Raw genomic sequence first — 55,242 nt, forward strand, 5'->3', positions numbered from 1 at the left:
GTCCCCGGCCCCCGCCGCCTCGGCCACGAGCGGGGACGCGGCCGCCACCAGCATCCGGTCGGCCTGCGCCAGCCGTACGATGCGGTCGGCGCGCCGCCGCGGCTCGCCGGTCACGCCGAAGTGCGCGCTGACCAGCTCCGCCAGCGGTCCGGACGGCAGGCCGCGATCGAGCGCGTGGACGGCCGCGCGCACCCCGGCCCGGCCGATCCAGAACCCTCCGCCCTCGTCGCCGAGCAGCCACCCGAGCCCGTCGGCGACGGCCGTCACCGCGCGGCCGGAGAAGCGGGCGGCCGCCGCCCCCGTCCCGGCGAGCAGCAGCGTGCCGGAGGGCGCCGGGGTGCCGGCCGCGTAGGCGACGTCCACGTCACCCACCAGCCTGGGCGGTGACGCGATGCCGCATCCGGCCCAGATGTGCCGCAGCACCTCGGCGAAGCCGTCGTCGGCGCCCGCCACCCCCGCCACCGAGGCGGCCACCAGCGACGGGTCAAGGCCGTCGAGCGCGCGGCGCAGGGCCTGCTCGATCGCCGCGCCGGCCGCCGTGGCGCCGTGCGCGGCCGGGTTGCCCGGGCCCGCGGTGCCGTATCCGAGCCTGGTGCCGTCCGCCGCGTGCAGGGCGGCGCGGGTGGTGGTGCCGCCGGCGTCGACGCCGGCGAAGAGGATCACCGGACCAGCCGCGCCGCGCCGGGCGCGAGGGTGAAGGCCGTGCCGCAGGGCGCGTAGGTACCGGTCGCCGGGTCGAAGGCCTCGGTGATGCCGTCGAGCGTGACCTCGACCGGCTGGTCGAAGCGGGCGTTGCAGACGAACCGCAGGCGCTCGCCGTAGCGGCCCACCAGGGCGTCGCCCGCGTGCTCGACCGACGTCCACTCGGGCAGCTCCGCGGCCACCGGGCGCAGCCAGCGGGTGTTGAGGTCACGCACGATGCCGTAGCGCTCGGTCGGCGCGCCGTCCCCGTCGATCAGCGCGGGCTGGAAGCCCTCGCCGCGCGCCGGGTCGGGCGTCCAGTAGGTGAAGTACTGGATTCCGGTGTAGCCGTGGGCCAGCGCGGTGTTGACCTGCCAGGCCAGCTCGGCGGCCGACGGCTCGCGGTGCCGGTCGTAGGCCAGCGTCTGCACGTACATCCAGGCGGGCAGGCCGGCTCGGCGCGCGTGCTCGCGCACCGTGGCCAGGTCGGCGAGGTAGTCCTCGTCGAAGCCGCCGGCCAGGAACGGGTAGCGGTCGAAGGAGAGCACGTCGGGCCGGACGAGCCTGGTGAACTCGCCCACGTACGCGTCGTAGGGGCCGGTGGCGTGGCTCGGCAGGAGATTGGCGTAGGCGAGGGCGCCGGCGGCGCGCACGGCGGCCACCCCGGCAGCCACCCGGGGGAACTGCCCGGCGTGCGGCTCGTCCATGAGGCTGAGTCCGCGGAAGGATTGGAACGGGCGGTAGTCCTCGACCACCCGGCCGATCAGCGGCGCAGGGTCCGTGTCCAGGTCGCGCATGAGCACGTCCACGCGCGGGTCCGAGGCGACCAGCACGCCGAGCCCCGCCTCCTCGGCGCGGGCCAGCGCGTGGCGCAGGATGACGCGGTCGTTGAGGTAGTTGCCGGTGATGACCAGGTCGATGCCGGCGTCGGCGATCTCCCGGTAGCGGGCGGCCGTCGTCTCGTGGGGAGGCGGCGGCCAGAAGGCGGCGATCGTCAGGTTCACAGCGCCCCGGTCCTGATCCGCCCGGCGTAGCGGGCCACGAGGGCGTCGTTGTGCGCGTCGGCTCCGGGGATGTTGGCCGACCGGTAGACCGGCGGGATCGTCCCGTCGGCCAGGAGCAGGCCGATGGCCTCGGCGACCATCAGCTGCACGATCAGCGCGGAGGTGATCGAGGAGATGCCGCAGATGGGGCCGTGCTCGGTGGGCAGGACGGCGTCGCCGTACGGGGCGAGGTTGTCGATCACGAGATCGGCCAGCTCGAACAGCCGATGCCCCGACGGATGGCGCGAGGTGATGGCGCTGGAGTGGGCCAGGGAGGTGATCGCGATCAGCGGCAGGCCGCGCTCCTTGACCAGCCGGGCCATCTCCACGGTCGACCCGTTGCCGCCCGAGTTGGAGGCGATGACGAAGGCGTCGGCCTCCTCGATCGTGTGCAGGGCCAGCACCTGGTGCGCGGTGCGCGGGTCGCGCTCGGCCAGCGGGTCGAACGCGCCGGGGTCGGCCGAGCTCAGCACCACCGGGTCGCGCAGGGTGAGCCGGTTGGTCGGGATGAGACCGCCCGCCCGGCCCGCCACCTCCAGCGCCACCGCCTCGGAGTGGCCCGTTCCGTAGGCGTGCAGGACGCCGCCGGCGCGCACGGTCGCGGCGATCAGCGCCCCGGCCTGCCTGATGGTGGGCGACTGGCCGGCCACCAGCCGGTCCAGGCGGGAGCGGGCCTCGTCGGCGAAGGCCATCACAAGATCCATCAACTGTTTCCTCAACGGTTCATGCCGGCGGTCAGCCCGGCGACGATCTGGCGCGTGGCCAGGACGAAGAGCACGACCAGGGGGATGGTCGTCATCACCAGGCCGGCGAAGATCGTCCCCCAGTCGTTCTGGAACTGGCCGAAGAAGTGGGTGAGGCCGACCGGCAGGGTCAGCTTGCTCTCGTCCCGCATCAGGACCAGGGGGTAGAAGAAGTCATTCCAGATCGGTACGAACTGGAAGACCACCACCGTCGCGAGCGCGGGCCGGACCAGCGGCAGCATCACGTGCCAGAAGGTCGCCCACGGCCCGGCGCCGTCCAGGGCGGCGGCCTCGTCCAGCTCGTACGGCAGCTGACGGAAGAAGGCGGTCAGCACGAAGACGTTGAACGGCACCGACCCGGCCGCGTAGACCAGCACCAGCCCGGCCAGCGAGTCCACCAGCCCCATGCTCTCCAGCAGGTAGAACAGCGGCAGCACGCCCAGGTGGGCGGGCAACGTCATGCCGGAGACGAAGTAGGCGGCGAACAGGCTGCGACCTCGGAACTCCCTGCGGCCCAGCGGGTACGCGGCCAGCAGCGAGACCACGGCGCCGAGCAGCACCGCGCAGACCACGACGACCGTCGAGTTGACCACGTACGTGGAGAAGGACGCCTCCGTCCACGCCTTGGCGTAGTTGCCGAAGCCGGTGGGCCAGCCGAGCGGCTGATCGAAGATCTCGCTGGTGGGCCGGAAGGAGCTGAGCACCATGACGACCAGCGGCGCCATGGAGAAGGCCGCGTAGCCCCAGAGCAGGATCCTGATGCCCAGCGCTCTCACGCTCTCCTCCTCAGGACCCGCTCGAGCAGCAGCGTCGAGCCGAAGATGAAGGTGAACATGAAGACCGCCAGCGCCGAGGAGGTGCCCAGCGCGTTGACGTCGCCCGAGGCGAAGGCGGTCCGGTAGAACAGCAGGCCGAGCACGTCGGTGGCGCCCGCCGGTGCGCCGTTGGAGCCGCCGAGCGCGTAGACCAGGGCGAAGGTGCCCATGCTGCCGATGAAGCTGAGGATCGTGACGGTGGCCATGGCCGGCTTGAGCAGCGGCAGCGTGATGCGCCAGAACACCTGCCAGGAGCCGGCGCCGTCGGTCCTGGCGGCCTCGCCGTACTCCTGGGGGATGCCGGCGAGGGCGGCGCTGAACAGCAGCATCGGAAAGCCCACCCACTGCCAGGTGGTGATCGCGATGACGGTCGGCAGCGCGGTGCCGGGGTCGCCCAGCCACGGCATCGCCAGGCCGAGCGGCTTGAGCAGCGCGTTGACCGGGCCGAAGGCTGGGCTGAGCAGCAGGGTCCACAGGTAGCCGATGACCAGCGGATTGACCAGGTACGGCAGGGCGAACATGGTCTGCAGCGCCCGCTTGCCGCGCTGGGCACGGGACAGGGCGAGCGCGAAGGCCAGGCCCAGCGTGTTCTGCACGAGCATGGTGCCCGCGAAGAGCAGGGCGTTGTGTCCCAGCGCCGGCAGCAGCTGGTCGAGGAAGGCGCCCGACAGCAGGCCGGCGTAGTTGTCCACCCCGGCGAAGCCGCCGCGCAGCGTGCCCTTCCAGGAGAAGAAGCTGTAGGTCAGGCCGGTGAACAGCGGGTAGACCACGAAGACCGAGTAGAGAAGGAAGGCGGGGATCAGGAACAGGTACGACGATCCCCGCCGCGCGCCTAGAGCCATGTGGACACGCTCTTGTCGAGCTGCTCCGCCGCCTCCTTGGCGGTGACGCGGCCCAGCAGCATCTCCTGCAGCGCCTTGGAGAACACGGCGGCGGAGGAGGGGTTGCCGTAGGCGAACTCGTTCATGAAGTAGGTCGCGCCGTGCCGGCCGAAGGTCGCGGCCACCTCGCCGAGCAGGGGGTCCTTGGGCGTGACGCCGGGCACGGCGGAGAACGTGCGCTGGGTGTCGGTGTAGAGCCGGCCGTAGTCCTTGGAGGCCAGCCAGGCGGCGAACTTCAGCGCCTCGGCCTTGTGCTTGGTCTTGACGTTGATGCCGTAGGAGCCGTCGGTGAAGCCGGGCATGAGGCCCTGGCCCTCCGGCGCGGGCGGCGTGAAGACGCCCAGCTCGACGTCCTTGGCGTTCTCGCTGAAGAAGTTCAGCTCCCACAGGCCGCCGGGGAACATGGCGGCCTTGCCGGAGGAGAACAGGATCTGCGCGTCGGTGTAGGAGACGCCGGCGGCGTTGTCGGGGAAGTACGGCTTGAGCTTGTTGAGCTGGTCGATGCCCTCGACGAAGCGGGGGTCGGCGAACTTCTTCTGCTTGGCCTTGACGGCGGCGATGAACTCGTCGCCACCCCAGTGGGCGGTGCCGAAGATGCTCGCCACGATCGGCAGCATCCAGTCGTCCTTGCCGCCGAAGGCGAACGGGATGACGCCCTTGGCCTTGAGCTTGCCGGCGGTGGAGATCATCTCGTCGTACGTCTTCGGCGGGGTGAGGCCGTTGTCCGCGAAGATCTTCTTGTTGTAGATCACCTGGAGGGTCTGCACGGCGAACGGCACGCCGTACACCTTGCCGTCCTTGTCGCCCTTGGCGGCACGCAGGACACCTTCGTCGAAGCTCGCCAGGCCGGGCACGTCCTTGGTGTCGAGGGGGAGCAGCCGGCCCGCCTCGACGAGCGGCTGCAGCTGGGGTCCGGCGCGCAGCCAGGCGAGGTCGGGCCCGCTGTCGCCGGCCAGGCCGGTGGACAGGATCGTGTCGTACTCGGTGGAGGTGGTGAAGGAACGGGCGTCGACGTCGACGCCGGGATGAAGCTTCTCGTACTCGGCGAACATCTTGTCGAAGTTCGCCTCGGGGCCCCACCCCCAGACCGAGAGGGTGGTCTTGCCGTCGTCGGCACGGGTGGTGGTCGAAGGGGCACAGGCGGTGACCGCCATCGCCAAGGCGACAGCGGCGGCGGCGAGGCGCATGAGGGGCTCCTAGCGGGGGGGCAGGCGGTGCTTGGCGACCGCGTCGGTGGCTGTGGTCAGCAGCTCGTTGCTGGTGGCATGGGTGCGCTGGACGACGCCGATGTAGAGGCAGTCCAGGACCAGCATCTGGGTGTGGCGGGCGGCCACGCCGCCCGCGCGGAAGGGGGTGTCCTGCGCGGCGGTGGTGAGGACGATGTCGGCGGCCTCGGCCAGCGGGCTGCGCGGGAAGTTGGTGACCGCGATCGTGGTGGCGCCGCGTTCCCTGGCGATGGTCAGCGGCTCGACCACCTCGGCCGTGGTGCCCGAGTGGGAGATGCCGAGCGCCACGTCCTGCCGGTTGCGCGCGTTGGCGCTGCAGACGGCGCTGTGCACGTCGGTCCACAGCACGCACGGCCGGCCGATCGCGTGCAGCCGCAGGTGCAGGTCCATGGCGACGCCGGCGCTGCCGGCGACCGCGAAGAAGTCGATGAACCTGGCGCGCACCACGGCGGAGACCGCCCGGTCCACCGCCTCGAGGTCGAGCTGGGCCGCCGTCTCCTCCATCGCGCGCATGTCGCTGGCCAGCAGGCTGCGCAGCACCAGGCTCGCGGGGTCGTCCGGCGAGAAGGCGATCAGGCCCTGCTCACGCGGGGCGGCGTCGTTGCGGCCGAGCTCGGCCGCCAGCGCCAGCCTGAGCTCGGGGTAGCCGGCCAGGCCCAGCTCGCGGCAGAAGCGGGTGATGGTGGTGAGCGAGGTGCCGCACCGCTCCGCCAGCTCACCGATGGTCGAGGCGGCCACGACGGCGGGCTCGGCGAGGATCGTCTCGGCGATGCGCCGGTGGGCCGCGGTGAGGGTGGGCTCGACCCCCCGGATTCTGGCCAGGATCGGTGACATGGGAGGACCCTCCCGCTTCCCGGGCAGGTATGTCAATAGTTCACATTCGACATACGATGTTAGAAATTTTCCCCCTTGCGTGATTCATTGGGAGCATGTCACTTTCGAGGCCATGCGCAACCTTCTCCTGGCGCTGGTGCTCGGAAGCACCAGCCTGCTGCCCGCCCGCGCCGACACGGTCGACATCCAGTTACTGACCTTCAACGACTTCCACTCGTCCCTGCCGTCGAGCCTCGCCATGACCCCGGAAGGCCCCGTCGAGGCGGGCGGAGCCGAGTACCTCGCGGCCCACATGGACCGGCTGCAGAAGGACAACCCCCGCGGCACCCTGCGCCTGGCCGCAGGGGACAACATCATCAACAGCCCGGCCTCCGCGGTCATGAACGACGAGCCGGCCATCGAGGCGCTGTCGCTGATGCGCCTGGACGCCTCCAGTGTCGGCAACCACGAGTTCGACCGCGGGCTGACCGAGCTGCGCAGGCTGGAGAACGGCGGCTGTCACCCGATCGAAGGCTGCAGCGTGCCGGGCTTCAAGGGCGCCTCCTTCCCGTTCCTGGGCGCCAACATCGTCGACACCACCACGGGCAAGCCCGCCTTCGACTCCTACCTCGTCAAGGAGGTGCGCGGCGTCAAGGTCGGCATCATCGGGCTGACCCACAAGAACTCGCTGTTCGAGGCGCCCTCGCCCACGGCGCCCCTGCAGGGCCGTGATGAGGCCGAGACCGTCAACGCCTACGTCGCCGAGCTCAAGGCCAAGGGCGTGCGGACCATCGTCGTCCTGCTCCACCAGGGCGGCGGCCAGACCGGCGGCGGCCTGCCCAACCAGTGCAACAACCTGGCCGGGCCGGTCAAGGACATCGTCGCCAAGTTCGACCCCGAGGTGGACGCCGTCTTCTCCGCCCACACCCACAACGCCTACAACTGCGTGATCAACGGCATCCCCGTCACCCAGACGTCGGGGTTCAGCCGCGAGCTCACCCGGCTCAATCTCACCGTCGACCGCGCCACCGGCAACCCGGTCGCGGCGAAGGCCGAGAACATCACGGTCACCCACGACATCAAGCCCAACGGGCCGATCTCCGTGCTGCGCCGCAGGAGCGAGGAGGAGGCTCATCGCCGGCTGGACAAGCCGGTCGGCATGATCACCGGTGATCTCACGGCCGCGAGAAACGGCGCGGGGGAGTCGACGATGGGCCACGCCCTGGCCGACGCCCGGCTCTTCGCCACCTCGGCGCCGGAGAACGGCGGGGCGCAGATCGCGATCCAGCCTCCGTACGGCGGAGGCATCGGCGGCGACCTGTACGTCTCGGCCACCGGCAACGACCTGCCCAACCTGGTCACCCACGGCGAGGCCATGCGCGTGCAGCAGTTCAGGAACGCCCTGGTCACCATGACCCTGACGGGCACGCAACTGGAGCGGCTGCTGGAACAGCAGTGGTGCGGGCAGGGCACGGCGCGCGTGCTCGGCATCTCCAAGGGCCTGACATACACCTACGACAACGCCAAGCCGGCCTGCGACAGGATCGACCCGGCCACCGTCAAGCTCAACGGGACCGTCGTCGACCCGGCCGCGCAGTACCGCCTGACCGCCAACTCCTTCATCGCCAACGGCGGCGACGGCTTCTCCGTGCTGACCGAGGGCACCGACCGGGTGGAGAAGGTACGCGACATCGACGCCTTCGAGTCCTACCTCCGGGCCAGGAGCCCGCTGCCGCCCCCGGCCCTGGGCCGGGTCACCCGCGTGAACTAGCCCTTCGCGGCGCTTCGAGGTCGTCGTCGCTCGTGCCCGGCTCGCCGGTCAGTCACCCATCAGGCGCGCGAGTTCCGCGTGGTCGGTGTCCGGGAGCCAGTCGCGCTCTGGTGCGTAGTCCAGCCAGCGCCGGGTACGGCCCGCTTCGGCGAAGCCGCGCAGCAGGGTGTCGAGGCTCGGGTGGCGGCGCGACTCCTGCCACACCAGCGACCACGCGTACAGCGGGGTCGGCGCGGTGAGCGGGATCGAGCGCAGATCCGCGTAGCCGGGCAGGGGCGCGTCGCTGGGAAAAAGCGTGAAACACGTCGGATCAGTGCGAATGTGCTGGACGAGGTGGTCCGGCCCCAGGTTGGGGCCGTCCTGGCGACGCGTGATCCCGAACTCGTCCGCGAAGCGCCGCAGGAAGTCGAGGCGGGTCAGTTCCGCCGGGCACCACAGGGTGCTCTCGCGCAGGTCGGCGGGGCGCAGTTCATCCGCGCCGGCCCACGGGTGGGAAGCGCTGACGACCGCGTCGACGGGCTCCAGGCGGACGAGCCGCTGGGCGATGCCCGCGTCGCGGCCGCCGGGCAGCGGGTGTACCCGGCCGAAACCCAGGTCGGCGTCACCACGCAGCAGCGCTTCGGCGGCCGACGGCCAGTCGCGTGCCGGGCCGGTCTCCAGGCGTGTCGCGTTGAGCGTCTCCACCGCCTGCGCGACGGTACGCATCGGCGCGTAGAGATGGCCCCACACGTCGAGACGTACGACCTGCCCGGCGCCCAGCGCCGCCGCGACCGCGCGGTCACCCGCCGCGAGAGCCTCACGCGCGGCCGGCTCGAACCGCTCACCGGCCTCGGTCAACCGCGTGCCGCCCTCCCGTTCGAACAGGCGGACACCGAGCAGCGTCTCCAGGCGCGCGATGCGTTTCGACAGCGCCTGCTGGCTGGTGCTCAGCTGGTCGGCGGCGCGCCCGAAGTGCAGCGTCTCGGCCGTCGCGACGAACGCGCGGACCAGGGCGAGGTCGAGATCCATGCCGCTGACCATATGCGACAACCCGGCGTTGTCGGCCTGGAAGCTCCGTTGTTGGCCTGGCCGCCGCCTCACCCGGTGAAGTGTTCTCGAGACACCACCCAGGAGGCAATGACCATGAAGGCTCTCGTACCGACCGGAGATCCCGCCGAACCGGTCGTGCTCGCCGACGTCCCCGAGCCCACGCCGCGCGCCGACGAGGCGCTGGTGAGGGTGGAGGCGTACTCGGTCAACCGCGGCGAGACGTTCAAGCTGGAAGCGCCCGTGCCCGGCGAACGGCCCGGCAAGGACATCGCGGGGCTGGTGGTGCAGCCGGCCGCCGACGGCAGCGGGCCGGTCGGTATCGCGCGCGTCGTCGGTCACCCCATGGCGGGCGGCTGGGCCGAGTACGTGGCCGTGCCGGCCGGCGCCCTCGCGGTCCTGCCGGACAGCGTCTCCGCGGTCCAGGGCGCGGCGCTGCCGCTCGCGGGGCTCACCGCGCTGCGGCTGTTGCGCGCGGCCGGGCCGGTACCGGGCCGGCGGCTGCTGCTGACCGGGGCGTCGGGAGGCGTGGGGCACTATGTGACCGAGCTCGCCGCCGCCGCCGGGGCGGAGGTCACGGCCGTGACCCGGGACGCCGAGCGCGGTGCCCGGCTCACCGAGCTCGGTGCGACCGAGATCGTCCACCACCCGGCCGACGCGCGCGGACCGTACGACATCGTGCTGGAGTCGACGGGTGGCGAGGCCCTTCCCCTCGCGCTCGCGCGGCTCGCCAAGCGGGGCACGCTCATCTGGTTCGGGCAGGCCAGCAGGACCCCGACGACGCTCGACTTCTTCGACTTCTTCCAGGGGCCCGAGTCGGCGGTCATCCGCCACTTCCACTACCTCGACGCCGACACCGGTCTCGGCGAGGACCTCGCGACGCTCGTCCGGCTGACCGCCGAAGGCCGCCTGCACCCCGAGATCGGCCGCGTCGCGGACTGGTCCGCGACCGCGACCACCCTCACCGACCTGCGCGACCGCCGCATCCGCGGCAAGGCCGTGCTCACCCTGTCCTGAACGACCGCATCCCTGAACGACCAGACAAGGAGTTCGCACCATGACCACCGAGCCCAGGGACGTCGTCATCCGCTACGTCGAGGCCGTCCGCGACGGCGACGCCGACGTCATCCACGACAGCTTCGCCGAGGACGCGACCTGGCACTACCCGGGCGACCTGCCGATCTCGAAGGTGTGGCGGGGCCGCGACGCGATCGTCAACGACTTCCTGGGCGGCATGGGTCCCGTCCTCGTCCCCGGCACCATGAAGATCGAGCTGGTCGGAACGATCGCCGAGGGCGACCGCGTGGTCGCCGAGTGGACCTCGAAGGCGCGGACCGTGTACGGCGGCACCTACGACAACCGCTGCGCCGGGATCTACACGGTCCGCGACGGCAAGATCGTCTCCGTCGTCGAGTACGCCGACACCCGGCATGTCGCGGCGACCCTCTTCCCCGGCCACCGCGGTTCCGAGCCGGCCGGCGCCGTCTGAGCCGGCCGGCGCGATGCTAAACCAGGTCGTCTCCCGGGGTGCGGCCCCGCAGGAGCCGCGTACGTGACCCCCGCGCTCACGCCCGCCGGGTGACGCGGATCTTCGACTGCTTGTGCGGCAGGCGTTCCCAGTCCTCCATGAGGACGGCGTCCAGGCCGTACCGGCCGGCGAGGGCGACGAGCGTCTCGGTGCGGTAGTAGAAGTCCTCGCGCAGCACGTGGTGCTCCTCGCCCTCCGTGCGGTCGAAGGTGAAGTCGAACCAGCCGTCCGGCCGCATGATCCGGCCGACGTGCGCGAAGCACTCCTCGATGACGTGCGGCGGCGAGTGGGAGAAGACACTGTGGGCGTGCACGACGTCGAAGTGCTCGTCGGGCAGGAACGCGAAGCGCAGGTCGCGCACCGGCGTCAGGTGCGGCAGCTTGTCGCGCAGGCCGTGGGCGGCGAGCGTGTCCTGGGCGGCGATGAGGATGTCGGGGGAGATGTCGACGCCGTAGTAGTGGCCCGTGTCCAGGTAGTCGATGAACAGGCGTCCGGCGCGCAGGTTGCCGCAGCCGATCTCCAGCATGCGCAGGTCCGGCTTGAGCCCGTGCTGCTTCAGGTAGTCGAACTGCATGCGCCCGAGCGCCAGCCAGCGCTTGTGCGAGTGCGAGCCCACGGCCCCCTCGGGGCTGCGGGCGGTGTCGGACCTCATCACGGCCCGGTAGTACGCGACGTGGTCGCGGGTGCGCAGCCGCAGCCACGTGTCGCGGGCCAGCCGGCGCAGGTGCGGGGCGATGCGCTCCGGGTGCGTCAGGGCGTAGCGGGCTTGGTGGGCGATGCTCGACCGGTTGTGCTTCACGTCAGGACCACCAGACGGGTGACGGTTAGGCCATGGAATCTAGGCGCCGGCGCCCCTCCGCTCAACGACCGGCCCGCACGGGGCGCGTCCGGATACGGCAAAACCCTCCCCGGGCGCACGGTCGGGTGGCCGGGGAGTAAGGAGAGGGTTGACCGAACTTGACGGTTAGTGGATAACGGAGTTCCGGCACGGGCAGAACACCGCACGGTTCGGAGCCTCCGATGACGAGTCCCGCCCCGCTTTCGCTGGTCGGACGTGACACGCAGCTCAGAGCGCTCCTCGACGCGATCACCAGCCCGCCCGCGGTGGCCCTGGTGCAGGGCGAGGCGGGGATCGGCAAGACCCGGCTGGTACGGGCCGCCGTGGAGCTCCTTCCCGACGGGGAGCGAACCGTGCTGGTCGGCCACTGCCACCAGCTCCGGGAGCCCTTCCCCTACGGGCCGGTGTTCGACGCGCTGCGCCACGCCGCGCCCGCCCTGCCCGGCAGGTCGGCGCTCAACCCGGTGACGGGGGCGCTGCGCGGTTACCTGCCGGAGCTGGCCGAGCACTTGCCGCCGTCGCCGCCCCCGCCGCCGGTCGACGACCCGCGCGCCGAGCGACACCGGCTGTTCCGCGCCGTCCACGCGCTGCTGTCCGCCGCGGGGCCCGTCGTGCTGGTGGTGGAGGACCTGCACTGGGCCGACGACGGCACGCGCGACCTGCTGCGGTTCCTGACCGACCAGCCGCCCGCGGGCCTGGCCCTGGTGGTCACCTTCCGGCGGGAGGGGCTGCCCGTGCCGGAGCTGCCGTTCGGCCACGCCTACAGGCATCCGCAGGGCGTCAACAGCGAGGTGGTGGCGCTGGCGCCCCTGGACGTGGAGGGCGTCAGGCGCATGGCGGGCACGCTGCTCGGCCGGGCGGAGCTGTCGGCCTCGTTCGCGGCCATGCTGCACGAGCACACCGCCGGAGTCCCGTTCGTGGTGGAGGAGGTCGTCCGCTCGCTGATCGACGACGCCGGCCGGCTCTCCGATCCCGGGGAGGGCGGTGAGGCGGAGCAGGCGGCCCTGGACCGCATCGCGGTGCCGCTGCTGCTGCGCGAGGCGATGGCGGAGCAGCTCGCCGGGCTGTCGGCCGACGCGCTGCGCGCCGTGCACGCGGCCGCCGTGCTCAAGCTGCCGGCGGACGAGCCGCTGATCGCCACGGTCTCGCGGGTCTCCGGCGTCTCGGAGGACATGGAGCTGCGCGAGGCGCTCAAGGCGGGCGTGCTGCTGGAGCAGCCCGACGGCCAGTACGGCTTCCGGCACGCCCTCGCCCAGCAGGCCGTCTACGACTCCATCCCCGGCCCCGACCGGCGGCTGCTGCATGGGCGGGCCATGGCCGCGCTGGCCGCGCTGGAGCCGCCGCCGCTGGTCCAGCTCGCCTACCACGCCCGGCGCGCGGGCGACTTCGACGCCTGGCGGCGGCACGGCGGCGCCGCCGCCGAGCAGGCCGCGGCGCTCGGCGACGTACCGCTCGCCGTCGAGCTGCTCGAAGGGATGCTCGCCGACCCCAAGTTGCCGCGCGACGCGCGCGGCCCGTTCGCCCTGCAACTCAGCAGGCTGGCCGCGGTCGGGCTGTCGCACCGGCGCGTCGCCCGGCTGCTGCGCCACCTGATGTCGGACGACTTCCTGTCGCCGGAGGTACGCGGCGAGGCCCGGCTCAACCTGGGCGTGCTGCTGTCGAACCAGGCGGGCGCCATCGCCGAGGGCCGGCAGGAGGTGCTGGCCGCGCTTCCCGACCTGGCCAACCGGCCCGGCATGGCCGCCAGGGGGCTGGCGCTGCTGGCCATACCGGCCTGGGGCGGCGAGCCGATCGCCACCCACCAGAAGTGGATGGACCAGGCAGAGAGCCTGGTCGTCGCCGACGAGGACGTGGAGCTGGCGGCGACCGTGCACGCCAACAAGGTCGCCTTCACCATGCTGGTCGGCTCGCCGGAGGCGTTCGCGCTGGCGGACACCCTGCCGGACAACCACCCGTCCGCCGGGGTGCGCCGGCAGGTGGCGCGCGCCTACTCCAACCTGTGCGACGCGGCGATCCCGCTCGGCCACTACGCGGCGGCCGGCCGGTATGCCCGTCTGGGCCGGCGGATCGCCGAGGAGAGCGGCGCCATGTACCCGGTGTACCTGGTGGAGATGTCGTCGATCAGGCTCGACTGGCTGACCGGCCGCTGGGAGGGGCTGCGGGAGCGGGCGGTCGCGGCCGTCGAGATCATGCCGGAGGCGCCGCTGCTGGGCGTGGACGCGCAGCTCGTCCTCGGCATGCTGGCGCTGGCCCGCGGCGAGTGGGAGGAGGCCGGGCTGCGCCTGGAGGCCACCGGGGTGCGGGCGGGCGACTCGGCGTTCCTCCCGGTCGCCGCCACCGCGTCCGGCGGCCTGATCGAGCTGTGCCTGATCCACGGCCGGCTGGAGGCCGCGCTGGCCGAGGCGGGCGGCGCGGTGGCCCGGCTGCGCCGCAAGGGCGTGTGGGTGTGGGGCGACCAGCTCGTGCCGCCCGCCGTCGGCGCGCTGCTGACGGCCGGGCGCCGGGAGGAGGCGGCCGAGCTGGCGGCCGAGTTCGCGGAGGGCATCGAGGGCCGCGACGCGCCGTCGGCCATGGCGGCGCTGGAGGTGGTCCGCGGCGCGCTGGCACGGGACGCGGGCCGGCTGGAGGAGGCGGTGGCGTGCCACGGCCGGGCAAGGGCGGCGTACGAGGCGATGCCGCGGCCCTACGGCGCGGCGCGGGCGGCGGAGGCCGAGGCGGCCGCGCTGCTGGAGCTCGGCGACCGGCAGGAGGCCGCGCGGATCGTGGCCGACGCCGCCGAGCGGTACGCGACGCTCGGCGCCACCCACGACGCGGCGCGCTGCCGGCACAAGCTGCGGCAGATCGGCGTCGGGGCGCCGCCGCGCAAGGCGCGCAAGGCGCCCGGCGGCGGGCTGTCACCGCGGGAGCGGGAGGTGGCCGGGCTGGTGGCGCAGGGCCGGACCAACAGGGAGATCGCCGAGGTGCTGTTCCTGTCGCGTCGCACGGTCGACACGCACGTGGCCAAGGTGCTGCAGAAGCTCGGCGTCCGCTCCCGCAACGACGTGACCCCGCCTTCGTGACGGGCCGAGGCCCCGGCCGGGATTCCTCCCTGCCGGGGCCTCGGGTGTGCGGGTCAGACGGTGATGCTCCAGGAGTCCAGGAAGCCCGTGTCACCCAGGTAGACGTCGCTGACCTCGAGCACCCAGGTGCCCGCGGCCTGCTGGGTCACCGGGACCGTGTACGTCCTGGTGCCGTAGGAGGTGCAGCTCGTGCCGCCGTACCTGTCGACGGCGTACCACTGGCCGCCGGGCCCGCGGAGCCAGATGTCGAGGTCCTCGGCGCAGGTGTGGCTGATGGTGACCGAGAGCCGTACCGGTGAGGTCGCGGTGCCCGTCGCCGTGGAGCTGATCGGGCTCTGCACGGTGGCGTAGTCGGAGATCTGGTAGTTGGTGCCGTTGGTGAACGTCCGGCCGCCCGAGGTGCTCTGGACGGTCAGCGCGTACGTCACCGTCCGGGACGCCGTCTCGCCGGTGCCCGTCACCGTCACGGTGTAGGAGCCGGCCGGGGTGGTCGGCGCCGTCGTGATCGTCAGGGTGGACGAGCCGCCCGACGTCACGGAGGCGGGGTTGAAGGCGGCGGAGGCGCCCGTGGGCAGCCCGGTCGCCGACAGGTTGACCGCCTGCGCGGTGCCGGCCGTCGTGGTGGTGCCGATGGTGGTGGTGGCCGCCGAGCCCGCCTGCACCGTGCCCGAGCCCGGGTTCGCCGAGATCGAGAAGTCGCGGGTCGGCGTGCCCACCTGGAGGGTGTAGACGGCGGTGTGCGTGGCCGAGCCCGTACCGGTCACGGTGATGCGGTAGCTGCCCTGCGCCGCCGACGAGCCGACGGACAGCGTGAGGGTGGAGGAGTTGCCGGAGGTCACCGACGACGGGTTGAAGCTCGCCGTGACACCGCTCGGCACGCCGGTGGCGGTCAGGTTGACCGTCTGCGCGCTGCCGGAGGTGGTCTGGGTGGCGACCGTGGTGGTCACCTGCTGGCCGGGCTGGGCGGTGCCCGACGACGAGCTGAGGGTCAGGGAGAAGTCGTTGCCCGGAGTGCTGCCGCAGGCCGCCTCGCCCGACTGCGCCGGCACGGCGATCGCGCTGAACGACGCCTTGGTGGTGTTGCACTCGACGCTGTTGGCGCCGAACAGCTCGACCGCGGCCGCGACGGCGGCGGAGCGGACGGTGGCGTACCGCCAGCTCGAGGTCTTGCGGTTCAGGGCGCCCATGAAGATCTTGCCGGCCTTCTCGATGCCGATGCCGGTCACCGAGGAGGGTCCGCCGGAGCAGATCGGGCTGGACGGCTTGCCGCCGCCGGGGTTGCTGCCCTCGGCCAGCAGGTAGAACCAGTGGTTCAGCGGGCCGGCCGCGGAGTGCACCTCGGTGCTGGGGATCGAGGTGGACCAGCAGTTGGGGTCGCCGAGCGCGCTGGGGTTGTACATGTTGCGGATCGGGCCGTCGCCGACGAGGTCGACCTCCTCGCCGACCAGGTAGTCGGGCGGGTCGTTCGGGTTGTTGGCGTAGTGCTCGGTGATCACGCCGAAGACGTCGCCGGTGCCCTCGTTGATGCCGCCGTTCTCGTTGCCCGATCCGGCGCCGCCGGGCGTGGTCTGGAAGATGGCGTGGCCGAACTCGTGCGCCACCACGTCGATGGGCGTGGCCTGGCGGGTGTTGGCCTGGTTGTGGCCGAAGTTGGTGTAGCTGCCGTTCCAGTAGGCGTTGACGTCGGCCAGGCCGACGCGGGTGGGGAAGCCGTTGCCGTTGCCGTCGATGCCGTTGCGGCCCAGCCAGTCGCGCAGCATGTCCCACTCGCGCTGGACGGCGTACAGGGCGTCGACGCAGGCGGTCTCCAGGTTGGTGCCCTGGCCGTTGCCCCAGGCGTCGTCGGTGCCGGTGTAGGCGGAGCCGTTCTGCCCGCCGCACTTGATGCCGGGCCTGGTGGTGTCGGTCATGGAGTACGAGCTGCCGGAGCCGCTCGTGCCGATGGTGACCTGCCCGTAGTAGTAGCCGTTGCCGCTGCCCTCGCGGACCTGGTCGTAGGAGTCGGCGATCTCGCCCGTGCGGGCGTCCACGAAGACGTGCTGGATGCTCGGCCGGCCGTCCTTCAGGCCGCTGACGACCGTCTCCCAGGTCAGCCGCAGCTTGTCGCCCCAGGTGAGGACCACCAGGCGGGGGGCGGCGCTGTCGTCGACGCGTGAGAGGCGCGTCTTGGCCACCTCGGTGGCGCGCGCGGCGTCGATCTCGGGGGTGATCGGCACGTCGCCGCGGCTCGGCCCGGACTCGGCCACGGTGTCGCGGACGCGTCCGGCGGAGTCGGTCACGACGACGGCGTCGCCGCCGACCATCGGCAGGCCCTTGTACGTGCGCTCGTAGGAGACGAAGAACATGTCTCCCGCGCCGCGGACGACCTTCAGGCGACGGTACGCCTCGTCGGGTCCCTTGACGAGGTTGTCCATGCCGCTGGAGACCGCCTGGTCGGCGACCGCCGCGGCGCGCGACTCGGGGTCCGCCGCGGCGGTGCGTGCCTGCGTCCCGGAACTCTGCCGGGCGGGGGTCGCCCCGGGCGGGGCGGCGTACGCGGGTAAGGCGGACAACACCATGGCCGCGGCCGTGGCGAGTCCCACGGTCGCGGCAGCCAGGCCCTTGCGTTTCACGCTGCGCTCCTTTCGGCTGTTCCCGGCCGGCCGCCCGGGTGGGCGCGCGCCGGCCCGTGCCGAAGGGTCGCCTCGGAGTACGGGCCTGGCCGGGAATCGGGGGGTGGATCAAGGGGTGCGAAGGGTCACTGCCGCCAGACGGTAGGCGCTGCCCTCAGACCTGCAAATCCGTACGCATATCGGTATGCATACCGATAATTCGCCCCGCTCGATGCCCGACCGGCTCGCCGCCCGCGAGCTCACCCCCTGATCGTCCGGGTGACCTTGCCGGTGGCGTCGAGGAACTGGATGCGCGGGGAGCCGTCGTGCCCGACCCGCAGCACCAGGCGGGGCGTGCCCTTGGCGTCGGCGAGCGTCACGACCGACGCCCGGTCGGGGCTCTTGCCGGCGAACATCCGCTGCGGCCCGGCGTACTTCTCCCGGAACTCCGCCTGGGCCCGGTCCCGCTCGGGGCCGGGCGGCATCGCCTCGATCCTGCGCATCTCGGCCAGGAGCTGGTCGAGCGGCGTGTCCACCCGATCGTGCACCGCCAGCCCCACGCCGCGCGCGCCGTCCTGCTCCGTGTAGCGCAGCACGAGCGTCTGGTCCTGCTTGTACTGGTCGAACGCGAGCTGCCCGGACGCCCACGGCCTGCCCTCGTCCACCCCGCTGTCGGTGCCCATGCCGCCGGACTCGTCCCCTTCGGCGTTGTAGAGGGTCAGGCCGGGCCGCCGGCCGGCGTTGCCGAGATCCACCCCGTTGACGACCGCGCCGGGCGACCTGACCTTGTTGCTGAGGACCAGGCGTGGCTTGCCGTCGGGCTCGACCACGTTGATCCGCTGCACCTCGATCTCCTCGAACCTGGCCTTGCCGCCCGGCCCGCTCCCCGCGTCCGCGGCGACCGCGTCCTTCCCCCCGGCCAGCAGCGCGCCGACGGCCACCGCCGCGGTCACCGCGCTCACCAGGAGCACCCGCATGCGGTGCAGCTGCGCCTTCACCTGCCGGATGTCCGTCTCGATCTGTGCATGCTCCGTCATGCCCCTACGGTCCTCCGCACGGGGCGGGGGCGCGATGGTGCCTCCTGGTGACTCGCGCGTGGGGTTGTCCCGAGGGAGCCGTTCCGCGTTCCGACGCGTGCGACGGCTAGTGCGGCAGGCGCAGCCCCGCGATGAGCAGCTCGACCAGCCGGCGCGCGTCGTAGTGGGGATTGTTCTCGCTGCCGATGCAGAGGTTGCCGACGCCGCGCATGAGTTCGAGGGCGGACAGATCGGAGCGGATCTCCCCGGCGGCTGCCGCGGCTTCGAGCAGCCGGCCGCACACCGGCACGAGCCGGTCGAGGAAGTAGGCATGCAGCGCGTCGAAGCCGGCCTCGTCGGACTGCAGCACGGCGGCGAGGCCGTGCTTGGTGACCAGGAAGTCGACGAACCGGTCGATCCATCGCCCCAGTGCGGCGTGCGGGGTCGCGCTGCTCGCCAGCAGCGCCGGGCCGGCCTCGGCGAGGGCCTCGATCTGGTGCCGGTAGACGGCGATGATGAGATCCGCCCGCGTCGGGAAATGGCGGTAGATCGTGGCCGTCCCGACTCCGGCCTTGGCCGCGATGTCGCGCAGCGGCGCTTCGACGCCCGAGGTCACGAAGATCGCCGCGGCGGCGTCGAGCAGGGTCTTCTCGTTGCGCCGGGCGTCGGCCCGCTTACGGGGGGCCGCATGCGCTCCGTCTTCCTGGCCGTCTCTCGCCGCTTGGCTTTCGCTCACCGCGCCGTTCCCCTCCGCTGCCGCAATTGCTAAACGGGACATCGTCCCGTATCGTCAAGCGGGACAAGGTTCCGTTTGCTCCATCATGCCAGAGCCGGGGGCCGACGACCAAGCCATGCCTTCCCACGGAGGAAACACAGTCATGCAGTACCGCACCTTGGGCCGCACCGGTGTGCAGGTCAGCTCGCTCGTACTCGGCGCGATGAACTTCGGCGCGATCGGGCGCACCACCCAGGACGAGGCCACCGCCATCGTCGACGCCGCCCTCGACGCCGGGATCAACCTCATCGACACCGCCGACTGGTACAGCGGCGGCGAGTCGGAGGAGATGGTCGGCAAGGCCATCGCCGGCCGCCGCGACGACATCGTGCTGGCCACGAAGGCGAACATGCCGATGGGGGAGGAGCGCAACCATCGGGGCAGTTCGCGCCGCTGGCTGGTCACCGAGCTGGACAACAGCCTGCGCCGCCTCGGCGTCGACCACGTCGATCTCTACCAGATCCACCGCTGGGACCCGAGCACCAGCGACGAGGAGACGCTGTCGGCTCTGACCGACCTGCAGCGCGCGGGCAAGATCCGCTACTTCGGCTCCTCGACCTTCCCGGCCTACCGCCTCGTGCAGGCCCAGTGGGCCGCCCGCGAGCATCACCTGAGCCGTTACGTCACCGAACAGCCCAGCTACTCGATCCTGCAGCGCGGGATCGAGACTCACGTGCTGCCCGTGACCGAGGAGTACGGTCTCGGCGTGCTGGCGTGGAGCCCGCTGGCCTCGGGCTGGCTGTCGGGGGCGGTCCGCGAGGGCCGGGACATCACCACCAACCGGTCGGCGGCGTTGCCGGAGCGCTTCGACATCTCCCTTCCCTCCAACCGCGCCCGGCTCGACGCGGTCGAGCGACTGGCCGTAGTCGCCGACGAGGCCGGTCTGACGATGATCCAGCTCGCGCTCGGATTCGTGACCGCGCATCCCGCCGTGACCAGCGCGATCATCGGTCCTCGCACGCTGGACCACCTGCACTCGCAGCTCGCCGCCGCGGACACGGTGCTCTCCGCCGACGTGCTCGACGCCATCGACGCGATCGTCGCACCCGGCACCGACCTCGCCCCGCACGAGAAGTTCGACACCCCGCCCGCCTTGCTCGACCCGCGTCTGCGGCGCCGCTGACCGTCTCGTCCCCGGCAACCGGAAGAACCTCGGTGGCGTCCCAGCCGGCGCCGCCCGTCCCGAAAGGACCACGGTCCCATGCCGCACACCTCCCGGCCCCGCTTCGGGATCATGACCGCCCCGCAGCAGGTCGACTACCACGACGTCCTGCGGGTCTGGCGCCAGGCGGACGCGATCCCGGAGATCGAGCACGCGTGGCTGTTCGACCACCTCATGCCGATCGGCGGCGATCCGAGCGGGCCGGCCTACGAGGGCTGGACGCTGCTCTCGGCCCTGGCCGCGCAGACCCGGCGGCTGCGGCTCGGCCTGCTCGTGACCAGCAACCGGTTCCGTCCCCCCGCGATGCTTGCCAAGATCGCCACGACCGTCGACATCGTCTCCGGCGGGCGGCTCGACTTCGGCATCGGCGTCGGCTCACGCCCCGGCCACCCCCTGGCCAGACGTGAGTACGACGCGCACGGCCTGCCCTTCCACGACGCCGCCCACGCCGTGGGAAGCCTCGCCGAAGCGTGCACGGTGATCCGGCGGCTGTGGACCGAGGCCGAACCGTTCGACTTCCACGGCACCTACCACCACCTCACCGGAGCGTTCGGCAACCCCAAACCCGTCCAGCGGCCCCATCCGCCGATCGTCATCGGCGGACGTTCGGCCCCGACGCTGCGCGTGGTCGCCGAGCACGCCGACGTGTGGAACATCCCCGGCGGCGACATCGACGACGTCGTGCGCCGCAGCGCGCTGCTGGACCGCTACTGCGCCGAGATCGGACGCGACCCCGCCTCGATCACCCGCTCGATCCACCTGCCCGTCTCCTACGAGCAGCCCGGCATCACCCGGGACGCGATCGGCGAAGCGATCGACGCCGGCTTCCGGCACATCGTCCTCGGACTGCCGGCGCCGTACCCCGCCGACGTCGCGCGGTGGGTCGCCGACGAGCTCATCACCACCCCGAGCCACCTGGAGACGGCGTGTCGGTAAGAGCGGTGATCAGACCAGCGGCGCGAGAGCCAGCAGGCCAGGTGCTGGACGAATGCGTTCGCACACATCTGCCCTCACCTGTTGTAGAGCCTGCGTGCCCATAGACAACTGACCAGGGCGATACCCGCGCTCCACACAGCCGCCTCCAGGAAGCTGGATCCGGCCGGACGCCCGGCCAGCAGCGCGCGCAGCGTCTCGATGGCGGGGGTGGCCGGCTGGTGCTCGGCGAACCAGCGCAGACCGGCCGGCATCGACTCGGTCGGGACGAAGCCGCTGCCGAGGAACGGCAGCAGCATCAGCGGCATCGGCAGGTTGCTGGCCGTGGCCACGTTCTTGGTGACCATGGCGAGCGCGACCGACAGCCAGGTGATCGCGAAGGTGAACATGGCGAGCATGCCGACCACGCCGAGCCAGTCCAGCACCGAGGCGGACGGGCGGAATCCGATCAGCAGCGCCACCACGGTCACCATGGCGATCGCGAGGAACGTCTGCACCATCGCCCCGAGCACGTGCCCGGTGAGCACCGAGACGCGGGCGATGGCCATGGTCTTGAACCTGGCGATGATGCCCCCGGTCATGTCGGTCGCCACCGAGATCGCGGTCCCCTGCGCGGCCCCGACGATCGTCGTGATCATGATGCCGGGAATGAGGTAACCGACGTAGGCGGTGCGGTCGCCGCCGATGCCCGCGCCCATGGTGCCGCCGAGGACGTAGACGAACAGCAGCAGGAACACCACGGGCACGGCCGCGAACGTGAGGATCAGCGTGGGGTGGCGCCAGATGTGTTTGACCTGGCGGCGCAGCATCGTCGCCGAGTCGGTGATCGCTCTCATCGGGAGGGCTCCTTGGCAGAGGGCTCCTGGGTCAGGGTGAGGAAGACGTCGTCCAGGTCGGGGGTGTGCACCGACATCTCGGCGACGTCGATGGCATGCGTGTCCAGCCATTCCAGGAGCTTCCTCAGCGTCCTGACTCCGCCGGAGTCGGGGATCTGGACGGTGAGTGCCGCGTCGTCGCCGGCGGTGGCGCCGACGTGGCCGGCCGCCCTGCGGTACCCGTCGGGGTCGGCGAAGCGTACGAGGATGTGGCCGCCGGGGACCATTCGCTTGAGTTCTTCAGGGGTGCCCTCGGCCACCAGCCGGCCCTGGCTGAGCAGGGCGATGCTGTCGGCGAGTTCGTCGGCCTCCTCCAGGTACTGGGTGGTCAGGAAGATGGTCACGCCGTCCTGCTGGACGAGGTCCCTGACGATCTGCCACATGGTGCGGCGGCTGCGCGGGTCCAGGCCCGTGGTCGGTTCGTCGAGGAAGATGAGCCTCGGCGTGCCGACCATGGTCATGGCGAGGTCGAGCCGGCGGCGCATGCCGCCCGAGTAGGTGGCCGCGGGCTTGCGCGCGGCGTCGGTGAGGTCGAAGCGCTCCAGCAGCTCGCGGGCGCGCGTGCGGCCCTTGGCTCGGCCGAGGTGGAGCAGGTCGGCCATGAGTCGCAGGTTCTCCTCGCCGGTGAGGAAGCTGTCGACCGCGGAGAACTGGCCGGTGACGCCGATCGCGGCACGCACCTCGTCGGGTTCCTCGGCCAGGTCGTGCCCGGCCACCCGGATCTCGCCCGCGTCGGCCTTGATCAGCGTGGACAGGATCTGCACCGTGGTGGTCTTGCCCGCGCCGTTGGGGCCGAGGAGCGAGAAGACGGTGCCCTGCGGGATGGTGAGGTCGATGCCGTCCAGGACGCGGTGGGCGCCGTAGGACTTACGCAGCCCCGTCACCGAGACGAAGGTTCGCATCGCGTTCACCCCCGATCCCAGGTGACGGGCAGGTTGTGGACGCCGTACACCTGCGAGGGGTCGGTGCGCAGCGACAGGTCCTCAGCCGGTACGGCGAGCCGCAGCGTCGGGAAGCGGGTGAGCAGCGCGGGAAACGCGACACGCATCTCGATGCGGGCAAGCTGCTGACCGAGGCACTGATGGACGCCGTGGCCGAAGGCCAGATGCCCGGCGGCCGAGCGGCGCAGATCGAGCACGTCGGGGTCGGAGAACCTGGCCGGGTCCCTGTTGGCGGCGTTGATCGCGATGATGACCGTGTCGCCCGCCGTGAGCTGCCTGCCGCCGAGCTCCACGTCCTCCAGCACGCCGCGCATACCGGTGGCGGCGACGGACAGGTAACGCAGCAGCTCCTCCACGGCGCCGACGGCCAGGTCGGGGTCGCCGCGCAGGGCGGTGAGCTGGGCCGGGTCGCGCAGCAGGGCGAAGGTGCCGAGCGCGAGCATGTTGGCGGTGGTGTCGAGCCCGGCGCCGAGCAGGAACGCGGCCACGCCGCCGAGCTCCTCGTCGCTCAGGTCGCCGCCGGTGGCCAGGTCGCTGAGCAGGTCGTCGGTCGGCTTGGCCCGCTTCGCGATCGCGAGCTCCCGCAGGTAGGTGCCGAGCTCGGCGAAGGCTGCGTACTGCGCCTCAGCGGTCCCGGCATCCGACAGGGCCCGGGTGGAGCTCTGGAACCGGTCGCGGTCCCCGTACGGCACGCCGAGCAGCTCACAGATCATCAGCGCTGGAACCGGCTGCGCGAAGACCTCGACGAGGTCGGCGGGCGGCCCCTGCCGCTCCATCGCGTCGAGCCGCTCACGGGTGATCTCGGTGACCCGCTCGGTGAGCAGGTTCATCCTGCGGACGGTGAACTTGCCCGCCAGCAGCTTGCGGAAGCGGGTGTGCCGGGGTGCGTCCATGCCGGTCAGGTCGCCGACGGGGGCGGGCGGCAGGTGCCCGCCCGCCAGGGGGTGGTAGTGGGTTTCGTAGCGGGAGCTGAACCGCGGGTCGGCGAGGATCTGGCGGACCAGGTCGTACCCGGTGATCATCCAGACGCCGGGGGCGCCCTCGGGCGCGGCCAGGCGGGCGATCGGCTGCTCCGCGCGCAGGGCGGTGAGCGAAGGGGCGGGATCGAAGGGACAGGCGGGTGAGCGGTCGAGGGACGGAGCGACCGGCTGGTCGCGATAATACGTGTTCGACATGATGGAAAGCTACGTTGCGTTCAGAAAATATGTCAATCAATCGATGCACATAAGTGCAGGTAGAACGTGTTAAATTGATACGTTGACGGTGGAGCTGAACGCAATGAAACATTGCATTGTGTCGCGTTGAACGCAATAGTGGTGTCATGCCAGAAGGAAGGTTGACCCAGCAGGACCGCCGGCGCATCGCGACCGGCCTCGCCGAAGGCCGCTCCTACGCCGAGATCGCCAGGCGGCTGGACCGGCCGACCTCGACGATCAGCCGTGAGGTCGGCCGCAACGGCGGTCCCGGCGACTACCGCCCCGAGCGGGCGCACCAGGCGACAGCGCGGCGGGCGCGGCGCGGCGCCCCGGCACGTTCACCCGAGGCCGAACCCCAGGACCGCAAGGTCTTCGAGGTGGAAGAGGGAGCCGTCGAGATGGCGATCGGGATGGGCCTGCCGAAGATGATGGCGCGCGTGCTCATCGGCCTGTGGCTGAGCGAGGACGGCAGGCTCACCGCGGCCGAGCTGTCGCGCGGGCTGAGAGTCAGTCCCGCCTCGATCTCCACGGCAGTGGGTTACCTGACCCAGCAGGGGCTGATCAGGCGCGAGCGTGATCCGCGGCGGCGGCGCGACATCTACGTGGTCGACGACGACGCCTGGTACCACTCGACGGTGATCAGCTCGCGGCAGACGCTCGCGGCGGCGCAGATCGCGAAGGAGGCGGGGCAGACGCTCGGGCTCGACACGCCCGTGGGACGCCGCCTGGCCAGGGGTGGTGCGTTCCTGGAGCGGATCAGCCTGGACGTTCTGACGTCGGCCGAACGCTGGCGCGACCTCCCGCCGTGATCAGATTCAGGTGAATCTGTGTCCAGGGTCAAGCTTGAGATGACCAGGGCTGGAAGACTGGCGGCATCAGGGGTCTCGTCAGCCGTGCAGGCCCCAGGTGTCCAAGCCTGAGTAGATGAAGGCCGTTCGGCATTGCGGTGCGGTCATGCACTCTGCCTCTCCTGTGTAGATGGCCACGAGTGAGTCGGCGCCGCGCCACCAGGTGTCCGCCAGCCCAGCGACCTCGGGGACACCCTCCAAGGCATCCAGTTGGAGGGTATCGACGTCCTGGCCCGTGAGCTTGGTGATCGTCTTCGCCCAGGAGGACGCATGATGCGCCAACGCCACAGACTCCACCCACCCTTCGATAGTCGAGTGCAGAGGCGTCCATCGGTCGCCGTAGACGCCGAACTCGCTATGAGGTCCGATCATGAAGGTGTAGGGAACGGCGGTACGCTCCGCTCCTGCTTCGAACCACCATCCTTCGTCCGGCGACCCTTCAGGAGTGTCAGGGTTCAAGATTTTCGGGCCGCCGTCATAGTGCGGAGCGGGGGGAAGCACGAGCCCGCCCCAGCGCCTTGAGTAGGCGGCCGCTCGGTCGATCTCCGTAGCCGGAATGCCCAGTCCGAGCCAACACTTCCGGTACTGGTCAACGTCGAGAGGGGCAGCCCGCAAGGCGTGCGCGCTCACGAAGTGTCGAGCTCGACGCGTAAGTTCCTCGGGAGGGTCGACCAGATGGAGACTCACGCGAGGACGTTATCTCATCGGCTGGATCTTCAGGGCGTCCCTACCTTCGCAGTGCTCCCCGCGGCGCGCTCCGCCCTGGCGCGAACGCCTGAGCCGCTGGGGCGGATCGAGGGTGACTGAGGCGTCGCCCCCGGCGAACCGCATATGTCCGAAAATGGCCAGCGTGCGGGAGCGGAAGGTCCGTACGGTCGGTCCCATGACTGAACGTGACACCCCCGGAGAGCCGTTCGACCGCGACCGGCAGGCACGGCTGGCGGCGGAGTTCGCCGCCCTGCACCGGCGCGGCGACCCGCTGCTGCTGCCCAACGCCTGGGACGTCGCCTCGGCGGCCGTGATCGCCCGGGCCGGGGCCAGGGCCATCGCCACGACCAGCGCGGGGGTGGCCTGGTCACTGGGTGTTCCGGACGCCGCCGACCTGGGTGCCGGCCGCGTGGCGGGGGTCGTGCGGGGCATCGCCGGCGCCGTCTCCGTTCCCGTCTCGGCCGACGTGGAGGCCGGGTACGGGCCCGCGCCCGACGACGTGGCCGCGACCGTGGCCGCGGTCGTGCGGGCCGGGGCGGTGGGCGTGAACCTGGAGGACCGCTCCGGCCGTGCGGACACGCCCCTGTACGAGCCGGAGGAGCAGGCCGGGCGGCTGGCCGCGGCCCGCGCCGCCGCCGACCGCCTGGGCGTACCCGTGTGGATCAACGCCCGCACCGACGTCTTCCTGACCGGCGCGCCGGTCCGCGAGGGGGTACGGGAGTCCCTGCGACGCGCGGCCGTCTACGCCGAGGCGGGCGCGGACAGCGTGTTCGTGCCGGGGCTGACGAACCCGGAGGCGATCGCCGAGCTGGCCGCCGGGCCGCTGCCGGTGGCGGTCATGGTGTGGGCCGGAGCTCCGCCGGTGGCCGAGCTGGCCGCGGCCGGAGCCGTGCGGGTCAGCCTGGGCGCCGCCATCGCCCAGGCCGCCTACGCGCTGGCCGCCCGCGCCGCCGGGGAGCTGCTGACGGCCGGCACGTACGACGGCACCGCCTCGGGCGGCGAGGCCGACGGCCTGAACGAGCTGCTGGCCCGCCCCTGACCGGAGCCCGCTGGGCGGGGCGTCAGGCGTGCATGCGGCCCGCCAGGAAGTCCAGCACGACCGGTGTGGCGTAGTCCTGGAACTCCTCGAAGTAGGCGTGCCGGGCGCCGGCCATGAGGATCATCCGCGCGCCCGGGATGCGCCCGGCCAGCAGCGGCGCGTTGTCGGCCGGGGTGAGCAGGTCGTCGGTGCCGTGCAGCACCAGCGTGGGAGCGGTGATGCCGGGCAGGACGTCCCACGCGTCGTGGCCGTTGCTGGCGGCCAGGTGCCGCCGGCGGGCATGCGGGGGCATGCCGGGGTCGCCGGTGGTGTGGTACGGGCCGGGATGGGTCTCCAGCCAGCGTGGCGTGTACATGAGCTCGGCCAGGGCCCGGCCGGCCGCTGCCCGGTCCGGCTGGGCGAGCGCCCGGCGTACCGTGTTGTCGCGTTCGACTCCGTGCTCGCCGCCCGGCGAGGTGCAGCCGAGCACGAGCGAGGCGACCCGCCCGGGGTGGTCGGCGGCCAGCCACTGGGCGACCCGCCCGCCCATGGACGTCCCGTAGACGTGGGCCCGCTCGACGCCGAGGTCGTCGAGCACGGCGACCACGTCGGCGGCGAGCGCGCGGGTGCTGTAGGGCTCGTCGGGCTTGCCGCTGGCGCCGGTCCCCCGGTAGTCGAGCGTGATCGTGCGATGGGACTGCTCGAAGCCGGCGCGGACGCCGTCCCACCAGTGGTGGCTGTTGGCCTGACCGGACAGCAGGACCAGGGGCTCGCCCCGGCCGCCGACCTGGTAGGCCAGGCCGACGCCGTCGGGACCGGTGGCGATGCCGGTGGTGCGGGCGAGTGGGGACGTCGTGCTCATGAGCGGGGACCTCACGGGGTGTCGAAGCGGCGGGCCAGGACGACGAGCAGCCCGGCCGCGGCGGTCAGGACGATGGCGCCGGTGATCACGCTGGACCAGCCGGCGGTCTGCCACTGGTAGGCGGCCAGCGCGCCGAACACCGAGCTGCCGGCGTAGTAGGCGAGCAGGTACAGCCCGGCGGCCTGCCCGACGCCGACGCCGACCCGCTGGGCCCGGTCGGAGACCCAGCCGCTGACCAGCGAGTGCGTGCCCAGGAAGGCGAACGTCAGGACGCCCAGCCCGGCGACGATGGCAGGCAGCGCGCTCATGCGGGTCAGCAGCACACCGGCCCCCAGCAGGGCGACGCCGTGCAGGGCGGCCGGGCCGCGTCCGCGCCGCAACGCGAACCGGCCGGCCGCCAGCGGAGCCGGTATCCCCACAGGGTAGGCGAGGAAGGCCAGCGCGGCGGCGCCTCCCAGCAGGTACGGCGCCGCCTCCAGGCGGAAGGCCAGCGCGTTGCACAGGCCGACGAACGCGCCCATGGTCGCCGCGCCCACCAGGCACAGCACGACCAGGGTCGGGTCCTTGAGGGTGCGGCCGGTGTTGGCCAGCAGGCCGCTCAGCCGGGGGCTGGAGCGGTGGAAGTGGCGCGAGGGCGGCACCAGCGCCCACAGGCCGGCCCCGCACACGAGCGTGATGACGCCGACGGCGGCGCCGGCTCCCCGCCAGCCTCCCAGCTCGAACAGCGGCCCGGGCAGCAGGCGGCCGGCCGCCCCGCCGAGGGCGGTGCCCATGATGTAGGTGGCGTTGGCACGCACGTGGGAGCCTGACGGCGTCTCCTCGCGCAGGTAGGCCAGCGCCACGGCGGGCAGCCCGGCCAGGGCGACGCCCTGCAGGCCGCGCAGCACGAGCAGGCTGTGCCAGGTGGGCGCGAACGTCGTGGCCACACCCAGCACGCCGGAGCCCGCCAGCGACAGCCGCATGATCCCCACCCGGCCGACCATGTCGGAGATCGGGCCGACGAACAGCAGCGCGACCGCCATCGTGATCGTGGCCAGGGACAGCACCGCCGTGGACTGGGAGGCGCTCACGCCGAAGTGGCGCGCGACGCCGGGCAGCAACGGCTGGACGTAGTACAGGGCCAGGAAGTTCGCCAGACCGCCGCACATCAGCCCGTACCTGATCCGCCGGTGGACGCGCTCCTCCGCCCCGAGTGAGGAGGACACGACTTCGAGCGTGCCTCGGGAGGCGTGATGCGCAAAATGCAGCGTTTGACGTAGCTGATGCTGAACGCGCATCATCGCAGGATGGACGTGCAGACGCTGCGCTGGTTCCTGTCGTTGTGTGACACAGAGAACATGCGCGACACCGCGGCCCTGGAGGGCGTCAACCAGTCGACGCTGTCGCGGGCCCTGGCCCGGCTGGAGGCGGACCTGGGGGTGGAGCTGTTCCACCGGCGCGGGCGGCGGCTGGCCGTCAACCGCTTCGGCGCGCTGCTGCGCGAGCACGCCGCCCGCGCGGTGGCCGAGCTGGACGACGCCCGCCGCCGGGTGGACGCCCTGGCCCACCCCGACACGGGGCTGATCCGCCTGGGGTTCCTGCACTCGGTGGGGCGATGGCTGGTGCCGGAGGTGCTGCGCGACTACCGCGCCGTCACGCCGGACATCCGCTTCGAGTTGCGCCAGGGCTTCGCCCGCGAGCTGCTGGCCTGGCTGCACGCCGGCGACATCGACGCCGCGCTGGTCACCCCGCCGCCGCCCGGGAGCGGGGCGCGCTGGCACCGGCTGCGCGAGCAGCGCCTGTGCATCGCGCTGCCCGCCGACCACCCGTCGGCCGCCGTCCCGGCCATCACCCTGGGCGACGTACGGGCCGAGCCGTTCATCGCCTTCGCCCCGACCACGGACCTACGCCGGGTCATCGACGGGCTGTGCCGGGAGGCGGGGTTCGAGCCGGTCATCGCGTTCGAGAGCGAGGAGATCGCCACGGTACGCGGCCTGATCGCCGCCGGGCTGGGGGTGGGCATCCTGCCGCTGCCGGCCACGCCCGAGGTGGACGACCCGGTCTACCGGCCACTGGTGCCGGCGCAGCACCGCCCCATCGGCCTGGTGTGGAACCCGCCGCCACACCCGACGGCCGCCGTCGCCCGCTTCGTGGAGCACCTGACGCGGGCGACGTGATGGCGGCTCGGCAAGGGTGGGGAGGCGGTGTCAGATCCGGGTCATGGTGGAGGGGTATCCGCCGCCGCCGGGGTAGACCCATGCGCCGTCGACCGTGGCGCCGTCGGCGCTGAAGACGCCCTCGTAGTAGGCCGGGCTGCCCTTCGCGCCACCCCAGATGGTCAGTTTGTCGCCGCTCAGCTCGTAGACGTAGTCGAGGGTGTTGCCGGTGGAGTCATAGAAGCGCGACACCACGTCGGCGCCCACCGGCTCGCCGAACGGGCGCAGGTTCCCGATCACCTCCAGGCCGGTGACCGGCTGGGCCGAACTGGGTGAGCTCGACGTGCTGGAGCAGGAAGAACCGGCCGAACATCCGCGCTCTCCCAGCAGCAACCGAGGGTCGATCAAGGACCACTCCTCGTCGGGGAGCAGGATTCCCGACCACATCGCAGGCGATCCCTTTGATCACAACTTCGTACAGGCTCTGATGAGAGGTGGTGCTAGCCCGTTATCAGGGTTCTGGCCTTCCTGAGTGGCTCGAAGAGGGCGAGGTCCTGGTTGGTGAGGATGACGATGGTGTAGTCCTGGGCGGGAAACATGTCCAGCTCGCTCCAGTAGCCGGGGATGCCGCCGTTGTGGCCGACCACGCGCACGCCGTTGCGCAGCTCGTCGCTGAAGCCGTAGGCGTACTTGCTGTCCTTGTTCAGGCCTTGCACCTTGCCCTCCATGACGGTCCGGGTGAGCTTGGCGTTGAGCAGCCGGTGTCCCTGCAGGGCCTGGGCGAAGTTGAGCATGTCGCCCGTGGTGGAGATGGCGCCACCGGCGGGCGACGCCCCGTCGGGCTGGTCGCCGAGGTCACGTAGCTCGCCCTGCGGTGTGGTGCCGTCCATCGTCGGCATGCCGACCCACCGGCCGCTCGCGTCGAACAGTGCGTAGGGATGAGCCATGCGCCTGACCTTGGCGGGCGTCCAGGGGCCGAGGAAGGTGTCGTGCATCCGCGCGGGCGTCAGGATGTGCTTGCGGACGTGGTCGGCGTAGTCCTTCTTGCTCACCTGCTCGATGATCGCGCCCAGGACGATGTAGCCGGCGTTGCTGTACTGCATCTTCGTGCCGGGCTCGGACGTCAGCGGCTGTTTGACGATCTCTTTCATCAGGACATCGACATCGGTCTGCGCATGGTCGTTTCCCGGAATCTCGCCCAGGCCCGAGGTGTGGGTGAGGAGGTGATGAACGGTCACCGAGTCGGCGATCTCGTCCGGGAACCCCTTGACGTACGTGCCGATCGTGTCCTGGAAGGAGACCTTGCCTCTCTGGACGAGCTGGGCGACGGCGACGCCGGTGATCATTTTTCCCATGGAGCCGATGCAGAACCGCGTCTGCGGCGTGTTGACCTCGTTTCCGGTCTTGTCGGCCATGCCGTAGGCGTTGTTCAGTACCGGCCGGCCGTTCTTGGCGATCAGGACCGCTCCTGAGAACTTCCCGGCAGCGGCCAGGTCCTTCAGATAGGCATGGAAGGCACGCCAATCCTCTCGTGAGGGAGCGGCGGCCGCGGCCGCCGCCTGCGCGACCGGCCCTCCGGTGGCGGCAAGCGCCATCAGCAGCGCGCCGCTGGCAAAGGTCCTACGGCTGACATCCATGGAGATGTTCCTTTCAGAGTGGATGGACAGGGGGAGTGCATTGCGCTGTTGCCACCGCGGCCCCGGCTACCGGGCGGCCGCAAGCAGGGACAGCGCTTCGGCCATCATCGGGTCCCGGCGATGGCGCAGGTCCTCGAGGGTCAGTGGCAGGTAGTGGTCGGGGCCACGACGATGCCGTTGATCAGTTAGGGAGGTCCGAAGGCTCGTGGACGCAGCTCGCGATGGATGGGTGCCTTCGGTCACCGGCTGGGGCAGAGCACTCTTTCGGCGGCCTTGTTCATGGCATCGCTGACGGGCATGGCCTGCTGGTTGTCGACCTTCAGCGTGGTGGATACCGCGAGCTGGGTCCGGCCGTCGGCGGAGGTGTAGGTCACGGCCAGGAAACCGGGGCCGATGCCCGCGGCCGCTGCGACCGTTCCGCCGCACAGATCGGGCCGCGGCTGTCCCGCCGCTCTTTGCAGGTCCGCCGGCAGCAGCCGACCCTGGTTGAGCGCGCGGTAGAAGGCGCTGAGATCGCCGGAGGTGGAGACCACTCCTCCGGCCGCGCCGCCGAGGCTCGCGTTCTGCCGGTCGACGTCGCGCGGCCTGCCCTTGGCGTCGGGGTAGTAGCCGTGCCCGTGCGGGCCCTTGATCCCCTGAGGAGGCCTGGTGGTCACATAGGTGTGCTTCATCCCCAGAGGTACGAAGAGACGCCGCTCCAGCTCGGCGGACAGGCTGCGGCCGGTTACCTTCTCGACGATCAGGCCGAGGAGAACGTAGTTGGTGTTGGAGTAGGCGAACCCCGCGCCCGGCTCCCCGGTGCGGGGGACCTCGCGGGATGCCTTCACCAGGTCGATCGGGGAGTAGTAGGTCGTGAAGTCGAAGGCGTCGTCGAACTTCCCCGAAGTGAAGAAGTCAGGGATGCCGGAGCTGTGGCGGAGCAACTGCTGGACGGTGATCTCGCCGGCCCGCTCGACCAGATCCTGCGGCGCCACCTGCGGCAGAACGGCGGCCAGCGTGTCCCCCAGGCCAAGCTTGCCCTCCTTGACCAGTTGCAGGACCACCGTGGCCGTCATCAGCTTGGTCTGGGACCCCACCCGGTAACGGGAAGCCGCAGGAATGTGCCCACCCTTGCCGCCGAGCAGGCGCGTCCCCGCGCTCCCCTGCCCCTTGCGCCGACCGTCGACGTACAGCTCGCCGATGGCCCCCACCACGCCGTCCGTCTTCGCCAGGTCCTTCATCGCCTGCTGGACGTCTCCCGGCTTGACCTCGACGGCGGCGGTGGCGGATGTGTGGAGACTCAACGCCAGCATGGCCGATGCCAATCCGGTCATGCCGGCCGCTCGTGCACGGCTCATCTCGTCATGATCCTTTCGATGGGGATTTCGAGGTGATCACATCTACCGGCCGGCGCCTATCGGCGGGCGATCGGCGAGCCATATGTGGTCCATATGTGGACGTTGCGATACTGCCCGGATGCGTGTGCTCCTGGTCGAAGACGAGCAGCCCCTGGCCGGCTACATCGAGGCCGGGCTGCGCAAGCACGGCTTCACCGTCGACGTCGCCCTGGATGGCCGTAGCGCGCTGGACAAGTGCGAGCTCACCCCGTACGAGGTGGTCGTGCTGGACCGGGACCTGCCGGAGGTGCACGGCGACCAGGTCTGCCGCCGGCTCGTCCAGCGGGGCGAGTCCCGGGTGCTGATGCTGACCGCGTCCGACGCGGTGGAGGACCGGGTCGGTGGACTCATGCTGGGCGCCGACGACTACCTGGGCAAGCCGTTCGCGTTCTCCGAACTGGTCGCCCGCGTGCACGCCCTGGTACGGCGCAGCGCGCCGGCCCGACCGCCGGTGCTGCGCGTAAGCGGCGTGGTGCTGGACCCGGCCCGGCGCAGCGCCGAGCGGGACGGGCGACTGCTGCGGCTGACGCCCAAGGAGTTCGGCGTGCTGCAGCAACTCCTGGCCGCCGGCGGCGACGTCGTCAGCGCGGAGACGCTGCTGGAACGGGTGTGGGACGAGCACGCCGACCCGTTCACCAACGCGGTCCGTATCACCGTCGGCACACTGCGCCGCAAACTCGGCGACCCGCCACTGATCGAGACCGTCATCGGCGCCGGCTACCGGATCAGCCCATGAGACTGACCGCCCGCGCCCGGCTCGCCGTCCTGCAGACCGCCCTCGTCCTAGCCGCCGGCGCCGCGCTGACCGGCCTGACCTACCTGCTGATGAAACGGCGCCCGGCGCTCGTCACCCACCTGGACCCAGCCGGCCCCGACGCGCAGGGCACCCTGCAGCTGGTGCCGCAGCCGCAGGACCTGCGCGAGCTGGCCGACCGGGTACAGGCCGATACCCTGTCCGCGCTGCTGCCCCAGGCCGGTCTGGCGCTCGTCCTGGTGACCGCCCTGGCCGCCGTGCTGGCCTGGCTGGTGGCCGGCCGGGTGCTGCGGCCGATCCGCGTGATCTCCTCGGCCGCCCGGCGGCTGTCGGCCGAGAACCTCACCGAGCGGGTCCCGGTCACCACCCCCGCCGACGAGCTGTCGGCGCTGGCCGGCACGGTCAACGACATGCTGGACCGCATCCAACGCGGCGTCGCCGAGCGCGACCGCATCCTGGACAGCCAGCGGCTGTTCACCGCCAACGCCGCCCACGAGCTGCGCACCCCGCTGACCACCGCCCGCACAGCGATCGACGTCACCCTGGACGGGCCGCCCAGCCGGGAGGAGCTGCTCGCGATGGCCGGCGACGTCCGCGACGCCGTCACCCACATGCAACGCGTCCTGGACGGGCTGCTGCTGCTGGCACGCAGCCAGGCCGGAGCCGGCCCGCTGGAGGCAGCCGACCTGGCTGCCATCGCGGCCGCCACCCTGGCCACGGCCGAGGAGCGAGCAGCGGCCGCCGGCATAGCCGTACGTGCGAGGCTGCGGCCCGCACCGGTCATCGGCGAGCCCGTCCTGCTGGAACGCATGATCGGCAACCTGGTCGACAACGCGCTCCGCTACAACCACGCCGACGGGCACCTCGTCGTCGAGACGCACACAGCGGGCCGACGCGCCGTGCTGCGGATCCGCAACACCGGCCGCGAGATCGCGCCCGAGGAAACGCGGACGCTGCTGGAACCGTTCGTGCACGGGCACGGCACCCGCGTCCGCACCGACAGCCCGGGCCTGGGCCTGGGACTGTCCATCGTGCGCGCGATCACCGACGCCCACCATGGAAACCTCGCGATCACCGCCCGCCCAGGCGGCGGCCTCGACATCACCATCGACCTGGCCGCACGTGAACGCTGAGCCACGACCGGACACATCCCGCTCGTAGCTCACTCGAATGACCCGCTAAGGGCCTGTACAGGTCTTCCCGGCTTGCTGGGTGCACCCTTCGGGTAGCCGGGGTCCGTCTCCGGTCCAGCCGAGCGCCTTGACCACCTGTGCAGAGGCCATGCCGCCGATCTCCAGACCGGCGGTTTCGGGCAGTGGCCTGGCCGCCAGAGTCGTTGCGCCGAGCACGTCGCCGCTGGAGCGATCGATTACCAGCCGCCGTTCCAGCGGGTCTCGATCGACTTTGCGGACGATGGCCATGCCGGTGCGCCCGTCGGCGTCCCTGGCCTCGTCCACGGTTCGCGCGCCCGACAACGCGGCCATCATGCGCAAGACAGCACCGGTGGGCGACGCGCATGCCTGTTCCCGGGATCGACCAATCGAGATACTGCCAACGATGCGCTCTCCCGGCTGCCGAGGAAGTCGTGTTCGCGTGCCGCCCGCCACTGAGGGCACGTCACCATCCGCCCGGCCCGCGTCCGGAACCGCTCGCCGGCGGCCTCCTAGCGGTCCCGGAGGCCCCTTCATCGGCCCAGCATGATTCAGACCCCGCAGGACCAACTGTGCCCCCTGAGAACCCCTCCAGGACCGATAGATCCTAAAAAGATTATCCATAACTGTATCATCTGCTATTGTCCCTTTTGTTGATCGCACAGGAAGGGCTTGATCCAACATGACCGACAACACGACCGAGTTCCGTCCCGGCCAGGGCCCCAGCCCCCGCGCCCTCACCGAGGAGGAGGCGACTCGGCTGCTCGGTGGGCAGCAATTCGGCGTGCTGGCCACTCTGAAGCGCAGCGGTCAGCCACACCTGGCCTCGATGGTCTACGCGTGGGACCCGCAAGAGCGGATCATCCGGATCCCGTCGGTCGCCGGCCGGATCAAGGTACGCCACCTCCTCAACGACCCGCGTGCGACGTTCCAGGTACAGGGTGAGACCGTTCTCTCCTACGCCGTAGCCGAGGGCGAGGCCGAGGTCTCCGAAGTCACCACGCAGCCTGGCGACGCCATCGGCCAGGAGTTGCTGCCACTGTTCGGGGCCATCGACTCGACGGACGAAACGGAGTTCTTCGAGCGGATGGTGCGAGACCGACGCTTGATCATCAGACTCCGAGTGGCACACCTCTACGGAACAGCCTTGGACGGCCCCCTGATCAGCTGACCTCCAGACACCTCACCATAGCGGCGGGCCGTCAGGAACGGCTTGAGGGCCGCCGGCGCGCGGTGGGCGGTCTGACGACCGCCGAGATCGCGCGCGCCTACGGGACGACGGAAAGCACCATGGGCACGCGCATCAGCCGCGCCAAACAGCAGCTCGCCCGCGCCGGCGCCCGCTTCAGCCCACCGGCCGACGCCGACCGGGAGAGCTGGATGACCGCCGTGACGCAGGTGCTCTCCCTGATCGTCAACGAGGGCTACACGGCTTCCTCCGGCGACGAGCTCGCCCGCGTCGACCTGACCCGCGAGGCGATCCGGCTGGCCCACATGCTCCGCGGCTCCCTTCCCGGCGACGCCGAGGTGACCGGTCTGCTCGCGCTGATGCTGCTCACCGAGTCCCGGCGCGCCGCCCGTACCCGCGGTGACAAGGAGCTGGTGCCGCTGGACGAGCAGGACCGGACCCGCTGGGATCCCGCCCTGATCCGCGAGGGCACCACGCTGATCGACAGTGTCTGGAGCCGGCGCGAGGTGGGCCCGTACTAGACCGGCGACACGGCCGGCGCGGCGGCGCTGTACCGCGAGGCGGCCGCCATGACCGGCAACCAGGTCGAGCGCCGGTACCTGCTGGCCCGAGCCGACCACCTGACCTGAACCGACCGCCTGACCTGGACCGACCGCCTGACCTGGACCGACCGCCTGGCCCGAGCCGCCGACCGCCTCGCCTGACGGATCAGCCGGTCACGCCGCGCCCTGTCCGGTCGCCTCGCGGCGGACCGGCCGGCGGTTCAAGGCCGCCCGGGGAACATCCGGCGGACGGTTGTGGTTGCATGAGTCGTGACCGGTGTGCCCAGTGTCCCCGGGCCTCACCTATTGCCTTCGCGGACTACCGTTCGGCTGGAGCCGCGTTGTGCCTTTCGCCGAGAGGCGACACGCACACCGGTTCGCACACGTCACGACAGGGGCCCCGGCCGGCATTCGCCGCCGGGGCCTTTGCCGTGGACCTGTCGACGTCCCCTTCTGGTCCCGCTCCGGACGGAGGCCGACGCACCAGCACCCGCCGAACAGCCCGTTGTCGCACTCCTCGCGCGTCCTTTCCCGGCGACGGAATCGTAGATCTCGGACCGGCCGCCCCGGTCCGCCGTGCGCATACGTGGGAGCGGTGGCCCGCGGCTGGGCACTCCCTACCGCAGGGGACGGCGAGCGAGGGGGAGCGATGGCCGGGGTGCGGGTGCGGCGGGTGTACGAGGAGGCGTCGGGCGACGACGGGGCGAGGGTGCTGGTGGACCGCGTCTGGCCGCGAGGGCTGTCCAAGGCGTCGGCGGGGCTGGACGCATGGTGCAAGGAGGTCGCGCCGTCCACGGAGCTGCGCCGATGGTACGGCCACGACGCCGAGCGGTACACCGAGTTCGTCCAGCGCTACCACGCCGAGTTGGAGGAGCCGGGGCGGGCGGAGGCGCTGGAGCACCTGCGCCGGCTCGCGCGGAGCGGCCCGCTGACGCTGCTCACCGCGACCGTGCGCGCCGACATCAGCCACGCGGCGGTGCTGGCCGAGCTCCTGCGGTGAACGCCCGCCCGGCGTCCACCGCCTTGGCCGCCTTGGCCGCCGAGCTTACGGCCTTGGCCACCTTGGCCTCCGGGCCGGCGCCGCGGCCGCTCGGCCGCGCCTGTCCCGGCCCGGCTCCGACAGCGGATCAGCGGCCCGGGCTGGGCCCCGGTGCTGGCCTGGTGCCGATGACGGCCGTCGCGTACAGCTCGTCGGAGCCCGTGACGCGGGCGGCCAGGCCGGCGCGGGCCATGGCCTTGGCGGTGTCGGCGGCCTGCCGCGCGCTCGTCTCCACCAGCAGGTGGCCGCCGGGCGCCAGCCAGCCGGGCGCCGCAGCGATGACGCGGCGGACGATGTCGAGGCCGTCCGCGCCGCCGTCCAACGCCACCGGCGGCTCGTGGTCGCGCGCCTCGCTGGGCAGCAGCCCGATCTCGCCCGTGGGCACGTACGGCGGGCTGGCCACCAGCACGTCGATCCGGCCACGCAGCCGGTCGGGCAGCGGCTCGTACAGGTCTCCCTGGTGGACGTGACCGCCGGAGGGGGCGAGGTTGCGCCGCGCGCAGCGGACCGCGGCCGGGTCGATGTCGACGGCATGCACCTCGATGGCCTGCACCTCGACGGGCCGTGTCGTGGCGGATCCTGTCGGCCGGACCGAGCCTGTCTGCTCGGTCTGCTCTGTCTGCTGTGTCGCGGAGAGGGTGGAGGACAGGGCGGCGGCGAGCGCGCCCGAGCCGCAGCACAGGTCCACGACCACCGGCCGCCTGGTGCGGGCGAGCGCCCGGCGGGTCAGGGTGATCGCCTGGGCCGCCAGAAACTCGCTGCGGCGGCGTGGCACGAAGACCCCGGGGTCCACGGCCACGCGCAGCCCGCAGAACTCCGCCCAGCCCAGCACGTGCTCGAGCGGCAGGCCCGCCACCCGGCGGTCCACCATGGCGGCGAGGGCGGCCGAGGTGCGGGCGGTGGAGATGAGCAGGTCCGCCTCGTCCTCGGCGAAGACGCAGCCGGCGGCTCTGAGCCGGGCCGTGATGGCGGAGTGGGTGAGAAGTGAGGGTGAAACCGACATGAAGCGCCTTCCGGAATGCCGTGGGCGCTCTCCGGTCAGCCGTGCCGGGCCACCGGCACGACCGTGAGGCGAGAGCACCCGGCCTGATATGGCGAAATGGGTCTCACCTCCTCGGTCGTCAGCTGCTGCGGTCCGCAGCTGGAGACGGCAACCCTACAGGAGTCCGTCACAGGCCCGCAAAGAACCGGGCATCCGCGCCGTGATCGGCGACGGGCGCGCGACGCCGCCGGCCCGTGGTCCGTCGGCGTCTTGCGTCGGTGACGGGTCAGGTCAGCAGGGCCGCGGGGTCGCGCTCGGGCGGGCCTGACGGCCACCACTGTCCGTCCCGGCGGGTGAACGGGTACCAGCGGCCGTCGCGGCCGTAGCGGAGCTGCCGGTCGCCGCCGATGGTCCACCGGTTGCGGGACAGCTCCGCGCGGGGCGGCTCCTCGCCCTCCCAGGCGGCCTCCAGGAGGGCCCACGCTCTGGCCAGCTCGTGGCGGGGCGGCGTCCAGGCCGACTCCAGCGCGTCGAGCCCGTCGGCCCCGGCGTGCCGCCAGGCCGCCACCGGGGCGTCCAGCCCGAGGTCGAGGTGGTGCTCGGCGGCGAGCCGTACCCGGTCCTGGTACTCGCTCAGCACGGGCGGCTCCGCGCCGAGCGCCGCGGCGGTGAGCACGTCCCGCGCCCGGGAGGCGGCCGAGGCGGCCAGCACCTCCAGCGCGGCCACGTCCACGCCCGGGGCTGGCTCCAGCCCGAGCGGCGTGAAGGTCACGTCGAGGGACGGCGGCTCGGGCAGCGGCGCCACTCCGGCCGCGAACCCCTCCGCGAACCCCTGCGCCGTGGACACACCGCCCTCCGGCCCATGTCCGACCGCCCCGTCACCGTGCACGTCTCCCCACCCCCGGCCGTCCCTGCCGGCGACCTCGGAAGGCTCGGCGGTCTCGGCTGTCTCGGGGGTCTGGGGGGCGTGGAGGGTGTGGCCGTCGTCCGGCGGGGTGGCCGGCGGCCTTCCCGCCGGCCGGGTGTGGTGCTGGAGCGCACGCATCAGGTCCTCCCGGCCGCGTCCCCGCAGGAGCAGCAGCACGAACGGGTCGCCGTCCAGCAGCCAGGACGCCTGGTAGCACAGCGCCGCCGCGTGCGGGCACGGGTGTCCCCAGTCGGGGCACGAGCACTCGGGTTCGAGGTCGCCCACGGCCGGCAGCAGCGGCACGGCCGCGTCCTCGGCCGCCTCCACCAGCTCGTGCGGCATGTCGCCGTCGAGCAGGGCGGCGATGTGGCCGGCCTTGGCGGTGACCTGGTCGAGGAAGCGGTCCCACTGCGCGGCGGTGAGCCGTTCGACGCGCACGACGGTGTCGTACTCGCCCTCGGTGAGCGCCGCCAGCCGGCCTGGGCTGACCGTGATGGGCCCGACCTGGCCGGTCTTGGCGTAGGCGCGGCCCTTGCGCAGCAGCGTCTGGTCCAGGGAGGTGTCCTCCAGGGCCTTGATCCAGGAGCGGCCCCACCAGGTGGTGGCGAAGCGGGCGCCGGCCCGCTGGAGGGGGAAGGCGGGAAATCCTCTGACGGCGTTCATCTCAGCTCCACCAGCGCGGCGAGTTCGGCGTCGGTCAGTTCGGTGAAGGCGGCCTCGCCGGAGGCCAGCACGGCCTCGGCCAGGGATCGTTTGGCGGCGAGCATCTGGGCGATGCGGTCCTCGATGGTGCCCTCGGCGATGAGCCGGTGGACCTGGACGGGCCGGGTCTGGCCGATGCGGTGCGCGCGGTCGGTGGCCTGGTCCTCCACGGCCGGGTTCCACCAGCGGTCGTAGTGGATGACGTGGTCGGCACGGGTGAGGTTCAGGCCGGTGCCGGCGGCCTTGAGCGACAGCAGGAAGACGGGTACGTGGCCGTCCTGGAAGCGCTGGACCATCTCCTCGCGCCGGGCGACGGGGGTGCCGCCGTGCAGGAGCTGGGTGGTGACGCCCCGGCCGGTCAGATGCCGCTCCAGCAGCCGGGCCATGGCGACGTACTGGGTGAACACGAGGACGGCGCCGTCCTCGGCGAGGATGGTGTCGACCAGCTCGTCCAGCAGCTCCAGCTTGCCGGAGCGGCCGGGCAGGCGGGGCGCGGCCTCGTGGAGGTACTGGGCGGGGTGGTTGCAGATCTGCTTGAGCCCGGTGAGCAGCTTGACGATGAGGCCGCGCCGGGCCATGCCGTGGGCCTGGCCGATCTGGGCCATGATCTCGCGCACGGCCGCCTCGTACAGGGCGGCCTGCTCGGTGGTCAGCGCGACCGGGCGGTCGGTCTCGGTCTTGGCCGGCAGCTCGGGCGCGATGCCGGGGTCGCTCTTGCGGCGGCGCAGCAGGAACGGGCCGACCAGCCGCGACAGCCGGCCGGCGGCCTCGGCGTCGCCGGACTCGGCGGGCCTGGCCCAGCGCGCCCGGAACCGGGCCAGCGGGCCCAGCAGGCCCGGCGTGGTCCAGTCGAGGATGGCCCACAGCTCCGACAGGTTGTTCTCGACGGGGGTGCCGGTGAGCGCGACGCGGGCGGCGGCGGGGATCTCGCGCAGGGCCTTGGCGGTGCCGGAGGCCGGGTTCTTGACGTGCTGGGCTTCGTCGGCCACCAGCAGTCCCCACGGGTGGGTGGCCAGGCGGTCGGCGTCCAGGCGCATGGTGCCGTACGTGGTGAGAGCGAAGCCCTTCTCGGGCAGGTCGCGAGCGGCGCCGTGGTAGCGGCGCACGGGGACGCCGGGGGCGAAGCGGGTGATCTCGCGCTCCCAGTTGCCGAGCAGCGAGGCGGGGCAGACCACCAGGGTGGGGCCGTCGCCCTGGGCCGCGCGGTGCAGGTGCAGGGCGATGAGGGTGATGGTCTTGCCGAGGCCCATGTCGTCGGCCAGGCAGCCACCGAGCCCGAGGGAGGTCATGCGGGCCAGCCAGCGAAACCCGTGGAGCTGGTAGTCGCGCAGCGTGGCGGCCAGCCCGTCGGGGGCGGCGACGTCGAGCGGCTCGGCCAGCCGGGCGCGCAGCTCGGCGAGCCACGCGCTCGCCTCGATCTCCACCTGCTCGCCGTCGATCTCGACGGCGCCGGTCAGCGCGGCGCCGAGCGCCTCCAGCCCGGTCAGGGGCTTGAGGTCGCGCTGGCGTGCCTTGCGCGCCACGTCGGGGTCGACGAGCACCCACTGGTCGCGCAGCCGTACGACAGGGCGGTGGGCCTCGGCGAGGGTGTCCATCTCGGCGGCGCTCAGCCGCTCGCCGCCCAGGGCGAGCCGCCAGTCGAACCCGGTCAGGTGCTGCCCGCTGAAGAAGGAGGGCAGGTCGGAGGGCTTGTCGTGATCGCCGACGACGGCGCGGGCGGTCAGGCCGCGCACCAGATGGCGGGGCCAGTGCACCTCCACGCCCGCGGCGGCCAGCCGCTCGGCGGCGCCGGCCAGCAACTCCTCCACCTCGCCGTCGGACAGGACCAGCTCGTCGGGTACGGCGCTGTCGAGCAGCCGGGCCAGCGCCGGCCAGGCGCGGGAGGCGCGGCGCAGGGCCACGGTGACGTCGATGCGGGCCCGCGCGCCGAGCCCCGGGTCGTGGCCGCGCCACAGGTCGCCGGCGTCGACCACGAGTGACGGGTCGGCCTGCGCGTGGACCTGGACGACGGCGCGGAACTCCTCCACGACCAGATCGCCGGCCTCCAGGCGCAGCGACACGCGTACGCCGGAGTCGAGGGTGGCCGACACCTCACCGGCCCACGCGCGCAGCCGCGGCACCTTGACCGGCTTGACGGCGGCGTACGCGGACGTGCCGGTGGCGCGCACGGCGCCGGGGGAGCGCGGCATCGCGTCGGCGACCGCGTCGAGGAAGGCCCGCACGTGCCGCTCGGCGTCGGGCGGGGATGTCCCTGGAGGCATGGTGGCGGCCAGCTCACGTACCCGGCGCAGGTCGGCGGCGTCGAACGGGCCGGCCCGCCAGGCGTCGTGGTCGCCGTCCGTCACGTCCGGCAGGATGCGGCCGCGGGTGACGAGCTGGAGGGCGACGAGGGCGGCGGCGCCCCAGAAGCGGGCGGCGGGGTGGGCGTCCTCGTCGTGGCGGGCGCGGGCCAGCGTCGCGACGGCCTCGCTCACCGGCAGGCTGGTGGTGTCCCCGCTGTCCGGCGTGCCGGGGTCGAGGAAGACCATCCGGCCGGACCTGGGCGGATCGCCCGGCTCGAAGAGGACCGCCCGCCGTACCAGATCCGTTGATGAGCTCACGGCCGTACAGTGTACGGTACGTTGGGTTGTGGTTTACCACACCCCAGATCGGGCGTTCACCGCATTACCAGCATGTGCGATCACCCCTAGCCTGGAACGCATGACGGACTGGCTGGTTGGACTCATGGAAACCCTCGGCGCTCCCGGGGCGGGCATCGCGATCGCGCTGGAGAACCTGTTCCCGCCGCTGCCGAGCGAGGTGATCCTCCCGCTGGCGGGGTTCACGGCGAGCCGGGGCGAGATGGATCTGCTCGACGCCTTGGTGTGGACGACGCTGGGCTCGGTGGTGGGCGCGCTGGCGCTGTACTGGGTGGGGGCGCTGCTGGGCAGGGAGCGGGTGCTGGCGATCGCGGCCCGGATCCCGCTGGTCAAGCCCGCCGACATCGAGAAGACCGAGGCGTGGTTCCTCAGGCACGGCCGCAAGACGGTGTTCTTCGGCCGGATGGTGCCGCTGTTCCGCAGCCTCATCTCGATCCCGGCGGGCGTCGAGCGGATGCCGGTCATGACCTTCCTGGCCCTGACGACCAGCGGCAGCCTCATCTGGAACACCATCTTCGTGATGGCCGGCTACCTGCTGGGCGAGCAGTGGGAGCTGGTGGAGACCTACGTCGGCATCGGCTCGAACGTGGTGATCGCCCTGGTCGTGCTCGCGGTGCTGGTCTTCGTCGGCGTCCGGCTCGCCGAGCGGCGCAAGGGACGGCATGCGTCCCGTCGCTGAGGGGGCTCGGGTCGTGGGGGCGGTGGTGCTGGGGGCGGTGACCGCGCCGCTGGAGGCGGTGTTCCTGCTGCTGGCGCTGCCGTTCCTCGGCAATCCGAACGTCTCGGGCGCGGCCGTGCGCCTGGCCGCGCTGGAGGTGCGCCGGGCCGGTCTCGACCCGGCCGCGCTCGGCCTGACCACGCCGACGGGCGGAGGATCTGGAAGCGGGCAGGCCGGCGGGCGGGCGCTGCGGTTCCTGACGCTGCGCGTGCCGGTCGGCGTGCTGGGCGGGCTGGTGGTGACGCTGTTCGTGTACGGGGCCCGCACGGGGCTCATGGCGGCGTGGGCGTGGCTGGCCGGTGAGCGCTTCGACGGCATGGAGCCCACGCCGCCGCTCCTGCTCTACGGCGTGCTGGCCGGGATCGTGCTGCTGTTCATCGACGTCTCCGGCCTGATCGGCGTGTACGCGGTGGAGCGGCGGCTGGCCCGTGCGGTGCTGACGCCCGGCCGGACCGAGGCGCTGGAGCGCAGGATCGCCGAGCTGTCGGAGAGCCGGGCCGGGGTCGTGGCGGCGGTCGACTCCGAGCGGCGCCGCATCGAGCGTGACCTGCACGACGGGCTCCAGCAGCGCCTGGTGGCCCTGTCGATGCTGATCGGCCGCTCCCGGCGCAGCCGCCCGGAGCTGCTGGACCAGGCGCACGAGGAGGCGCAGCGGGCCCTGGCCGAGCTGCGGGAGGTGGCCTGGCGGGTGTACCCGAGCGGGCTGGACTCCCTGGGACTGGGCGAGGCGCTGGCCGGGGTGGCCGAGCGCTCGGGCGTGCCCGTCAAGGTGGCCTGCGACCTCGCCGAACGGCCGCCGATGGCGGTCGAGACGGCCGCGTACTTCGTGGTGTGCGAGGCCGTCACCAACGCCGCCAAGCACTCCGGCGCCGCGCTCATCACCGTGCACGTCCACCGGCGCGGCCCAAGTCTCCTCGTGCGGGTGGGGGACGACGGCACGGGCGGCGCGGACCCGGCGGGCAGCGGCCTGTCGGGGCTGGCGCGCCGGGTGGCGGCGCTGGACGGGACCTTCGAGGTGACCAGCCCGCCGGGCGGTCCGACGACGATCGTGGTGGAGCTGCCGTGCGGGTGATCCTGGCCGAGGACTCGACCCTGCTGCGCGAGGGTCTCGTCCGGCTGCTGGTGGAGGAGGGCCACGAGGTTCTGGCCGCCGTGGGCGACGGCGTGGCGCTGGTGGAGGCTGTGGCCGAGCACGACCCGGACGTCGTGGTGGTGGATGTGCGGATGCCGCCCACCCACACCGACGAGGGACTGCGCGCGGCGCTGGAGATCCGGCGGAGCCGGCCGCGCGTGCGGCTGCTGGTGCTGTCGCAGTACGTCGAGAAGAAGTACGCCGCCGAGCTGATGAGCGGCGACGTGGAGGGCGTCGGCTACCTGCTGAAGGACCGGGTGGCGCAGGTGGCCGACTTCCTGGACGCGCTGGAGCGGGTGGCGGCCGGGGGAGCGGCGTTCGACCCCGAGGTGGTGCGCCAGCTCCTGGCCCGCACGTCGCAGGTGGATCCCCTGGCGAGGCTGACCCCGCGCGAGCGCGAGGTGCTGGAGCGCATGGCGCAGGGACTGACCAACGCCTCGATCGCCCAGCAGTTGCACGTCTCGCAGAGCGCGGTGGAGAAGCACGTCAACGCGCTGTTCGACAAGCTGCGGCTGTCGCACGCCGCCGGCTACAGCCGGCGGGTGCTGGCCGTGCTGCGCTTCCTGGAGTCCTGAGGCACGGCCGTCGCGTGCCGGGTCCTCCGACAACCATGATGCTCTTGACAAATTTATTTGTCGGTGAGACGGTTGGGGCACCTCGAAAGAGACCTTCAAGAGCGGAGACGAAGATGCGAAAGATCGTCGCGGGCCTGTTCATCTCGCTGGACGGTGTGGTGGAGTCGCCGGAGAAGTGGCACTTCCCGTACTTCAACGATGAGATGGGGCAGATCGTCGGCGAGCAGATGCAGGCGGCCGACGCCATGCTGCTCGGCCGCCGCACCTACGAGGGGTTCGCCGCCTACTGGCCGAACCCCGAGCCGGAGGCCGCCGACATGGCCGAGCACATGAACGGCACCCCCAAGTACGTGGTCACCTCCACCCTGGAGACGGCCTCCTGGGAGAACTCCACGATCATCAGCGGCGACGTCGCGGCCCAGCTGAAGGAGCTGAAGAACCAGCCGGGCAAGGACATCGGGATCACCGGCAGCGCCACGCTGGTGCGCTCACTGCTGCGCGACGGGCTGCTGGACGAGCTGCGCCTGCTCATCCACCCGATCGTGGTGGGCGGCGGCATCAAGCTGTTCGCCGACGGCGAGCAGGTCCCGCTGCGGCTGCTGGACTCCCGCACGCTGGAGACGGGCGTCATCTACGCCACCTACGGCAGGGCCTGACCATGCCGACGACCACCGCCGTCAAGACCGTCGCCGCCAAGCTCCTGGTCAAGCCGCGGACCTCCGTCTGGGTCTCCGACCCCGCCCACCGAGCCCTGATCGAGCCGCTGCCGGAGGGCGCACGCCACGCCGGGGCGCTCGGCGAGGCGGACGTCGCGGTGGTCTTCGCCGCCGACGCCGCCTCGGCCCGGGGCCTGCTGGATGAGCACCGCGACGCGCTGGCCATACCGTCCGTGCTGTGGGTGGCCTACCCGAAGGGCAACCGCTCCGACGTCAACCGCGACACCCTGTGGCCGATCGTCGGCGAGTACGGGCTGCGCCCCAACGGGCAGGTGGCCGTGGACGAGCGCTGGTCGGCGCTGCGCTTCCGCCCGCTGAAGGAGGGCGAGGCGCCGTTCACGGGTGGCCGCTGACCGCCCCGCCCGCGCGGCGGCGCGGGCCGGGCGGACGGGCCGGGTGTTCAGGGGGTCAGGGAGCGCAGGCGCAGGCGGATGGCCGAGGAGGTGGCCGAGGCGGCCTCCCAGCTGCCGTCCAGCGGGGTGATGGTGACGTTGCCGGCCGCCAGCAGCGTGCGGTCGGCGTCCTGCACCGGGTCGGGCCCGGGGTCGGCGATCGGGACGATGCGGTAGCACAGGGCGCACGCCTCCGGGGCGGGCGTGTAGCCGGCGGAGTACGGCAGGGAGCTGCCCAGGTGGGCGACGCTGACCGTGCCGTTGGGGGTGACGGGGTAGTTGACGTTCAGCGCGGTGCGGGCGGGCAGGACGGGGCCGTTGCCGGCGGTGGCCGCCAGCCGATCGACCAGCCGCACGGTGAACTGGATCGCCTGGGCGGCGCTGGGCACGGCGCTGCCGTCGCGGGCGATGCTGACGGCGACGGCGGGCACGCCGGCGGTGATGGCGGTGATGGCGGCACCGACCGTGCCGGAGTAGGTGGCGGCCGCGGCGACGTTCTCGCCGGGGTTCGGGCCGGAGACGACCAGGTCGGGCGGGTCGCCCGCGAAGGGGACGCGGGTGCCGAAGGAGACCGCGTCGCTGGGGCTGCCGCCGACGGCCCAGCCGTCGTCCTGCTTGGCGGCCTCGATCGTGCTGCCGAACTTGGCGTTGATCTGGGTGCCGGAGGCGCTGGCGTCGGCGGCCGGGGCGACGACGGTGACCTCGTGGCCGGCGGCCACCAGGGCCTGGCGGAGCTGGTGGAGGTAGGTCGAGGAGTAGCCGTCGTCGTTGGTCAACAGGATGCGCAGGGGCTGGCGGTGCAGTGCCTGCGCGGGGGCGGTGCCCATGGCCAGGAGCGCGAGTAAGAGAAGGGGAACGAGGGCCAGACGTTTGAACACGTGGGTCTCCTTGCCGAGCACCATTGCCAACACGTAGAAAGCTCACCTACGTGACGGTCTGGACGGTATGCGGGCGCGGCCTCGCCGGACCACCGGCATGACCCCTAAACGAACCCCAGATGAATGACACGTGAACCAGAAGTGAACGCCTTCCGGAAGGCACGGCTGCGACCGTGTGGCCCTAGGGTGAAGGCCGTGATCACCACGCGCGCGCTCAACCGGGCGACCCTGGCCCGCCAGCTCCTGCTGCGGCGCCATGCCATGCCCGCGCTCCAGGCCGTGGAGCACCTCGTCGGCATGCAGGCCCAGGCCCCGTTCCCGCCGTACTTCGGCCTGTGGTCGCGCCTGGACGGCTTCACGCCCGACGCCCTGGCCCGGCCGCTGGTGGAGCGTGAGGCGGTGCGCATCGTGCTCATGCGCGGCACCGTCCACCTCGTCACCGCCGACGACGCCCTGACCCTGCGCCCGCTCACGCAGCCGCTGCTCGACCGCTACCTGGCCACCGCCTACAGCCGCACCCTGGGGGACGTCGACCGCGACCAGCTCGCCAAGGCCGGGCGCGAGGCCCTGCGGGAACGCGCGCTGACGGCCGCCGAGCTGGGCGCGCACCTGGCCGAGCGCTTCCCCGGGGCCGCACCGGGCGACCTCGCGCTGGCCGCGCGGTGCCTGCTGCCGCTCGTGCAGGTGCCGCCGCGCGCCGTGTGGGGCAAGGCCGGGCGCACCGCGTACGCGCCGATGGAGGAGTGGCTGGGCCGCCCGCCGCATCCCGAGCCGTCATTGGAGCGGCTGGTGCTGCGTTACCTGGCCGCGTTCGGGCCGGCCACGGTCGCCGACGCGCAGGCCTGGTCCGGCCTGACCGGGCTGCGGGAGATCGTCGAAAGGCTGCGTCCCGGGCTGGTCGTCTTCGAGGACGAGCGGGGCCGGGAGCTGTTCGACCTGCCCGACGCGCCGCGCCCCGGACCGGACGTGCCCGCGCCGGTGCGGCTGGTCGCGCCGTTCGACAACCTGCTGCTCAGCCACGCCGACCGCACCCGGATCATCTCCGACGAGCACCGCAAGACGGTCATCACCGTCAACGGGCAGGTGCTGGGAACCGTGCTGGCCGACGGCTTCGTGCGCGGGGTGTGGCGCCGCGAGGGACCCGTGGTCACGATCGAGCCGTTCGCGCCGCTGACGCCGGGGCAGGCGGAGGAGGCCAGGGCCGAGGCACTGGCGTTGCTCGCCTTCGCCGAGCCGGGCAAGGCGGACCGGCACGAGGTCAGGGGGATCTGACGGTGTGGATGCTCCTGGCCTCCGCCCGGCAGAGCGGGCCCGGCCGGGCGCACATGGTGTCATGACCTCGAAAGGGCGTGATGTGGTCGCTTCTCAGGCGACGCGGGCGTCGTAGGTCTCGCGATTGGCGAGCACATCGTCCATGTGCACCTCGGCCCAGGCCTTGAGGCCGCGCATCGTCTCGTGCAGCGACAGGCCGAGATCGGTCAGCTCGTAGGAGACGGTGACGGGCACGGTCGGCACCACGGTGCGGGTCACCAGGCCGTCGCGCTCCAGGGAGCGCAGCGTCTGGGTGAGCATCTTCTGGCTGACGCCGGCCAGCAGGCGGGCCAGCTCCGAGTAGCGCATCGCCCGGGGCCCGCCGGCGCACTCGGTGCCCGGCTGATGCGCGCTGTCGCTGCCGAGCGCGGCGAGGATCAGCGTCACCCATTTGTCGGAGATCCGATCGAGCAGCTTGCGACTGGGGCAGGCCGCCACGAAGGCGTCGTACTCCACTTTGGCCTGTGCCCTCTGCTGGGCCGCCGTCATCGTCGCCATCCGGCGCTCCTCTCACCCATGAGTGCGCTACGCACTCGGAAGTGCCTTCTTCCCATGAGAAAGTTACATGCCCATGGAGGGGCAAGGTGCGGTCAGGCAGAGGGCGCGCAGGTCGTCGAAGGCTTGGACGAGGTGTGCGTCCAGGCTCTGCGAGGAGTCGTCGATCCAGGCTTGGACCGCTTGGTGAAAGGCGGCCCACCCGGTTCGAGCGGCCAGGCCGGCCAGCCGGTCGGCGACACCGCGCCGCCGCAGCGCCTCCGCTACGGCGTCGGTGAGCGACGAGGCCTTGGCCAGGTCCCGTTCGCGGAGCGCCGGTGTCGCCGCGATGACGTGGAGTCGTGGTTCGGCGAAGGGGCGGTTGTCCTCAAGGATGTGTTCGACCTTGCGGAAGGCGCGGAGCAGCAGGTCGAGCGGCTGGAGACCGTCGGGCGCTTCGGCCACCGCCCGCATCAGGGCCGCGCGCAGGTCGGATTCGCCGTCGAAGAGCACCTCGCGCTTGTCCGGGAAATGCCGGAAGAACGTGCGTTCGTTGACGCCGGCCCGAGCAGCGATCTCGGCCGTGGTGGTCTGGTCGAACCCGCGTTCCCGGTACAGCTCCAGGGCCGCCTGCTGAAGACGGCGGCGCGCTTCCGCTCCACTCCGTGGCACGCTCCGAAGATACCGCATGTGTCAGTGGGTGGCGCTACTTGACGCCAGTGACTGGCGCTATCTACAGTCAGCGACTGGCGCTGCGTAGTGCCAGTCACTGGCGTCAAGTGGGAGAGTGTTCCATGCATGTCTTTGTCACTGGTGGTTCCGGCCAGACCGGCCCCGCGGTCGTCGCCGAGCTCGTGGCGACCGGCCACACCGTCACCGGTCTGGCGCGCTCGGATGCCGCCGCCGCCCGGCTGGAGTCACTGGGGGCCACGCCACACCGAGGCTCTCTGGATGATCTTGACAGTCTGCGCAGCGGCGCCGCAGCCGCCGACGGGGTCCTGCACATGGCCTACGGCGGCGATTTCTCTGATCTCGACGACATGATGAGGCGCGACCGGACCGCGATCGAGGCACTCGGCCGACCGCTGGAACACTCGGACAAGCCCCTGGTCGTCACCTCGGGCACCCTGGTCATGCCCGCGGGCCGGGAGACCGCCGAGAAGGACGAGCCCGACGGGACCGGGATCGCCGCCTTCCGCATCGCGGGTGAGCGAGCGTGCCTGGCCTTCGCCGCCCGGGGAGTGCGCGCGAGCGTGGTGCGCCTGGCTCCCACCGTCCACGGCCCCGAGGATCACGGTTTCATCCCCATGCTCATCGCCACCGCGCGAAAGACGGGCGTCTCGGCCTACGTGGGAGACGGCACCAACAGGTGGCCCGCGGTGCACCGGCTCGACGCGGCGGTCCTGTTCCGTCTGGCAGTGGAGAAGGCGCCTGCGGGCGCCGTGCTGCACGGAGCGGCCGAAAGCGGCGTCACCTTGAGAAGCATCGCAGAGGTGATCGCCCGGGGCCTGGATCTGCCCACGGTCTCGCTGACACCCGACGAGGCCGCCACGCACTTCGTCAGCCCGTTCATGGCCATCGCCTACGGCTTCGACGGGCCTGTCTCCAGCTCCTACACCCAGGAGTTGCTCGGCTGGTCGCCCGCACACCCGACACTGCTCGAAGACCTGGAGCACGGCGATTATCTGGCCACACCGGCCAGCTGACCCTTCACACCGAGCGGCCGATCCTGTCCAGTTCGGCGAGATCCTCGCCGGAGAGCTGGAGTCCCGCGCCTGCGACGTTCTCGCGCAGGTGCGCCACCGACGAGGTGCCGGGGATCAGCAGGATGTTCGGCGACCGCTGCAGCAGCCAGGCCAGCGCGACCGACATCGGCGTCGCGTCCAGCCGGGAGGCCACGGCCGTGAGCGCCGAGGACTGCAGCGGGCTGAAGCCGCCGAGCGGGAAGAAGGGCACGTAGGCGATGCCCTGCTCGGCGAGCTCGTCGATCAGCTCGTCGTCCTGGCGGTGGGCGAGGTTGTACATGTTCTGCACGCTCACGATCGGAGCGATCGAGCGTGCCTCGGCGACCTGCTCCGCTGTCGCGTTGCTCACGCCGAGGTGCCGGATCAGGCCCTGCCGCTGGAGTTCGACAAGCGTCTCGAACGGCTCGGCGAGCGAACCCGGCTGGGGGCCCTGGGCGTCGCCGAGCCGGAGGTTGACCACGTCCAGCGTCTCGAGGCCGAGGTTGTCCAGGTTGTGGTGCACGGCCCGGCGCAGGTCTTCGGGCTTGCGGGCCGGGGGCCAGCCTCCCTGCTCGTCCCGTACCGCGCCGACCTTGGTCACGATGTGCAGCGAGTCGGAGTACGGGTGCAGCGCTTCGCGGATCAGCTGGTTGGTGATGTGTGGCCCGTAGGCGTCGGCGGTGTCGATGTGGGTGATGCCGAGGTTGACGGCCTCGCGCAGGACGGCGAGTGCGCCGTCGCGATCGGCGGGTGGGCCCATGACACCGGGGCCGGCGAGCTGCATGGCGCCGTAGCCGAACCGGGTGACGGTCAGGTCGCCCAGGGTCCAGGTGCCGCCGGGAAGTGAGGCGGAGAGCGTGCTCATCATGGTGCCTTTCATGTCGCATCAGGCGGTGGCGCCTGACAGTGCCCAACACCATCATCGGTACGTAGCTCCCCTACAGGAAGCCGGTACCGGGGAGTGGGTAAGGCACCTCGGAGTGCGTAGGGCACTCGTGGGTGAGACGAGCGAGCCCGCATCAGCCGGGCACCGAGTGCGCCGGCCACCCGATCCACCACGCGACACGAACAGCCCCGGTGTCGTGCCGACGGCCACATGATCATGGCGCCGGTCACGGGGGGCGTCAGGCGGACCTCTCCCGCGGCCCCTGGTCGCGGCCGGGCAGCTCGCGGGGCACCAGCGTCGGGTTGACGTTGCCGAGGACGGTGTCGCAGGTGACCACGACCCGGGCCACGTCGTCGCGACCCGGCACCTCGTACATGACGTTGAGCAGCACCTCCTCGACGATCGCGCGCACGCCGCGGGCGCCGGTGCGGCGCAGCAGCGCCTGCTCGGCGATGGCCTCGACCGCGTCGCCGGTGAACTCCAGCTCCACCCCGTCCATCTCCAGCAGCCTGCGGTACTGCTTGAGCAGGGCGTTGCGAGGCTCGGTCAGCACACGGACCAGCGCCTCGCGATCCAGCCGCCCCAGCGTCGCGATCACCGGGAGGCGGCCGACGAGCTCGGGGATGAGCCCGTAGGAGACAAGGTCGGACGGCATGACCCCAGCCAGGGAGTCGCCCTGGAGACCGGCAGGGGAGCCGGGGTCGGCGCGGGGGCGCAGGGTGGCGCCGAAGCCCGAGCCGCCGCGTCCCGAGCGGGCCTCGACGATCCGCTCGAGCCCGTCGAAGGCGCCCCCGCAGATGAACAGCACGCCGGTGGTGTCGATCTGGATGTGGTCCTGCTGGGGGTGCTTGCGGCCGCCCTGGGGCGGGACGCTCACCGTCGTCCCCTCGATGATCTTCAGTAGGGCCTGCTGGACGCCCTCGCCGGACACGTCGCGGCTGATCGACGGGTTGTCACCCTTGCGGGCTATCTTGTCGATCTCGTCGATGTAGACGATGCCGGTCTCGGCCTTGGCGACGTCGTGGCCGGCCGCCGCGATGAGCTTGAGCAGGATGTTCTCGACATCCTCACCGACATAGCCGGCCTCGGTGAGCGTGGTGGCGTCGGCGATGGCGAACGGGACGCCGAGCACCCGCGCGAGGGTCTGGGCCAGGTACGTCTTGCCGGAGCCGGTGGGCCCGACCATGAGGATGTTGGACTTGCCCAGCTCCACCTGCTCGCCCTGGCCGGCGTGCGGGGCGAGCCGGATGCGCTTGTAGTGGTTGTAGACGGCCACCGCCAGGGCCGTCTTGGCGGGTGTCTGGCCGATGACGTACTGGTCGAGGAAGGTGTGGATCTCGCGCGGCGGCGGCAGCGGGATCTCGGGGGCGGCGGTCTCGCCGCCTTCCTCGCGCAGCAGCTCGGTGCACTGGGCGACGCACTCGTCGCAGATGCAGATCTGCGCGGGGCCCGCGATGAGCTTGCGGACCTCCGCCTGGCCCTTGCCGCAGAACCTGCACGTCAGCCCCGGCGCCATGCGCGCCACCCCCTCCACCGAGATCAGATGATGCGGTCATCTGAATGGCGACGGTATCTTGGTTCGATACGGGGCGCAAACAGCGCGGACGGGGAGGACGATGGCCCGGCTCAGCAGGGCGGAGCTGCAACGGCTCAACCGCTCGAAGGTGGTCGAGGCCGCCCGGCGCGAGTTCGCGGAGCGCGGCTTCGCGGGCGCCACGATCGACGGCATCGCCGAGCGGGCCGGGCTCACGCGCGGAGCGGTCTACTCCAACTTCCCCGGCAAGCGGGCCCTGTACTTCACGGTCCTGGCCGAGCCCGTTGGCCACCCCTCCGGGGAGCCGGCCGGCCGGGCGGGGACGGCGCGGGAGGCACTGGGGGCGTTCGCGCGGGCGTGGGTGACGCGGCTGCCGCTGGTCACCGGCGGCCCGCACGACCCGGACGATTCCGGCGGGGCGGCGCGCCTGGCGGTGGACCTGATGCCGGAGATCCTCGCCGACGAGCGGCTGCGAGCGGTGACCGCGGCGCTGCGGCGTCTCGACGCGCTGCTGCTGGGGCTGGCCCTGGAGCGCATGGACCTGCTGGAACGCGGTGGCTCACCCGAGCGGGAACGCGCTGCGGGGCGGCGGGTGCGGGTGGCCGAGGCGGCGCTGGTGACCTTGCGGGGGGCGAGCGAGCTGGCCGCGGCCGCGCCGGGGTTCGTGGAGCCGTTCGACCTGGTCGCGGTGTGCGAGGAGCTGGCGGGGCTGGACCTGGGCGACCGGTGGGCTCCGCCGCCGGTGTTCCCGCGCGTCCTGCCCGCCGACGCCCCCTGGCCGCCCGGCTCGTTCTCCGAGGGCGACGGCGTGGTGGCGGTGCTGGGCCTGCTGGAGGCGGGCGCCGTCGAGGAGGCCGTACGGGCCGCGCCGCCGGGCGTTCCGGTGACCGCGGTCCTGGTCACCGACGACCCGGCCGAGTTGGCGCCGCTGGCACGGCTGGCGCTGGCCGGCGTGAGCGGCTGCCTGCGCCAGGCGTTCCCGGAGCGGGCGTGGCCCGAGCTGCGGATCATCTGCGACGGGACGGGCGCGGCGGCGGCCGGGGTCCCGGTGGTCACGGACCGGACGGCGACGGCGGTCCGCGTCCGGGACGGCCGGATCGTCGCCCGCGCGCACGGCCCCGGCGCCTGCCACGCGATCGCCTCCTCTCTCCGGCCCGCCCCCTTCGCGCTGTGATCCACCTCCGCCCAACCCGGCGCTTGTCAGGGGTCACCGCAGCGTGAGACCACCCGCATCGGCGCAACGACCCATGACACGCCGACCTCACTAGGATCAGCCGCTGAGTCGACATACCTACGCAGAGGGATCGCGACGTGCAACTGCCTCCGTTCTTGATCGAGCGCATGTTCGCCGAGCATGAGTTCACGTGCCGGGTGAACCTGACCGGATCAGACACCGAAGGACTGTCACTGGATGCGCTGTGGGAGGTCGCCCCCGAGGACACGCGTCGGTGGTACGAGTCCCTGACGCTGGGCTACACCGAATCCCCGGGCCACCCGGAAGTGGGCCGTCGTACGGTCGCCGGGGATCGCGGTCAGCGACTTCAGCGGCGGCGATCCGTCGCCTCCGCTAGCTCTGCCGGCGTAGCCCGGTGCAGGCGCAGCACGGTGGCGTAGATCGTCCTAGGGTCGGCATCGTGGAGAGGCCTTCCTTGTCAGCGTGGAGTTCAGCCGATTCAGCCGAGGAGTGGGCTGCCTCCCTTGAGCAGCTCGGTCCCGCGGCGAGCGATCTCCTCCGACGTCAGGTCTTCAGTGTGGGTCAGAAGGACCCACAGATGCCCGAATGGGTCTCTCAGCATGGCTTGCCGGGCTCCGTAAAACATGTCGCTGGGAGGCTGGAGCAACTCGGCGCCGGCTCGGACGACCTGGGCGGTGAGCGCGTCCACGTCATCGACATAGATGTGGAGCCCAACTGTCGAGCCACCCGCGGCACCAGGAGCTTTGAAGGGCCCATCCGCGTCCCCGACCATGATGATCGAACCTTCGATGCTGACCTCGGCATGCATAATCCGGCCTTCCGGGTCGGCAATGCGGAACAGCTCCTCGCCGCCGAATGCCTCAGCGTAGAACCGTATCGCCTCTGCGGCGCCGTCCACCATGAGGTGCGGAACGGCGGCGTACCGGTAGCGCTCGGGAACAGATGCCATCGCAGTGATCCTTTCGAGAGGTGCTTGCTGCTGTAACCATAGAAGCTCAACTATGGTTGAGGTCAACTTGAGGACTCCCGGGGTCGAGGAACGACAGGACAGTTATTGGCGGTGAGATGGATCATGGGGTAGGTGAACAGCGTTCCAGCACCTGACGGTAGGTGCCGATCAGCCGCTCACTGGTCGCGCGCTGCCGGGCACGGATCTGCTCCAGCTCCGCTTTGCCCCGCTTGACATAGAAAGCCATGCGCTTGCTTGGGCGTCGGCCTCACCCGCGAAGTCAGCGATCTTGGACGATGCGATGCCTTCCAGCCATGCGTCGGTGTCACCGAGCACCGCCCGGATGCGGGCCCGCG

The 55,242-nt window shown here is 71.9% G+C and carries 54 protein-coding genes; 22 read left to right on the forward strand and 32 right to left on the reverse strand.

Going from position 1 to position 55,242, the window contains the following annotated elements; genetic code table 11:
• The 7 genes from ABZS51_RS14955 to ABZS51_RS14985 form a co-directional block, all read right to left on the reverse strand.
• The coding region (locus tag ABZS51_RS14955; protein ID WP_355440399.1) for a BadF/BadG/BcrA/BcrD ATPase family protein at window positions 1–663 on the reverse strand (663 nt) is incomplete at its 3' end.
• A complete protein-coding gene (locus ABZS51_RS14960) occupies window positions 660–1,685 on the reverse strand; it encodes a hypothetical protein (protein ID WP_355440402.1) in 1,026 nt (341 codons plus the stop codon). The genes ABZS51_RS14955 and ABZS51_RS14960, both read right to left, overlap by 4 nt.
• Window positions 1,682–2,428, reverse strand: a complete 747-nt coding sequence (locus ABZS51_RS14965) for an SIS domain-containing protein (RefSeq protein WP_355440405.1) — start codon at window positions 2,426–2,428, stop codon at window positions 1,682–1,684. Before ABZS51_RS14965 ends, ABZS51_RS14960 begins: the two co-directional genes overlap by 4 nt.
• 11 nt (window positions 2,429–2,439) lie before the next feature.
• Complete coding sequence (locus ABZS51_RS14970) at window positions 2,440–3,243, reverse strand: carbohydrate ABC transporter permease (protein ID WP_355440409.1); 804 nt, start codon at window positions 3,241–3,243, stop codon at window positions 2,440–2,442.
• On the reverse strand, window positions 3,240–4,124 hold the full coding sequence (locus ABZS51_RS14975; RefSeq protein WP_355440412.1) for a sugar ABC transporter permease: 885 nt from the start codon (window positions 4,122–4,124) through the stop codon (window positions 3,240–3,242). Before ABZS51_RS14975 ends, ABZS51_RS14970 begins: the two co-directional genes overlap by 4 nt.
• Complete coding sequence (locus tag ABZS51_RS14980) at window positions 4,115–5,350, reverse strand: extracellular solute-binding protein (RefSeq protein WP_355440415.1); 1,236 nt, start codon at window positions 5,348–5,350, stop codon at window positions 4,115–4,117. Before ABZS51_RS14980 ends, ABZS51_RS14975 begins: the two co-directional genes overlap by 10 nt.
• 9 nt (window positions 5,351–5,359) lie before the next feature.
• Window positions 5,360–6,223 (reverse strand): MurR/RpiR family transcriptional regulator, encoded by an 864-nt coding sequence (locus ABZS51_RS14985; protein ID WP_355440418.1) that lies wholly within the window; start codon window positions 6,221–6,223, stop codon window positions 5,360–5,362.
• Between the two features lie 112 nt (window positions 6,224–6,335).
• Between ABZS51_RS14985 and ABZS51_RS14990 the strand changes: the two genes are divergently transcribed.
• The gene (locus tag ABZS51_RS14990; protein WP_355440420.1) at window positions 6,336–7,973 is read left to right on the forward strand and encodes a bifunctional metallophosphatase/5'-nucleotidase; all 1,638 of its coding nucleotides are present in this window, start codon (window positions 6,336–6,338) and stop codon (window positions 7,971–7,973) included.
• Window positions 7,974–8,021: 48 nt separating this feature from the next.
• Here the strand turns inward: ABZS51_RS14990 and ABZS51_RS14995 are convergent, their stop codons facing one another.
• Window positions 8,022–8,981, reverse strand: coding sequence for a LysR family transcriptional regulator (locus ABZS51_RS14995; RefSeq protein ID WP_355440423.1), 960 nt, complete (start codon window positions 8,979–8,981; stop codon window positions 8,022–8,024).
• Window positions 8,982–9,095: 114 nt separating this feature from the next.
• On the opposite strand from ABZS51_RS14995, the gene ABZS51_RS15000 reads away from it, so the two are divergent.
• Window positions 9,096–10,016, forward strand: coding sequence for a zinc-binding dehydrogenase (locus ABZS51_RS15000; RefSeq protein WP_355440426.1), 921 nt, complete (start codon window positions 9,096–9,098; stop codon window positions 10,014–10,016).
• 40 nt (window positions 10,017–10,056) lie between these two features.
• Window positions 10,057–10,488: a nuclear transport factor 2 family protein gene (locus ABZS51_RS15005; RefSeq protein WP_355440429.1), complete on the forward strand. Its 432-nt coding sequence runs from the start codon at window positions 10,057–10,059 to the stop codon at window positions 10,486–10,488.
• Between the two features lie 76 nt (window positions 10,489–10,564).
• Here ABZS51_RS15005 and ABZS51_RS15010 read toward each other — a convergent pair whose 3' ends face one another.
• A complete protein-coding gene (locus tag ABZS51_RS15010) occupies window positions 10,565–11,326 on the reverse strand; it encodes a class I SAM-dependent methyltransferase (protein WP_310711420.1) in 762 nt (253 codons plus the stop codon).
• Between the two features lie 221 nt (window positions 11,327–11,547).
• On the opposite strand from ABZS51_RS15010, the gene ABZS51_RS15015 reads away from it, so the two are divergent.
• Complete coding sequence (locus tag ABZS51_RS15015) at window positions 11,548–14,424, forward strand: AAA family ATPase (protein ID WP_355440432.1); 2,877 nt, start codon at window positions 11,548–11,550, stop codon at window positions 14,422–14,424.
• A 53-nt stretch (window positions 14,425–14,477) separates the two neighbouring features.
• On the opposite strand, the gene ABZS51_RS15020 is transcribed toward ABZS51_RS15015, so the two are convergent.
• The 3 genes from ABZS51_RS15020 to ABZS51_RS15030 form a co-directional block, all read right to left on the reverse strand.
• On the reverse strand, window positions 14,478–17,036 hold the full coding sequence (locus ABZS51_RS15020) for a M4 family metallopeptidase (protein WP_355440435.1): 2,559 nt from the start codon (window positions 17,034–17,036) through the stop codon (window positions 14,478–14,480).
• 239 nt (window positions 17,037–17,275) lie between these two features.
• Window positions 17,276–18,052 carry a hypothetical protein gene (locus tag ABZS51_RS15025; protein ID WP_355440438.1) on the reverse strand — a complete coding sequence of 259 codons (777 nt, stop codon included), beginning with the start codon at window positions 18,050–18,052 and terminating at the stop codon, window positions 17,276–17,278.
• A 106-nt stretch (window positions 18,053–18,158) separates the two neighbouring features.
• Complete coding sequence (locus ABZS51_RS15030; RefSeq protein ID WP_355440441.1) at window positions 18,159–18,767, reverse strand: TetR/AcrR family transcriptional regulator; 609 nt, start codon at window positions 18,765–18,767, stop codon at window positions 18,159–18,161.
• 142 nt (window positions 18,768–18,909) lie between these two features.
• Here ABZS51_RS15030 and ABZS51_RS15035 point away from each other — a divergent pair, with 142 nt between their 5' ends.
• Both ABZS51_RS15035 and ABZS51_RS15040 read left to right on the forward strand, forming a co-directional pair.
• Window positions 18,910–19,929, forward strand: coding sequence for an aldo/keto reductase (locus ABZS51_RS15035; RefSeq protein ID WP_355440444.1), 1,020 nt, complete (start codon window positions 18,910–18,912; stop codon window positions 19,927–19,929).
• Between the two features lie 78 nt (window positions 19,930–20,007).
• Window positions 20,008–20,904 (forward strand): LLM class flavin-dependent oxidoreductase, encoded by an 897-nt coding sequence (locus tag ABZS51_RS15040; RefSeq protein WP_355440447.1) that lies wholly within the window; start codon window positions 20,008–20,010, stop codon window positions 20,902–20,904.
• Between the two features lie 74 nt (window positions 20,905–20,978).
• Here the strand turns inward: ABZS51_RS15040 and ABZS51_RS15045 are convergent, their stop codons facing one another.
• From ABZS51_RS15045 to ABZS51_RS15055, 3 genes are read right to left on the reverse strand one after another with little or no spacing between them, the layout of a single operon-like run.
• Window positions 20,979–21,737: an ABC transporter permease gene (locus ABZS51_RS15045; protein ID WP_355440450.1), complete on the reverse strand. Its 759-nt coding sequence runs from the start codon at window positions 21,735–21,737 to the stop codon at window positions 20,979–20,981.
• Window positions 21,734–22,678 (reverse strand): ATP-binding cassette domain-containing protein, encoded by a 945-nt coding sequence (locus ABZS51_RS15050; RefSeq protein ID WP_355440453.1) that lies wholly within the window; start codon window positions 22,676–22,678, stop codon window positions 21,734–21,736. Before ABZS51_RS15050 ends, ABZS51_RS15045 begins: the two co-directional genes overlap by 4 nt.
• Before the next feature lie 5 nt (window positions 22,679–22,683).
• Window positions 22,684–23,892: a cytochrome P450 gene (locus ABZS51_RS15055; protein ID WP_355440456.1), complete on the reverse strand. Its 1,209-nt coding sequence runs from the start codon at window positions 23,890–23,892 to the stop codon at window positions 22,684–22,686.
• A 161-nt stretch (window positions 23,893–24,053) separates the two neighbouring features.
• Here ABZS51_RS15055 and ABZS51_RS15060 point away from each other — a divergent pair, with 161 nt between their 5' ends.
• Window positions 24,054–24,722 carry a helix-turn-helix domain-containing protein gene (locus tag ABZS51_RS15060; RefSeq protein ID WP_355440459.1) on the forward strand — a complete coding sequence of 223 codons (669 nt, stop codon included), beginning with the start codon at window positions 24,054–24,056 and terminating at the stop codon, window positions 24,720–24,722.
• Between the two features lie 78 nt (window positions 24,723–24,800).
• Here ABZS51_RS15060 and ABZS51_RS15065 read toward each other — a convergent pair whose 3' ends face one another.
• Window positions 24,801–25,448 carry a hypothetical protein gene (locus tag ABZS51_RS15065; protein WP_355440462.1) on the reverse strand — a complete coding sequence of 216 codons (648 nt, stop codon included), beginning with the start codon at window positions 25,446–25,448 and terminating at the stop codon, window positions 24,801–24,803.
• A 196-nt stretch (window positions 25,449–25,644) separates the two neighbouring features.
• Between ABZS51_RS15065 and ABZS51_RS15070 the strand changes: the two genes are divergently transcribed.
• On the forward strand, window positions 25,645–26,508 hold the full coding sequence (locus ABZS51_RS15070) for an isocitrate lyase/phosphoenolpyruvate mutase family protein (RefSeq protein WP_355440464.1): 864 nt from the start codon (window positions 25,645–25,647) through the stop codon (window positions 26,506–26,508).
• Between the two features lie 22 nt (window positions 26,509–26,530).
• Here the strand turns inward: ABZS51_RS15070 and ABZS51_RS15075 are convergent, their stop codons facing one another.
• Together ABZS51_RS15075 and ABZS51_RS15080 are read right to left on the reverse strand one after the other, a co-directional pair.
• A complete protein-coding gene (locus ABZS51_RS15075) occupies window positions 26,531–27,349 on the reverse strand; it encodes an alpha/beta fold hydrolase (protein ID WP_355440467.1) in 819 nt (272 codons plus the stop codon).
• Window positions 27,350–27,360: 11 nt separating this feature from the next.
• A complete protein-coding gene (locus ABZS51_RS15080; RefSeq protein WP_355440470.1) occupies window positions 27,361–28,554 on the reverse strand; it encodes an MFS transporter in 1,194 nt (397 codons plus the stop codon).
• Between the two features lie 81 nt (window positions 28,555–28,635).
• Here ABZS51_RS15080 and ABZS51_RS15085 point away from each other — a divergent pair, with 81 nt between their 5' ends.
• Window positions 28,636–29,505, forward strand: a complete 870-nt coding sequence (locus ABZS51_RS15085) for a LysR family transcriptional regulator (RefSeq protein WP_355440473.1) — start codon at window positions 28,636–28,638, stop codon at window positions 29,503–29,505.
• Window positions 29,506–29,535: 30 nt separating this feature from the next.
• Here the strand turns inward: ABZS51_RS15085 and ABZS51_RS15090 are convergent, their stop codons facing one another.
• The 3 genes from ABZS51_RS15090 to ABZS51_RS15100 form a co-directional block, all read right to left on the reverse strand.
• A complete protein-coding gene (locus ABZS51_RS15090; RefSeq protein ID WP_355440476.1) occupies window positions 29,536–29,931 on the reverse strand; it encodes a hypothetical protein in 396 nt (131 codons plus the stop codon).
• A gap of 53 nt (window positions 29,932–29,984) precedes the next feature.
• Window positions 29,985–31,121: a serine hydrolase domain-containing protein gene (locus ABZS51_RS15095; protein ID WP_355440479.1), complete on the reverse strand. Its 1,137-nt coding sequence runs from the start codon at window positions 31,119–31,121 to the stop codon at window positions 29,985–29,987.
• A gap of 239 nt (window positions 31,122–31,360) precedes the next feature.
• Window positions 31,361–32,458, reverse strand: coding sequence for a serine hydrolase domain-containing protein (locus tag ABZS51_RS15100; RefSeq protein WP_355440482.1), 1,098 nt, complete (start codon window positions 32,456–32,458; stop codon window positions 31,361–31,363).
• Window positions 32,459–32,576: 118 nt separating this feature from the next.
• Between ABZS51_RS15100 and ABZS51_RS15105 the strand changes: the two genes are divergently transcribed.
• Both ABZS51_RS15105 and ABZS51_RS15110 read left to right on the forward strand, forming a co-directional pair.
• Window positions 32,577–33,233, forward strand: coding sequence for a response regulator transcription factor (locus tag ABZS51_RS15105; RefSeq protein WP_355440485.1), 657 nt, complete (start codon window positions 32,577–32,579; stop codon window positions 33,231–33,233).
• Window positions 33,230–34,384: a HAMP domain-containing sensor histidine kinase gene (locus ABZS51_RS15110; protein WP_355440488.1), complete on the forward strand. Its 1,155-nt coding sequence runs from the start codon at window positions 33,230–33,232 to the stop codon at window positions 34,382–34,384. The genes ABZS51_RS15105 and ABZS51_RS15110 overlap by 4 nt, the downstream gene beginning before the upstream one ends.
• Before the next feature lie 45 nt (window positions 34,385–34,429).
• Here ABZS51_RS15110 and ABZS51_RS15115 read toward each other — a convergent pair whose 3' ends face one another.
• Window positions 34,430–34,738 carry a hypothetical protein gene (locus tag ABZS51_RS15115; protein ID WP_355440492.1) on the reverse strand — a complete coding sequence of 103 codons (309 nt, stop codon included), beginning with the start codon at window positions 34,736–34,738 and terminating at the stop codon, window positions 34,430–34,432.
• Between the two features lie 346 nt (window positions 34,739–35,084).
• On the opposite strand from ABZS51_RS15115, the gene ABZS51_RS15120 reads away from it, so the two are divergent.
• The 3 genes from ABZS51_RS15120 (at window position 35,085) to ABZS51_RS15130 (ending at window position 37,133) form a co-directional block, all read left to right on the forward strand.
• Entirely contained in the window at window positions 35,085–35,573 is a 489-nt protein-coding gene (locus tag ABZS51_RS15120) for a TIGR03618 family F420-dependent PPOX class oxidoreductase (protein ID WP_355440494.1), read from the forward strand.
• A 62-nt stretch (window positions 35,574–35,635) separates the two neighbouring features.
• Entirely contained in the window at window positions 35,636–36,112 is a 477-nt protein-coding gene (locus tag ABZS51_RS15125; protein ID WP_355440497.1) for a DUF6596 domain-containing protein, read from the forward strand.
• Window positions 36,113–36,782: 670 nt separating this feature from the next.
• Entirely contained in the window at window positions 36,783–37,133 is a 351-nt protein-coding gene (locus ABZS51_RS15130; protein ID WP_355440500.1) for a DUF488 family protein, read from the forward strand.
• Between the two features lie 127 nt (window positions 37,134–37,260).
• Here ABZS51_RS15130 and ABZS51_RS15135 read toward each other — a convergent pair whose 3' ends face one another.
• From ABZS51_RS15135 to ABZS51_RS15145, 3 genes are all read right to left on the reverse strand, one after another.
• Window positions 37,261–38,175, reverse strand: coding sequence for a putative protein N(5)-glutamine methyltransferase (locus tag ABZS51_RS15135; protein ID WP_355440503.1), 915 nt, complete (start codon window positions 38,173–38,175; stop codon window positions 37,261–37,263).
• 265 nt (window positions 38,176–38,440) lie between these two features.
• A complete protein-coding gene (locus ABZS51_RS15140; RefSeq protein WP_355440506.1) occupies window positions 38,441–39,724 on the reverse strand; it encodes an SWIM zinc finger family protein in 1,284 nt (427 codons plus the stop codon).
• Window positions 39,721–42,363 (reverse strand): DEAD/DEAH box helicase, encoded by a 2,643-nt coding sequence (locus ABZS51_RS15145; protein ID WP_355440509.1) that lies wholly within the window; start codon window positions 42,361–42,363, stop codon window positions 39,721–39,723. The genes ABZS51_RS15140 and ABZS51_RS15145 overlap by 4 nt, the downstream gene beginning before the upstream one ends.
• A 100-nt stretch (window positions 42,364–42,463) precedes the next feature.
• On the opposite strand from ABZS51_RS15145, the gene ABZS51_RS15150 reads away from it, so the two are divergent.
• The 5 genes from ABZS51_RS15150 (at window position 42,464) to ABZS51_RS15170 (ending at window position 45,896) form a co-directional block, all read left to right on the forward strand.
• The gene (locus tag ABZS51_RS15150; RefSeq protein ID WP_310711446.1) at window positions 42,464–43,081 is read left to right on the forward strand and encodes a DedA family protein; all 618 of its coding nucleotides are present in this window, start codon (window positions 42,464–42,466) and stop codon (window positions 43,079–43,081) included.
• Window positions 43,065–44,192 carry a histidine kinase gene (locus tag ABZS51_RS15155; RefSeq protein ID WP_355440512.1) on the forward strand — a complete coding sequence of 376 codons (1,128 nt, stop codon included), beginning with the start codon at window positions 43,065–43,067 and terminating at the stop codon, window positions 44,190–44,192. The genes ABZS51_RS15150 and ABZS51_RS15155 overlap by 17 nt, the downstream gene beginning before the upstream one ends.
• Entirely contained in the window at window positions 44,183–44,827 is a 645-nt protein-coding gene (locus ABZS51_RS15160; RefSeq protein WP_355440515.1) for a response regulator transcription factor, read from the forward strand. The genes ABZS51_RS15155 and ABZS51_RS15160 overlap by 10 nt, the downstream gene beginning before the upstream one ends.
• 113 nt (window positions 44,828–44,940) lie before the next feature.
• Window positions 44,941–45,483, forward strand: a complete 543-nt coding sequence (locus tag ABZS51_RS15165; protein WP_355440518.1) for a dihydrofolate reductase family protein — start codon at window positions 44,941–44,943, stop codon at window positions 45,481–45,483.
• Window positions 45,484–45,485: 2 nt separating this feature from the next.
• Window positions 45,486–45,896, forward strand: a complete 411-nt coding sequence (locus tag ABZS51_RS15170) for a hypothetical protein (protein WP_355440521.1) — start codon at window positions 45,486–45,488, stop codon at window positions 45,894–45,896.
• Between the two features lie 47 nt (window positions 45,897–45,943).
• On the opposite strand, the gene ABZS51_RS15175 is transcribed toward ABZS51_RS15170, so the two are convergent.
• A complete protein-coding gene (locus ABZS51_RS15175; protein ID WP_310711452.1) occupies window positions 45,944–46,813 on the reverse strand; it encodes a 5'/3'-nucleotidase SurE in 870 nt (289 codons plus the stop codon).
• 195 nt (window positions 46,814–47,008) lie between these two features.
• Between ABZS51_RS15175 and ABZS51_RS15180 the strand changes: the two genes are divergently transcribed.
• On the forward strand, window positions 47,009–48,085 hold the full coding sequence (locus ABZS51_RS15180) for a winged helix DNA-binding domain-containing protein (protein WP_355440524.1): 1,077 nt from the start codon (window positions 47,009–47,011) through the stop codon (window positions 48,083–48,085).
• A 93-nt stretch (window positions 48,086–48,178) separates the two neighbouring features.
• On the opposite strand, the gene ABZS51_RS15185 is transcribed toward ABZS51_RS15180, so the two are convergent.
• A complete protein-coding gene (locus ABZS51_RS15185; protein WP_355440527.1) occupies window positions 48,179–48,622 on the reverse strand; it encodes a helix-turn-helix domain-containing protein in 444 nt (147 codons plus the stop codon).
• 63 nt (window positions 48,623–48,685) lie between these two features.
• Window positions 48,686–49,270: a TetR family transcriptional regulator gene (locus tag ABZS51_RS15190; protein WP_355440530.1), complete on the reverse strand. Its 585-nt coding sequence runs from the start codon at window positions 49,268–49,270 to the stop codon at window positions 48,686–48,688.
• A 47-nt stretch (window positions 49,271–49,317) separates the two neighbouring features.
• Here ABZS51_RS15190 and ABZS51_RS15195 point away from each other — a divergent pair, with 47 nt between their 5' ends.
• Window positions 49,318–50,304, forward strand: a complete 987-nt coding sequence (locus tag ABZS51_RS15195) for an SDR family oxidoreductase (RefSeq protein WP_355440619.1) — start codon at window positions 49,318–49,320, stop codon at window positions 50,302–50,304.
• Between the two features lie 4 nt (window positions 50,305–50,308).
• Here the strand turns inward: ABZS51_RS15195 and ABZS51_RS15200 are convergent, their stop codons facing one another.
• Window positions 50,309–51,187, reverse strand: a complete 879-nt coding sequence (locus ABZS51_RS15200; RefSeq protein ID WP_355440622.1) for an aldo/keto reductase family oxidoreductase — start codon at window positions 51,185–51,187, stop codon at window positions 50,309–50,311.
• A 259-nt stretch (window positions 51,188–51,446) separates the two neighbouring features.
• Window positions 51,447–52,733 carry an ATP-dependent Clp protease ATP-binding subunit ClpX gene (gene clpX / locus ABZS51_RS15205; protein ID WP_355440625.1) on the reverse strand — a complete coding sequence of 429 codons (1,287 nt, stop codon included), beginning with the start codon at window positions 52,731–52,733 and terminating at the stop codon, window positions 51,447–51,449.
• A gap of 91 nt (window positions 52,734–52,824) precedes the next feature.
• Here clpX and ABZS51_RS15210 point away from each other — a divergent pair, with 91 nt between their 5' ends.
• Entirely contained in the window at window positions 52,825–53,916 is a 1,092-nt protein-coding gene (locus tag ABZS51_RS15210) for a TetR family transcriptional regulator (RefSeq protein ID WP_355440533.1), read from the forward strand.
• Between the two features lie 499 nt (window positions 53,917–54,415).
• On the opposite strand, the gene ABZS51_RS15215 is transcribed toward ABZS51_RS15210, so the two are convergent.
• Window positions 54,416–54,886, reverse strand: coding sequence for a VOC family protein (locus tag ABZS51_RS15215; protein WP_355440536.1), 471 nt, complete (start codon window positions 54,884–54,886; stop codon window positions 54,416–54,418).
• A 121-nt stretch (window positions 54,887–55,007) separates the two neighbouring features.
• A complete protein-coding gene (locus tag ABZS51_RS15220) occupies window positions 55,008–55,133 on the reverse strand; it encodes a hypothetical protein (protein WP_355440539.1) in 126 nt (41 codons plus the stop codon).
• Window positions 55,134–55,242 lie beyond the last annotated feature (109 nt).

The organism is Nonomuraea sp. NPDC005501, from assembly GCF_040605905.1.
Classification (GTDB): Bacteria; Actinomycetota; Actinomycetes; order Streptosporangiales; family Streptosporangiaceae; genus Nonomuraea.

Bases quoted from the DNA above. Each gene is read 5' to 3' on its own strand.
- ABZS51_RS14975 (WP_355440412.1), bottom strand. From the start codon at position 4,124: ATGGCTCTAGGCGCGCGGCGGGGATCGTCGTACCTGTTCCTGATCCCC.
- ABZS51_RS15200 (WP_355440622.1), bottom strand. From the start codon at position 51,187: ATGAGCACGCTCTCCGCCTCACTTCCCGGCGGCACCTGGACCCTGGGC.
- ABZS51_RS15050 (WP_355440453.1), bottom strand. From the start codon at position 22,678: ATGCGAACCTTCGTCTCGGTGACGGGGCTGCGTAAGTCCTACGGCGCC.
- ABZS51_RS14965 (WP_355440405.1), bottom strand. From the start codon at position 2,428: ATGGATCTTGTGATGGCCTTCGCCGACGAGGCCCGCTCCCGCCTGGAC.
- ABZS51_RS15085 (WP_355440473.1), top strand. From the start codon at position 28,636: ATGGACGTGCAGACGCTGCGCTGGTTCCTGTCGTTGTGTGACACAGAG.
- ABZS51_RS15040 (WP_355440447.1), top strand. From the start codon at position 20,008: ATGCCGCACACCTCCCGGCCCCGCTTCGGGATCATGACCGCCCCGCAG.
- ABZS51_RS15215 (WP_355440536.1), bottom strand. From the start codon at position 54,886: ATGGCATCTGTTCCCGAGCGCTACCGGTACGCCGCCGTTCCGCACCTC.
- ABZS51_RS15135 (WP_355440503.1), bottom strand. From the start codon at position 38,175: ATGTCGGTTTCACCCTCACTTCTCACCCACTCCGCCATCACGGCCCGG.
- ABZS51_RS15140 (WP_355440506.1), bottom strand. From the start codon at position 39,724: ATGAACGCCGTCAGAGGATTTCCCGCCTTCCCCCTCCAGCGGGCCGGC.
- ABZS51_RS15115 (WP_355440492.1), bottom strand. From the start codon at position 34,738: ATGATGGCCGCGTTGTCGGGCGCGCGAACCGTGGACGAGGCCAGGGAC.
- ABZS51_RS14985 (WP_355440418.1), bottom strand. From the start codon at position 6,223: ATGTCACCGATCCTGGCCAGAATCCGGGGGGTCGAGCCCACCCTCACC.
- ABZS51_RS15035 (WP_355440444.1), top strand. From the start codon at position 18,910: ATGCAGTACCGCACCTTGGGCCGCACCGGTGTGCAGGTCAGCTCGCTC.
- ABZS51_RS15150 (WP_310711446.1), top strand. From the start codon at position 42,464: ATGACGGACTGGCTGGTTGGACTCATGGAAACCCTCGGCGCTCCCGGG.
- ABZS51_RS15185 (WP_355440527.1), bottom strand. From the start codon at position 48,622: ATGGCGACGATGACGGCGGCCCAGCAGAGGGCACAGGCCAAAGTGGAG.
- ABZS51_RS15025 (WP_355440438.1), bottom strand. From the start codon at position 18,052: ATGACGGAGCATGCACAGATCGAGACGGACATCCGGCAGGTGAAGGCG.
- ABZS51_RS15155 (WP_355440512.1), top strand. From the start codon at position 43,065: ATGCGTCCCGTCGCTGAGGGGGCTCGGGTCGTGGGGGCGGTGGTGCTG.
- ABZS51_RS14995 (WP_355440423.1), bottom strand. From the start codon at position 8,981: ATGGATCTCGACCTCGCCCTGGTCCGCGCGTTCGTCGCGACGGCCGAG.
- ABZS51_RS14980 (WP_355440415.1), bottom strand. From the start codon at position 5,350: ATGCGCCTCGCCGCCGCCGCTGTCGCCTTGGCGATGGCGGTCACCGCC.
- ABZS51_RS15120 (WP_355440494.1), top strand. From the start codon at position 35,085: ATGACCGACAACACGACCGAGTTCCGTCCCGGCCAGGGCCCCAGCCCC.
- ABZS51_RS15055 (WP_355440456.1), bottom strand. From the start codon at position 23,892: ATGTCGAACACGTATTATCGCGACCAGCCGGTCGCTCCGTCCCTCGAC.
- ABZS51_RS15170 (WP_355440521.1), top strand. From the start codon at position 45,486: ATGCCGACGACCACCGCCGTCAAGACCGTCGCCGCCAAGCTCCTGGTC.
- ABZS51_RS15090 (WP_355440476.1), bottom strand. From the start codon at position 29,931: ATGTGGTCGGGAATCCTGCTCCCCGACGAGGAGTGGTCCTTGATCGAC.
- ABZS51_RS15015 (WP_355440432.1), top strand. From the start codon at position 11,548: ATGACGAGTCCCGCCCCGCTTTCGCTGGTCGGACGTGACACGCAGCTC.
- ABZS51_RS15210 (WP_355440533.1), top strand. From the start codon at position 52,825: ATGGCCCGGCTCAGCAGGGCGGAGCTGCAACGGCTCAACCGCTCGAAG.
- ABZS51_RS15005 (WP_355440429.1), top strand. From the start codon at position 10,057: ATGACCACCGAGCCCAGGGACGTCGTCATCCGCTACGTCGAGGCCGTC.
- ABZS51_RS15100 (WP_355440482.1), bottom strand. From the start codon at position 32,458: ATGAGCCGTGCACGAGCGGCCGGCATGACCGGATTGGCATCGGCCATG.
- ABZS51_RS15220 (WP_355440539.1), bottom strand. From the start codon at position 55,133: ATGGCTTTCTATGTCAAGCGGGGCAAAGCGGAGCTGGAGCAGATCCGT.
- ABZS51_RS15105 (WP_355440485.1), top strand. From the start codon at position 32,577: ATGCGTGTGCTCCTGGTCGAAGACGAGCAGCCCCTGGCCGGCTACATC.
- ABZS51_RS15095 (WP_355440479.1), bottom strand. From the start codon at position 31,121: ATGGATGTCAGCCGTAGGACCTTTGCCAGCGGCGCGCTGCTGATGGCG.
- ABZS51_RS15165 (WP_355440518.1), top strand. From the start codon at position 44,941: ATGCGAAAGATCGTCGCGGGCCTGTTCATCTCGCTGGACGGTGTGGTG.
- ABZS51_RS14990 (WP_355440420.1), top strand. From the start codon at position 6,336: ATGCGCAACCTTCTCCTGGCGCTGGTGCTCGGAAGCACCAGCCTGCTG.
- ABZS51_RS15130 (WP_355440500.1), top strand. From the start codon at position 36,783: ATGGCCGGGGTGCGGGTGCGGCGGGTGTACGAGGAGGCGTCGGGCGAC.
- ABZS51_RS15045 (WP_355440450.1), bottom strand. From the start codon at position 21,737: ATGAGAGCGATCACCGACTCGGCGACGATGCTGCGCCGCCAGGTCAAA.
- ABZS51_RS15075 (WP_355440467.1), bottom strand. From the start codon at position 27,349: ATGAGCACGACGTCCCCACTCGCCCGCACCACCGGCATCGCCACCGGT.
- ABZS51_RS15000 (WP_355440426.1), top strand. From the start codon at position 9,096: ATGAAGGCTCTCGTACCGACCGGAGATCCCGCCGAACCGGTCGTGCTC.
- ABZS51_RS15070 (WP_355440464.1), top strand. From the start codon at position 25,645: ATGACTGAACGTGACACCCCCGGAGAGCCGTTCGACCGCGACCGGCAG.
- ABZS51_RS15110 (WP_355440488.1), top strand. From the start codon at position 33,230: ATGAGACTGACCGCCCGCGCCCGGCTCGCCGTCCTGCAGACCGCCCTC.